This window comes from Oribacterium parvum ACB1 (assembly GCF_000238055.2).
GTDB lineage: Bacteria > Bacillota > Clostridia > Lachnospirales > Lachnospiraceae > Oribacterium > Oribacterium parvum.
The window spans coordinates 1,537,844-1,595,514 of record NZ_KE148312.1 but is presented as its reverse complement, the minus strand read 5'-3'; the positions used below and the strand labels follow the sequence as shown (position 1 = coordinate 1,595,514).

Here is a 57,671-nt window from a genome sequence, read left to right as displayed (position 1 = left end):
CGAACCGCCTCCTTAATCTCCTCTATTTCCTTCTCTTCGGTATCGAAATCCAGTGTTTCCGTATATTTCGGAAACTCGGAAATGATTAGAGGTTTCTCATCGTCTCTAAATAAAGACTTCTCCGTCTCATATATTTCTTCCGTAATGAAGGGGCAGAAGGGATGAAGCAAGCTTAAGGAAGTCTTAAGGACTTTCAATAAAGTCCATAAAGCAAGACGCTTACTCTCTCCCCCCTCGTTATAGAGACGCGGCTTCACCATCTCGATGTACCAGTCACAGAACTCCTCCCAGATAAAGCTCTGTGTCTTATCCAAAGCAATACCGAGGTCAAAGGACTCCAGATTTCTCGTCACTTCCGCTACAACGCTGTTTAACTTGGAAAGAATCCACTTATCCGCCATCTCCAAATTCTCCGGAACCTTGTCTAAAAGCTCGGCAAGGGTCGGATTTTCAAGAGAAGACAGCATTGAAAGAGCCTTGCACTCCTCTTCATTACAATTCATGAAAAGGAAGCGAGAAGCATTCCAAACCTTATTCATAAAGTTTCGACTGGCTTCGACTCTGCTATGGTAAAAGCGCATGTCATTTCCGGGCGCATTACCGGTAAGAAGCGTCATTCGAAGCGCGTCTGCACCATATTCGGCAATGATTTCCAAAGGATCGATCCCGTTTCCGAGAGACTTACTCATCTTCCTTCCCTGATCATCTCGAACCAGTCCGTGAATGAGTACCTTTTTAAACGGTACTTTTCCGGTCTGCTCGATTCCGGAGAAAACCATGCGAACAACCCAGAAGAAGATAATGTCATATCCGGTAACCAGTACATCCGTGGGGTAAAAATAGCGATAATCTTCGGTATCTTCCGGCCAGCCCAGCGTTTCAAAAGGCCAAAGAGCACTGGAGAACCAGGTATCCAGGGTATCCTCATCCTGTGTGAAATGTGTTCCGCCGCATTTCGGACAGCTTTTAGGCATTTCTTCACTCACCAGCATTTCCCCGCAAGAATCGCAATAATAGGCAGGAATACGATGTCCCCACCAAATCTGTCTGGAAATACACCAGTCTTTGATATTTTCAAGCCAATGGAGATAGGTCTTTCCGTAGTTTTCCGGAACAAATTGTAGCTCTCCGTTCTTTAAGGCTTCAATAGCAGGCTTTGCCATCTCTTCCATTTTTACAAACCACTGGGGTTTCACCATTGGTTCAACGGTTGTCCCACAGCGATCATGAATTCCCACATTATGGATATGCGGTACCACTTTCTTTAAAAGCCCTTGCGCCTCAAGATCCGAAACCATGGCATTTCTTGCCTCATAACGATCCATGCCGTGGTATTTGGAACCCGGTAAATCAATCTTTGCATCATCCGTTAAGATGTTCATCACTGCTAAATTATGGCGTTCTCCCACGATAGCGTCATTGGGATCATGAGCCGGTGTAATCTTTACACAGCCGGTTCCGAATTCTTTGTCTACATACTGATCGGCAATAACGGGAATTGTTCTATCTGTCAAAGGAAGCTGAAGCTCTTTCCCCACAAGATCCTTGTAGCGCTCATCCTCAGGATTTACGGCAACCGCCATATCACCAAGGAGAGTTTCCGGACGGGTCGTTGCGATTTCCACATACTTTCCCTCTTCTCCGACAATGGGATAAAGAATATGCCAGAAAGAACCTTCTTTCTCCTCATGCAACACCTCCGCATCGGAAATGGAAGTCTGACAAACAGGGCACCAGTTGATGATTTTGGAACCCTTATAGATATAGCCTTTTTCATAGAGGTGGATAAAACTCTGTAGAACCGCATGAGAGCAGCCCTCATCCATGGTAAAACGAATTCTGTTCCAATCCGGAGAGGAACCCATCTTATGGAGCTGGTCTACGATTCGTTTCTCATATTTATCCTTCCACTTCCAAGCCTCCTTCAGAAATCCCTCTCTTCCGAGATCATGCTTATCTATGCCCTGTTCCTTCAGCATATTGATCACTTTAACTTCCGTAGAGATGGCTGCATGGTCCGTTCCTGGCTGCCAGAGCGTTTCATAGCCCTGCATTCTCTTAAAACGAATTAGTGTATCCTGCAAAGCATTATCTAAAGCATGCCCCATATGAAGCTGTCCCGTAACATTAGGAGGCGGCATCATAATGGAAAAAGGCTTCTTGGCATGGTTGACCTTTGCTGAAAAATAATTCCCCTTCAGCCACTTTTCATATATTCTGTCCTCAACCTCTTCCGGATTATACTGTTTTGCGAGTTCTTTCATTCCCTCTTCCTCCTATCCTACGCTCTACCTCGAATCTCTTCTTTCCACGATTCGATTTTTTTTCTTGCAAAGGAAAGAAAGACTTCCTTTCCCTCTCTATACGCCCCGTCAATTTCTTTTCTTTCCGAGCTTACTCTTGCCGCTTTCAGACTGTCTTCCCACTCCTTTTCCCAGGAATCGGTCACGCCCTCATCCAGCTCCGAAAAAACATCTTTGAATTTATCTTTCGGGAAGCACATTTTAGAAAGAAAATACAGTCTTCTTGCCGCCATCTTATCGTGATTTCTTTCATAAAGTTTTCTATAGCTTTCCGCTGCACGCTGGAATTCCTTTGTGTGAATATAGCTCTCTCCGATTTTTCGGATTCTGCGACCATTTTCCTCAAAATGCAAGGCGTCCTGATACGCATCCAGAGCCTTACCGTATTTCCCTAAAGAAAAGAGGCTGTCTCCCATCTTTTCTCTTCTTTCCGCTTCACTTAAAGCATGGATTCTTCTCCATTCCATACTGAGCTCATCCACTTCTTTTTCCGTATAATATCCGGATTCCCGAATCAGGCGAAAGAGCAGTCGCTCTTCTTTTTCCCCCATTTCTATCAGCGAAAGAAGCTTCTCGCCGAAGGTCTGCTCGCCCAAACTGTCTATAATCCAGTGACAAAGTTCCTTCCCGACAAAATGTTCCGGCACCAGATAAAGATAATGCCCCAGAGCATAGGCAAGTTCTTCCAGAGAGTATATGTGCAAATCCAGTCTTTCATAATAATAGGGCGTTTTTGCCTCCGCTTTGCATAAAATCAGCGCCATCTTACTCCTTTCCTAGGGGAATACTTTCTTCAATGGATTGATAAGTCCCCTTCCAAAGCTCTCCAAAGCCCAAATCCGTAAGTTTAATGACGGCTGTTTCATTTCCCCAAAAACGGGTATGCAAGGAAACTTTAGTACAACGACGCTCTCTCTTCGGAAACTCCTTTAGGCTCATCCTGTATTGCTTAGCTCTGGCACTTCCACTTAACTTATGTACCTGAAAATCAATATAGTCCTGATTATCCAAAAGAAGATATACGTCCTTTCTCTCCTCAAGCCAAGGATCTCCGGCATGAGCAAGATAAAGAGGGAATTCTCTTTCCTTCTGGCTTACCTTAATACTGATTTCATGAGAAATCCGAGTATCGCAGAGAAGTAAGTATTCCTCTTCTTCTCCCTTGCCAATCAGCTTTCCGTATTCCAAAGCGCCAATAGAGAAAAGAAAGGATTCTACACAAACCCTTCTTCCCCGAAGCAGCTTCTTCATAAACTCTGGAAAGAGCTCCGTATTTTCAAAACCTTTTCCTGAAAGGAAGAATGCACTATAGACCTTAGCCTTGGTAATACGATCCGTGACACCGGAGAGCACCTGATCCGTCATCTTCCTTCCTATGGGGTTTTCCAGTATACCAGAGGATAAGGCATCCGGCTGTGCTTCCCCAACAGAGATAGCGTACTTTTTACTGCCTTTGGACACCTGCATCTCATAGTAGTACAGCACCTGAGAGGAAAATTCAAACATTCCCACCAAACGATTGTAGAGCTTCTTTTCCTGCCTTAAAATATAGTGTGCAAAGCTTTCCGCATGGCTGACTAAACGGATTTCATATCTGTCGGAAAAGGTCTTGTTTAGAAGAGCCTTAAGCGAATGCATCACTTCCGGCTCTGCATCTCGAACACTGAGTACAAGAACATCTTTGCCATCTTCTTCAGGAATCTCCTTCCCCTTTATGCGATTCTCTCCTTCTATAAGAAGCTGCTCTAAAAATATAGCCAAAAGTTCTCCGGCATCATAACATTTCTCTGCCAGAGTAGCACTTCCCTTTTTCTTAAAAAGAGAGAGCAGTTTATCAACCAGGATAACACCGCCATCCAGATTCTTCTTGTACGCTTCTTCTCCGATATAAAAGCGATTCTCCTGTCTTTCCCTGCTTAAAAGAGTAGGAAAGCGATAGGTATACTCTTCTTTTACCAAGGAAATATCCGTATATTCATCGCTTAGCGCGATTCCGATTATTTTCACAAAAACCTCTTTCCTTCGTTTACTCCATTAAAACTCTGCTTAACGCCAGTTCCTTTTCCTCATACTCTTCCATAAGAGGACGCAGCTCTTCCCTATTTCCTTCCATAAGAAGTGAAGACATCCTGCACAGAGCGGAATAGGCATCCTCTCCATCTGTTATATGTGTTCCATCCTTTTTCAAGACAGACTCATAGAGAAGCTTATCCTCTTTTCCGATGGTAAAGCGATATTCCATGCTCTCACCCGGGAATAAAAGGAAGGATGCAGTATAAATTCCATGATAACTGTGTTGCAATTCTTCTCTGTGGAACTCCTTCTCTCCTTGATTTCGCACGGAAAAATAAGGCTTTTCTTCTATTTTCCCATGGTATTCCACAACTGTTTTTTCCATGACTGCCTTAGGAAGCGGAACAAACTTAGCCAGATCTTTTGTGTAGGAGAAGACATAATTCTTATCCAAAAGAATCGGCAGGATATCATTTAAAACTTCCTTCTCATCTTCCGTCAAAGATTTCCTCTTGGAAAAAGAATAACTCAAAGCCAAAAGACTGATAAGCGGGACTCTTTCCTTGTAAGACTCCCCTCTTACTTCCTCATAAAGCAAACGGGTAAATTCAGGATTTTCTTTTTTCTGATACAAGAAAACGGAAACGGCATAACTGGTTAAAAAGGCTCGCATGAGCAAGGGCTCATTCCCCGAAAAACTTCTGTAAAGAGAAAAGGCCTCTTCCGCTTCCCTTCTTTGCTCTGTAAACAGGCATTGCGCTAAAAGGCGTTCAGCCATGTTTAAAAGCTGAGCGGAGGCAATCTTTCCCTTCTCTTCTCTCCGCTTTTCAGCTCTTTTCAAAATGGAATACATCTCTACACTCGCACCATTCCACTCTTCGAGAAGAAAAGCCAAGGCCTTGTCACTGATTTTGTGCTCCTGAAAAGCAATAAATGAAAGATACAGGGAAAGCGCATTCTCCCCACGGTCTATCGCTGCATCCACAAAATCCGCTAAAAGTTCCTTTTCAATATTTAGATACGGGTTTTCCTTATAGAAAGAAATCGCCCGTTCCATTTCTCCCCTGAATAAAAGAGCGGAAAGATAATTCTCTTTCTCCTTCCGATTCATTCCTTTTGTGGGAATTTTAAGTAAAAATTGCAGGCTTTCCTCGTGGAAAAATACAGCGTTTTCCTTTCTGTGATAAGCGAGAATCTCCCCTAAAATCTCCATGCGAAAAGCAGCGGAAAAAGCCGGATTCTGGAATACTTTTTCCATTAGTTCCAGATCCTCTTCCGTCTTCATTCCCTCTTTTTGTAAAAGCAATGCTTTTTGCAGAAGGAAGACAGAGCCGGAGCCAAAAAGCTTTTCTACCTTTCGTTCCAGTTCTGCACCTTCAAAAACCTTGGTTTTTCTATAATTTACACGACAATAACGATTGCCCCTATCATCTTGGAAGAGAAGAATCATATCCCTATACGGCATGGGAACATAGGCCTCTCCGTTTTCGAGGCTGTATATTTCTTCCCCTTCCAAGGCAGGATGGGAAAGCACGATCTTCTCAATCTCAGTATCCTCTACCACGACCTTATATGAACGAAGAATCTTAGGAAGCACCTCCGCCATTTTTTCATCCACCATATCCGGAAAAATCAGATTCTGATAAAGGAAGCCCAACTCTTCATTCATTCTTCCTTCCAAAAGTGATTCTATCGCGAAATCCTGCATTTGCCTTGCAAACTTCTGGTAGATATCGGAGTTTTCCCGGAAATTATGTAGAATATTGTAATACAAAGCCAGTCTTAAGCCTTCTTCTACACGATACTCATAAGAAAAATAGAGATAAACGCTTTTCGGTAATTCCTCCTTATAGCCCCTTTTCATGGAATAAAGGAGATTCTCATAGAGATTGGTCAGCTTTATATTTTCCTCAACACCCTGTTTGTAAAGGGAAAATGCTTCTTCTCCTCTTTCTCCGTTTCGAATGCACTGTGTAATCTTATCTTCCAGCGACATCCCTTCCGGAAATTCCAGATGCTTTTCTTCTTTCTCTCCGGATACAAACGCCCTACTGTTTCGGTTTTGCGCATTCCTCGGTCTTTCCGAAAAATATGTTAAAAACTCTTCCAATGCAAGAGTACGATTCACACAGGGCTTCAAAAGAGAATAGAGCTTTGCCGCCTCTCCGTTTTGCATCAGGGGGGCAGACGGAAAGTCACGATAGTCAAAAAGGCGAACTGCTGCCGCTTTATCCTCTTCCGTCAGTTCTTTTAAGTCATGACAATGACGAATCTCTTTGATTTGCTGAGCAGAGGGAGATTTTTCCAAAACAAAATGATAGGGAATCCGCTTTTCCCCACCCAAATAAACGAAGTCCAACTCTCCATGGAGTTCCGTCTCCTCATCCATCCCCTCGGTATTCACCGAAAAGCTTACCTTGGTTCTTACACCTCCAAACGCATTTTTGTGCAAAACAATAAAAGGCTCCTTACAATATACCAAGCCCCGCATAGGAATTCCGTTCAAGGATTGTATAAATATTTCAAATGTCTTCGTCTCCAAAAAAGGAATCTTACCTTCGATATACTCTTCCGAAAAATGAGTAGAAGGCTTTTCCTGGTCCACGATACCTCTGGCTAATTTGTTAATCTTTTCTCTCATAGCAAACACTCCATAGGGCTCTATTTTAGCATAGGAAAGCCGTTCTAAAAAGATAGAATTTTCCATACCTCAGTTTCCCTTCCCCTTTGCTTCATCCATCTCAATCATTCTTTGTTCTGCATCTATATTACTGCATCTATATTGCTGTATTTATATTGCTATACTATATTTCCATCTCAATACTTCTATCTTTATATTTACTATGCCTAAAACCTTCTTTTTCCGCCTTTGTTCGAAATCTTTCCGAAATAGAAGGATAAAACTTTTAAAAATCAATGTAGGATAGCCATGAAACAAGGTACCCGAGGAAAGAGTATACTTTAAAACATGCCCTTAGTGCAAGGGAAAGCCTATTTCATTCCTTTTTCCCTTTCTTTTTTGAAATGCAATATTCCTTCTTAGAAAACGGAATAGCTCTTCTTTGAAAACAGAATAGCTCTTCTTCCTATTGCCTATCTCCGTAATAATCTGCTAAACTAGGTACTTAAACTGCAATAAAATGCGAATTGAAGATGCTCTCCCCTCTTTCGGGAAAGTGATTTTATGAGATTTGCTTGTTTACTTATTTTAAATAAAGATTGATAAGCAATAAAAGGAATATCTATGAACACAGAAGCCCTAACGCAATATAAATTAATGATTCTTTACTTACTTCATTCTGTAAGTTATCCCCTTAGCAACAGTCAGTTAAGCGGATTTTTTTTAGACAATGAATACACTACCTACTTTACCTTGCAACAGTGCATTTCCGACTTGGTCGAAGCGCATCTTATCAGCTCTCATCAGAGTCGCAGTACCACGCGTTACGAAATAAGCGACGAGGGAAAACAAACTTTACAATTTTTTGAAAATGAAATCCCTTCCATAGTGAAAGACGATATGGAACAATTCCTTTCCAAGAACAAATTACGACTGCAACATGAATCCTCCGTTTACACTGATTATTCGCAGACGGACAAGCAGGATTTTTCGGTGCAACTTGAATTAAGGGAAAGCAGTAGCCTTCTCTGTCGACTGGATTTAGATGTACCGGATGAAGAAATCGCACAGGCAATCTGCAAGGCATGGAAGAAAAAAAGCGGAAAGATATACTCCTTTTTGCTTTCCGAGCTCGTAGAGGATGAAGAGAATAAATAAAGAGTATAGAGAGTATACGGAATTATAAGAATACGGAATAGGGCGAATCCAAGACCAAGAAAGAGGAAGGAGTACCGAGAAACAATCACGGTACTCCCTTTTTCTTTTCTATATTACGTGCTTAGCCAACTATCTAAATCGTGCAAGCCTCCAAACCGCTTGTCTTTTTCTTTAAAAGCTTCTCTACACTGATAAGCTTCACGCAAAGACAGAAAAGCTCTGTCGCAATCCGTAAATCTTCCAATGGCGGATAGGTAGGCGCAATACGGATATTGCTGTCTTCCGGATCCTTTCCGTAGGGAAAAGTTGCTCCTGCAGAAGTCAGCTTCACACCTGCCTTTTTACACTTGTCCACAACCTCTTTCGCACAGCCCGGAAGCGTCTCAAAGCTGATAAAATATCCCCCTTTCGGATTGGTCCAAGAGCCGATATCCAAGCCGTTTAAATTCTTTTCAAAAACACTTTCCACCATTTCAAACTTCGGACGAATTATATCTGCATGCTTCATCATGTGCTTCACCATACCGTGGATGTCCTCAAAAAAGCGTACATGGCGAAGCTGATTCACCTTATCATGTCCGATAGTCTGGTACTGCATCTGCTTCTTGATGTCTTCCAGGTTGTTTAAGCTGGTTGCCATGGAAGCAATACCGGAGCCCGGGAAGGAAATCTTGGAAGTGGAAGCGAACTTATATACTAAGTCAGGATTTCCCGCTCTTTTACATTCTGCCAAAATCTCAATCAGATAGTCCTGGTCATGGTCATAAAGGTGATGCATTCCATAAGCATTATCCCAATAAATACGGAAGTCCTTTGCAGCCGGCTTCAGTCTTGCAAAGCGGCGTACCGTTTCATCGGAGTAGCTGTATCCCTGCGGGTTACTGTATTTCGGAACACACCAGATTCCCTTGATACTCTCATCAGAGGCTACCAGTTCCTCTACGATGTCCATATCCGGTCCCTTTTCCGTCATAGGCACATTAATCATTTCAATACCGAAATACTCGGTAATGGCAAAGTGACGATCATAGCCCGGAACAGGACAAAGCCACTTGATTTTATCGAGCTTGCACCAAGGTGTGTTTCCCATTACACCATGGGAGTAAGAACGGGAAATGGAGTCATACATCACATTCAAGGAAGAGTTTCCGAAGATAATGATATTGTCCGGATTGTTCTCCATCATGTCGGAGAGCAACTCCTTCGCTTCTGCAATGCCGCCCAAAACACCATAATTTCTTACGTCAAAGCCGTCACTGGAATACATATCCGCCTCACTGTTTAGAGCGTCCATCATTCCATTACTTAAATCCAACTGGTCAAGACTGGGCTTACCTCTACTCATGTCCAAATTCAGATCCATATTCTGGTATTCTCTATAGCTTTGCTTTAATTCCTTTCGTAAGCTTTCCAGTTCTTCAACGGATAAATCCTCATACCTTCCCATGCGCATCTCCTTTTTTACTCTTCTATCCTTTTCTTTAGTATGCTTCTTGTTTTCAACTATTCCTTTTTCAAGTTTCTTAATACCGGCTCTTTTCCCATCCGCCTTCTGTTTTTGCATGTTACTCTTCTCCTATTAATCCCATGGAGATGGTGCAGGTTTCTTGACTCTGTTTTTTCGAACATACTTATGGTGTCGCTTTCCTGTTCTTTGCTCTGTAGCGGAAAGCAAAGGATTTGCTCCAAGAGCCTTTACTCGGTTCTCCAAAAATGTCAACTCTCTGGCCGCCTCCGTATCCTCAGGATAACGATTGCAATACTGCGAAAAAGAATCATAGGCTTTCTGCCATTCCCCGTTTTTTTCTAGGTAAACCGCTTCATTATACTCCAATTCCCGATCTGCTGTCAGCCCTTTTTCTTTTGCTTCATCCAAAGCGCTTCTTGCCGATTCCAAGTCATTTTCATTTAAAGCATTTCCCGCAGATACAATCAGCTTCTTTGCGGAAATCAGATTCTGCAATTTTTCATAACTTTTTCCGGAAAGCGTCCCGAGATTTTTCAGATTCTCTTCGGCTTCATTCAGCTTCCCCAGTTGAATCTCCGCTTCCACCTTGTAAGCCAAAATATCATACTGTAAAGTTCCTACTCTTCCCTTACTCTTTTCCAAAGCGAGGTCAAAATTCTCCAAGGCCTTTTCCGCTTCTCCCTTTTCCAATGCAGTAATGCCCTCCATTCGATAGGCCTTCACTTCATTTTTGCAGGCAAACAGATTTAAGCTCAGTCCCATGGTCAGTAGCGCAAAATAAATTTTTTTCTTCATTATTCTTCCTTTCTACTCTTTGCAAGATCAGTTCAGGAGTTATGCCTTTCCCGTTGTACCAAAACCTCCACGATTGTCATTTCCCAAATGCTCTACCTCTACAAAATTCACCACCGGTTGGTGCTGCATAATACGAAATTGGCCTATACGATCGTTCACATGAATTTCCGTGTCACGCATGGCAAGAATCGGCATATGGATAATATCATTGTCTCCACAAAACGACTCATCAACCACACCCATAGCGTTCGTTTGGATAATTCCAAAATTCTTAAATGCGGAACTTCTTGGTAAAATCCACATCTCATATCCCTTCGGAAGCTCTATGGAAATCCCCATGCTAATAAGACGGAATTCTCCGGCCTTCATGCTTACTTCCTCTGCAACACGTAGATCAATCCAATCACTTTTTCCGTCAATATAACGTAATTTCTCCAATTCTTTTACATGGTATTTAATCTTTATCTTTTCTTCCATTTCCATACTCCCCTTATCCAGGAATTTCTTTGTCTTCCAACTTCTTCCCTATATTGTCTTCTACGGCAGATTCTATTCCGATACGGATTCGTTTCAAGCGGTACGACTTCCCGCCACTCCGCTTCACTTCCAACTTGCTCCATTGCTTCCATTACCGCTTCATATTCAGCTTGCTCCGCTGCGTCCGCTTCCGCTTCATCTTTCTCTATTGCTTCCGCTTGATCTATTGCTTCCGCTTCATATTCAGCTTCGACTTGCTCTTTTGCTTCATCTTCAGCTTGCTCTTTTGCTTCGACCTTTTCCGATTCCAGTAGATAGGCCTCAATGAATGCATCGCTGTCCTCATCCTCGGAAATGAACCTGCCTAAGTTTCCGGGCTTTCTGCCTTCGCTTCCTCCTTTACTGCCTCCTCGTCTTTTCTATCTTCAATGTCAAAATAATCTTTTGTAAACGGCTCTTCCTTATCAATCCCTTCCCCCTCCGCTTCTTCGTTGTTTACACCAGCTTCTTCGTTGTTTGCGATGGCTTCTTCGTTGTTTACGACAGCTTCTTCACTTTCCTCTTCCGCTTCCAAGCCGAAGCCATCCTTTAATTCCTCTGTTACCTCCTCCCTTAAGAGCTTTTCCACGCCTTCCGGCAGAGCCGGTAAGTCCTTAAGAGAATCCACGCCGAAACGATTTAAAAATTCTTCCGTTGTAGCAAAGAGCATCGGTCTCCCGGGAGCGTCCAGTCTTCCAACCTCTTCTATGAGTCCAAACTCAACCAAGCGATTTACCGCATGATCGGACTTCACGCCACGGATTCGTTCCACTTCCACTTTCGTCACAGGCTGACAATAGGCAATAATGGAAAGTGTCTCCAGAGCCACATCCGAAAGCACCGGTTTCCTTGGACTTTTCACGACTCGAATAAGACCGTCATAGGTTTTCGGATGACTCACCATCTGATAGCGGTCTTCCAATTTCTTAATTAAAAGTCCCCCCTGGCTTTCCTCATATCGTATTCTGAGTCGCTCTGCCGCAAGAAGAGCACCGTCCCTTCCCATATTTAGGCAAATAGCGATTTCCTCTGCAGAAACGGAACGTCCCAAGGAAAAGAGAAGCGCTTCAACAAGGTCTTCCTCTTCCCGTAACCTAATTCTATCCTCTTCTTCAATTTCTTCTTCCAAATCCGGGAGTAAAGAAATCTGTCCTAATTCTTCCAAATAAAGCCTCCTTCGATTTTATTTTCGAAAATACTCCATTCCCCTTTGTGATTCTTAAAATAAAAATATCTCTCTAGTCAAAATCTTCTATTTCTGCCAAATCCAAGTTGTCCGGATCTTCTCCCTCTCGAACCTCTATATCAAGATCCGAAAATGCCCTCTCCTGCGTAAGGCTGATTTTCCCCATTTTCATCAGTTCCAAAATTGCCAGGAAACTGACCACCGTTTCCGTTCGCCCCTTCGTATTCTTTAGCATCTGACGGAAAGAAAAACGTCCATGTTTCTTTGCATACGCAAGCACATCTTTGATTTTTCCTTCCAGGCTGATTTTTTCTCGTTTGATTCTCCCGAAATTGGAGCGCAACTTATCCTTTCTGTCTTCCCTGCGTCGCAAAACTTCCTTCATAGTTTCCCGAAGGCGCAGCAAATCGATACCCTTCAAAAGATACTCCACATCCAAAGGCGGGCTGTAGCGTTCCACCTCTTCCGGAATACTCGCTTCTTTCCTAATACATAAAGGAGCAAACTCTTCCTTCTTCTCTAAAAGCTTACTGATCCTCTTATATTTTTTATATTCCAAAAGACGCTGTACCAGCTCTTCTCGGATATCCGGTTCTTCTTCATCTTCTTCATTCTTCGGAAGGAGCATCTTCGCCTTCATTTCGAGAAGAGTAACTGCCATAATCAAAAAATCGGAGACAATTTCTAAATCCTCTTCCTCCAATTGGTTGATATATTCCAGATACTGTTCCGTAATTTGGACAATGGGAATATCATAGATATCGATCTTATTTTTCTCTATTAAATGCAAGAGGAGGTCCAAAGGCCCCTCAAAAGCATCCAATTTATAAGAAATACTCTTTGCTTTTTCTTCCAGCATGGCTTCCCCCGAATTTTGAAGTCAGATAATTTGACCTGTATATTTTACTCTTTCACAGGACACAAGTCAAAGCAGGAAAGTTCCGGAAAATTATGAATTCGCACATTAATTGTATGCGTTCCAAGTCCCCTACTAATAAAGAAATACTTCTCTCCTCTTTTAAAGAGTCCTCTTGGTTTTCCAACAAAAAAACGAAATTGCGGAGTCATCAGTGCAATAAACGGAATTCCCACGGCACCTCCATGAAAATGCCCGGAAAGAAGCAGGTCCACTCCTAAAGATAAGGCTTCCTCTCTATAAAAAGGACTGTGCAGCATGGCAATACGAAAGACTCCCGTGTTCTTCTCTTCTTTCCCTTTTTTGGAGCTATCTCGGCAGTTTTCCTCTTCCGATATGTAAATTCCTTGTTTAGTCTTCGCTTCGAAATCGGAAGATTCCTGCACACCCTTTGCTTTAGAATCCGCTATAGCACTTTTCCATTTTTCTCTAATTTCTTCCTCCAGCGGCTTCTTCTCCTTAAAATAAAGTGGACGGTAATAAGAAATATCCAAGGGAAAACCGGAAAGGGAAATTCCCTCATCCATAAAAATACCCTTTCCATCGATCAGTGTTACCCCTTCCAAAGCATTTCGAAAAGCTGTTTTTCTACCCTTTAGCTCTTTTTTTGTAAATAATTTCTCCTCATGGTTTCCGAAGGAATAATATACTTTATATTCCTCTTTCAGTTTTTGCAGTAATGCAATTCCTTTTTCCACCTCATCTCGAATATCCGTTTCTTCCGATGAGTGACTGATGGGAAAATCTCCTCCGATCAAAATACAATTCGGCTTTAGAGAACGAATTTTTTTTAGCAAGACAGCATTGTCTACTCCGAATTCTTTTTCATGGAGATCCGTCAAAAAAACAAAGCGAAACTTCTTTTTTATTTTCTTGGAAAATATCAAATATTGTTCCGTTTTAAGTTGATTTCTTTCCCAATGGGAATAGATAAGGCATAGGAAGCCTATAACACAAAAAGTTAATACTATTAACATTTTGCCCCTTTCTACGATTTTTAATTTCTCTATGATAAGCTAATGTCGAAACAGAATACTTCTTGTTATCCAAGGCACAAGGGAGGAAGGGTTATGATTAGTTATGCTCCTTTTTGGAAACTGATGAAGAAGAAAAAAATGAGCCAATACCGCCTTATACGAGAACAAAAACTGTCTGCCAGTCTTCTCAACCGACTGCGAAACAACCAACCGGTATCCACAGAAAGTATCCGACAAATCTGTCTGCTTTTCTCCTGTAATGTATCCGATATTATGGAGTGTGTACTGTGAAAAGGTAATAACAAAGCAATTACTGCAGTATAAAGTAGTGGGACAGTTTTAAAGATAAAAGGTCTGATAGAGATTCCTCCATCGGACCTTTTATCTTTTTTATTTTTCTTCCCTTTTATTCTTCCGTGGATTCGGCTTCCGCAGTGCTTTCTTTTTTCTCTACTTCGATTTTCTCTACTTCGATTTTCTCTACTTCGATTTTCTCTACTTCGATTTTCTCTACTTCGTTTTCCTCTACAGTTGCCTTTTTCTCTACATCCGTTGTCTCTGCAGTTCCTTTTTCCATTACAGACGACCCTGCAAGTTCTTTCTTCCTCTTTTCCTTTACTTCGGAAAGAATCTTCATAAACTCCTTGCCGGTGATGGTCTCCTTTTCAATCAGGAACTCGGCAATCTCATCCAAGGCATAGCGGTTTTCGGAAAGAATCTTTTTGGATTCCTCATAACATTCTTTTAAAATACGGGAAACTTCCTCATCCACTTCTGTCGCCGTATCATCTCCACATTCCAGAACCGCTCTTCCGCCAAGGTACATATTTTCCTGACGTGCCAAGCCCATAAGACCGAACTTCTTGGACATGCCGTACTGCGTCACCATGGCTCTTGCAATCTTTGTTGCCTTTTCGATGTCATTGCTTGCCCCTGTGGTGACAGTCTCAAAAACAAGCTCTTCCGCTGCTCTTCCTGCCAAAAATTCCACAATCATGGCATGCAGTTCCGACTTGGTATTTAAATACTTTTCTTCCTCCGGAACCTGCATTACATATCCCAGGGTACCCATGGTTCTCGGCACAATGGTAATCTTCTGCACCGGCTCGGAATCCTTCTGAATCGCCGCAACAAGAGCATGCCCTACCTCGTGGTAAGAAACGATTCTCCGCTCCTCCTTGGAAAGAATTCTGTCTTTCTTCTCCTTACCGACAAGAACCACTTCTACCGCCTCAAAAAGGTCCTTCTGGCTCACCTTTTCTCTTCCGTGCTTTACTGCGGTGATTGCGGACTCGTTCATCATATTGGCAAGATCTGCACCTACAGCGCCGCTGGTAGCTAAGGCTATTTCATCAAAATTGACCGTTTCGTCGAGCTTTACATCCTTGGCATGAACCTTTAGGATATTCACTCTGCCCTTTAAATCGGGCTTTTCTACAATAATTCTACGGTCAAAACGTCCCGGGCGAAGAAGGGCAGGGTCTAAAATCTCAGGGCGGTTGGTTGCCCCCATAACCATAATTCCTTTTGCCGCATCAAAGCCGTCCATCTCGGAAAGGAGCTGATTCAAGGTCTGCTCTCTCTCATCATTTCCGCCATAGCGGTTATCTCTGCTCTTTCCGATAGCATCAATCTCATCAATAAAGATGATACAGGGCGCAGTCTGGGTTGCCTGCCTGAAAAGATCACGTACACGACTTGCTCCGACACCCACAAACATTTCTACAAAATCCGATCCGGAAATGGAATAAAACGGCACATGTGCCTCTCCCGCAACAGCCTTTGCAAGAAGTGTTTTTCCTGTTCCGGGAGGTCCTACAAGAAGCGCACCCTTTGGTAATTTTGCACCAATGGCGGTATACTTTGTCGGATTATGCAGGAAGTCCACTATCTCTACCAAGCTTTCCTTCGCCTCGTCCTCTCCCGCAACATCCTTAAAGCTGATTCCGGTTTCCTTTTGCATATACATCTTGGCGTTGGATTTTCCAACTCCCATAAGACCGCCGCCGGATCCCCCCACGCGCTTTGCCATCCAGTTCATAAACCAAAAGAGAAGCACAAAGGGCAAAACCACGCTCAGTACAATCTGTAAAATAAAGCCGGAATTGTTCGGTCTTTTCTTAACAATATCCACATTGTGCAGATAGAGTCGTTCAACCAGTTTTTCCGCATCTGCGCCAACCGGAATAACAAAATAAATCCTTCCCTGTCTTTGTCCAAGCCCCGAAAAAAGATCCTCAGTCGCCGAACCGTTCTTCGAAGCAGCATCGCTTTCGGCCGGACCGTCTGCATTTTTTGCATTGTACTTCGGATAGACCGTAATCTGTCCGTCACTCCACTCTACCTTTTCTACAAGGTTCCTATCCACCATGGATAAAAACTGAGTATATGTCAGCTCTTGCGTTGCTCCGTTTCCTGTAAGTCGTTGCGACAAACTGTAAATAAAAAAAGTCACTGTTGCCGCTATTAAAATGATGAGAATCGTCTGCCCCATATTGGAGAAGCCGCCGTTATCCCCATCCTTTAAATCTTTATTGTCCATTTCTTTCTCCTTCAGAACTCGGTTTATCATTTCCCGATTTTCGGCACAAAGAAGACTTCCTTTTTCGCCGAAGAGAAAAAACTTAAATCTGAAAGGAAATCTCATCTGTAATCCATATCTATCATTATACGGAAGGGGCAGGAAACAGGCAAGCTGAATTTCCTCGGCATCCAGGGTCGGTATTTTGTATTCCTTTACTCTTTTACTTGTTTGTTTTAAGCTTTATCCTTTTTCCGTTATTTTTTTATCTTTATATTCACTCTACAATTCCGCACAAACCGCATCTCCCATTTCCGAGCAGGAAAGAAGCTTAAGACCTTCCGCATCTCTTTTAGGGAAAATGTCTTTGGTTCTATATCCTTTAGCAAGCACCTTTTCTACCGCTCTCTCTATCTTCTTTGCGGCTTCTTTCTCCTTCAGAGAATAGCGAAGCAGCATCGCAGCGGATAAAATCGCGGCGATGGGATTCGCAATGTTCCGCCCCGCAATATCCGGCGCAGAGCCTCCACTCGGCTCATAGAGCCCGAAAGCATTTTCTCCCAAAGACGCAGAGGGTAGCATGCCTAGGGATCCCGTGATTTCCGCCATTTCATCGGAAAGAATATCTCCGAACATATTTTCCGTAGCAACTACGGAAAACTTTCCGGGATTACGAACGAGCTGCATCGCCATCGAATCCACAAGAACATGCTCGAGCTTTACATCCTGCTCGTCTTCTCCATATTTTGTAAAAATCTTTCTCCAAAGGCGAGAGCTTTCCAAGACATTTGCCTTATCCACGGAAACCAGCTCTCCCCTTCCTTCCTTTGCAAGGGAAAAGGCAATTTCCGCAATTCGCTCAATTTCGTGTGCACGGTAAATTAATTCGTCACGAGCAACCTCTTCCCCCTTTTCCATGCGAAGAGACTTTTCTCCAAAGTAAAGGCCTCCCGTAAGCTCTCGAATCATCATGATCTCAAAGCCTTCCCCAAGAACCTCTTCCTTTAATGGAGAGGCTGCTCTTAATTCCGAATAAAGCTTTGCGGGGCGAAGATTACAAAAAAGACCAAGTTCCTTTCTAAGTCGAAGCAGTCCTGCCTCAGGGCGTTTTTCTACCGGAAGTTTGTACCAAGGGGAAACGCCTACAATGCCACCGATACTCCCCATTAACACGGCATCACCGGTTTTGCAAGCCTCTAAAGTCTTTTCCGGAAGAGGCTCTCCCACGGCATCAATTGCCGCACCGCCAAAATGCTCCTCTCGAAACGCTAGAGAAAAGTCTTCCTGCTCCGCCACCCTCCTTAAGACTTTTCGGGCTTCTTTCGTAATCTCCGGTCCGATTCCGTCTCCGGCAAGAACTGTAATCTTGTACTGCATAGCTTATCCCCCTTTTTCTCCGGTTTTTCACAGAATGCCTATATAAATGAAAATACAAATACACTTACAAACGAAACCCTTTAACAATCTGCGATTCTTGCAAACCATTGTACATGAGTTTTATTTTTTTTCGTATGCTTTTTTGCTATACTAGCCATGCAATACACTAACGGAATTTTTCGAAAAAGATATAAGTCAGATAGCTGATAGGAATAGAAAAAATACATTGGCAGAAAATGTGAAATACAGAATGCATCGATGGAATCAGCCAAAAAATCTTTGATGTAATACAAAAAGGAGAACCTATGGAATTTAAACTGCATTCGGATTACGCGGCAACCGGTGACCAGCCACAGGCTATTGAAAAACTGGTGCAAGGTCTCAAGGAGGGAAATCAATTTGAAACCCTACTTGGCGTAACCGGCTCCGGAAAAACTTTCACCATGGCAAATGTCATCGAGAAAATCCAAAAGCCGACCTTAATAATTTCCCACAATAAGACTCTGGCTGCACAACTCTACTCGGAAATGAAAGAATTTTTCCCGGAAAACGCAGTGGAATACTTTGTTTCTTACTACGACTACTATCAGCCGGAAGCCTATGTCCCCAGTACGGACACCTATATTGAGAAGGATTCCGATATCAACGAGGAGATTGACAAGCTCAGAAACTCCGCTATGGCAGCCCTTTCCGAAAGAAGAGACGTTGTAGTCGTGGCTTCGGTTTCCTGTATCTACGGCTTGGGTGCGCCTACGGAATACCTGAATATGGCAATCTCCCTTCGTCCGGGACAGCTTCGGGACAGAGATGCTTTACTGCGGAATCTCATTGAAATTCAATATAACAGAAATGACATGGATTTCCGCAGAGGAACCTTCCGCGTAAAGGGGGATACGGTGGATATTTTCCCCGCATCGGAAGGAGAACAGGCGATTCGTGTCATTTTCTTCGGGGACGAGATAGAAGAAATCCAGTTAATTGATGTTTTAACAGGGAAAGCCAAGGCAAAGCTTGAGCACACGATGATTTTCCCGGCAAGCCCCTATGTCATTCCTATGGATAAACTCCGTATCGCCTGCAAGAATATCCTTTCGGAACTGGACGAGCGAGTACAGTATTTTAAAGAAGAAGATAAACTCTTGGAAGCACAGCGAATCTCCGAGCGAACCAACTTTGATGTGGAAATGATTCGAGAGACCGGAGTCTGCTCCGGCATAGAAAACTACACAAGACACTTGAATTTCGCACAGCCCGGAGAACCTCCCTACACCTTGATCGATTATTTTCCCGAGGATTTTCTTATCATCGTGGATGAGAGTCACATCAGTCTTCCGCAGATTCGCGGTATGTATAACGGAAACCTTTCCCGAAAAACCACCCTCGTGGATTACGGTTTCCGTCTTCCCTCCGCCTTGGATAATCGCCCCTTAAATTTCACGGAATTTGAGGGAAAAATCAATCAGATGCTCTTCGTTTCCGCAACTCCCGGAGAGTACGAGGCGGAGCATGAGCTTCTAAGGGCAGAGCAGATCATTCGCCCGACCGGACTTTTAGATCCGGAAATCGAAGTGCGCCCCACCAAAGGACAGATTGATGATCTTCTCATAGAAATTCATAAGGAAACAGACAAAAAGCATAAGGTCCTGATTACGACTCTTACCAAAAAAATGGCAGAGGATCTCACGAAATATCTTCAGGAAAATCAAGTACGTGTAAAATACCTCCACTCCGATATAGACACCTTGGAAAGAGCCGCAATCATTCGGGATATGCGACTGGATAAATTTGATGTTTTGGTTGGAATCAACCTTCTCAGAGAGGGACTGGATATCCCGGAAATCACCTTGGTTGCCATTTTAGATGCGGATAAGGAGGGCTTTCTCCGTTCGGAAACCTCCCTCATCCAGACTGTTGGACGTGCCGCACGAAATGCGGAAGGACACGTTATCATGTACGCGGATACCATCACGGATTCGATGCAGCGCACCATTTCCGAAACCACAAGAAGAAGAAAGCTTCAGATTGAATACAACGAAGCGCACGGTATCACGCCGACCACCATCAAAAAGGCGGTAAGAGACTTGATCGCCATCTCCAGAGTTTTAGAGGATGAAAATAAGGGCATCCAAATGGATATCGAATCCATGTCTAAGATGGAAATCGATAAAATGATTCGTGAGCTTTCCAAAAAAATGCGCGCCTTCGCAGCTGAACTCAACTTCGAAGACGCGGCAAAATGTCGTGATAAAATTGCCGAACTAAGAGAAGCCTTGGAGAAAAACCATTGAGAAAGGCTTCTCTTTCTCTAATTCCTATCGGAAATGGCCTTGCTGGTCTTTTCCAAAATCTGACTGCATTTTTCGAAATGCCGGCGATAATACTCCGTATACATGATATCCACGAGGAATAGCTGGCTGATTTCCGCAGAAGTCGATCCCTTCTGCAGTGAGCCGACATTTGCACCGCATAAGAGCGAAATATCCGTATATTCGGTAAGAGCCGACTTCTGAAAACGAGTGATGGCAATGACGGTTGCACCACTCTTTTTCGCAAGCCTTGCAATCTCTACAATATCCCGTGTCGCACCGGAATAAGAGAAAATCACAGCCACATCACCTTTTTCCATGGTAGCTGCACTCATCAGCTGTTGACTGACCATCTCCGAACAGTAAACCTTCGGCTCAATCCGGTGAAACTTATTCATGGCTTTCATAGCCGTAAGCATCGATGCACCCACACCAAAGAAAAGAACGCGTCTTCCCTTAGACATAGCGTCCATCGCCAAGCTGACTTTGGAAAAATCCAAAAGAGAAAAACTTTCCTGAATCGAGGAAATCGTATCCTGTAAAACCTTGGCAGCCAAATCGGAAATACTGTCCCCCAGTGTAACCTCCCCATTATCCTCTAGTCCTTCCGCCTTTTCTTTTCCACGCATCGAAAGTGAAAGAGTCATCTTGAACTCTTGATAGCCTTTCACATTCATCGTTTTGCAAAAACGGAAAACGGAAGTATCTCCCACGTCGCAGGTCTCTGCCAAGTCGGAGATAGACATAAACAAAACCTTGTTCGGATTTTGCAATATAAAATCAGCCACTCTTCGTTCGGCCTTCGTGAATTGATTGTAAGAAGAGCGTATTCTGGTCAAAAAATCTTCTTGCATAAAGGTGCTTTCCTCCAATGCTTTTTTCTTTTACATTGTATTTCATTATAGCAATAAGGAAATGATTTTCAAAGGGTATTTCTCTTTGAAAATCTCATTTTTTCTTTGATTTTTTCACTTAAAAAGCTTTCCTTAAAAAGATGCAAAATTTTCATGGATTAGAAAAAATCTTTTTCTTTTCTTCTCCTTTTTATTTCTTTTCGAAGGTAGGATAAGGCCTCCTCCTCTCCCTTATCTCTTAAAAGGCGGAGCAGAAATTCGAGTTCCTCCCTTGTTTTCTCATGAATGAGAGGAGTTCCAATCATTTTTTCATAGTAGATATAAGGGCTTGCATCCGTATACTTTTCCCCTTGATAATTCTTAGATGCCGCAATCCGGTCGCAAAACATCTCTGCCACATAGCGGTAAGGCATGCGACAGCCAATCATCCTATGCACATTTTCCAAATCATAGTCACACCAATACTCAAAGTGATGTTTATTCCTTCCCTTGTGGTGCAACCAAGCCTCCGATGTCCCGGTCTTGATTCTCTCTACACCGTTCGGACTCTTATAACCTCTATAGTAACGAATCCCCGTACGAAACTCCGTAAAGCTGTACTTTGACAAGTCATGCAAGAGCCCTTGCTTGTATAAGCCTATCGCAAAGCAATAGCGCATAACCAGAAGCTTATGTTTTGTAATCGTCTTAAAATGTCCGACGGCATTCTTCCAAAAATTTTCTTTCTCCATCTTTTTCGTATCTCTTTTTCTTTAGCAAATAAATCCGTTTCTTTATCTAATTGTATTTGTCTCTTTCCCTTCGCTTTTCTTCTCCCAATACTCTCCTAGGGCAAAGCTCGGATAACCATAGACAAAGCCGTAAGTAATAAAGCAAAGAAGAATAGCTCCACCTACATCCAAAACGGAATGTTGCTTGAGAACCAAGGTTGCTATGCAGATAAATATACAGAGAAAACAGGAAAAATAGCGAACAAACTTCCCATATCTTGCAGCACGAAGCTCCTTACTTTTTAATAACGCGATATGCATGCACAAAGAGTTGTAGGCATGAATACTGGGAAAGACATTGGTCGGAGTATCCACTCGATACAGATTCTTTACCATAATCATGAAAATGTTTTTCTCGCTTAAGTATGCCGGACGGAAATCTGTACCATTGGGATAAATCTCGCAAATAACAAGACTCGCTATCATCCCGATGAAAAGAAAGAGGCTGACCTTATAAAAATCCTCCTTATTCGTAAACATAAAGTAGACCAGTCCCGCAAAAATATAAATAAACCAAAGAAAATACGGTACAATAAACCATTCGCAAAAAGGAATCAGGTCATCCATATGCGTATGCATGATGTGGTAGCCGGTACTGACTGTAATTCGACTTTCCAATGACTTAAACCAAATAGGATAAATAATGCCTATCCACAGTACATTTCCATAGCGATAGCGATATAAAATCTCTAAAAAACTCTTCCATCGCGGATGTTTTTCTGCATAGCAATACAGCTTACTCCCTCGATATTTCTGATATAAACTATTCCAAAATTTTCCCATTCTTTCTTTATTCTTGTTTCCCCACACACCTACATATTGAAAAAAAGGAGTTGAAACACATCTTCTAAAGAATGTTCCAACTCCTCGACTCTAGCGAGAGGGGGACTTGAACCCTCGACACCACGGGTATGAACCGTGTGCTCTAGCCAGCTGAGCTATCTCGCCTTAAACAGTTCACCTTGCAGGTACTGTTTAAAAAAATTCCGACCCAGGCTGCGTATAAAACGCAGACCGGACCGAATACTGGGGCCTACAGGGCTCGAACCTGTGACCCTCTGCTTGTAAGGCAGATGCTCTCCCAGCTGAGCTAAGACCCCGTAGTCACCTCTTAGGCGACCAGTAAATGATACTAAAACGAATAGACTTTGTCAACAATTAATTTTGTCTTTATTTAGCTCTTTATATAGCTCTTTATTTTGTATCAAAAACTCATTTTTTCTTATCTGAAATCTCGTTTTTTGTTTTCATACTTTTTTCGCTATCCCCTAGCCCAATATCTTTATCAGGATAAGGATGCAAGATAACCTTCCACAAAGGACTTATACTTTGATACCTGTGCTCCCACAATCGGCTTACCCACGATTTTTCCTTCTTTATTGATGAAGTAGGTTGTCGGAACTCCCACTACATTCGAAAGGAGATCTGAAAAATCCGAGTTCGGAATAATGTTTTGGAAGTCCGCACCGGTCTTTTCCAAAATGGTTTTCGCTGTATCAATCTGTTGCTCATCCGTCTCTCCGGCAATATCCGCTACCAAACCGATAATTTGCACATTATCCGGCATTTCCTTTGCCCATGCGCCAAGCTCGGGCATCTCATTAATGCAGGGGCCGCAGAAGGTTCCCCAAACATTTAAAATCGTCAAATCCTTATCAGCAAAAATCGAATCATCGACATCTTCTTTGTTGAGGTTTTTTGTCTTAAAGCTGAGCTTCTCTTCCGAAACAGCATAAGCATTGTCCTCTGCCGCCTTTTCGGAAGCTACCGCAGTACTTCCCTCTTCTTTCACTGAATCGCTCTGTGCCGTTGTTTCTACAGCACTTCCGCTATTTCCGGAATTTCCGCAGGCACTAAGAACAGTTACACCGGCAAGCACTACCGGAAGAATCCATTTTTTAAATTGCAACATAATTTTCCTTTCTTTCTCTGTATTTCTACATTGATTCCTATTATTAATTCTTTCCAAGAACTCAGAATACACTATGACTAGCTATTTCTTCAAGATTCAATTTTTAACTTTCTTTTACAAAATACTCTGCTTCCTTCCATCTATTTCTATTTAATTTCTAAACTTGCGCCGGGAAAAAGGCATTTTCCAGAAGTACAGACTGAAGTTCCGTAAGGCATTCGGAAATACTTTTTCCGTCCCCCTCGAGAATGTAATCCGCTGTTTCCTCATAGAAAGCGCTACGTCTTTCCATCATTTCCGTAATATCTGTCAGATTCATTTTATCTTGTAAAAGCGGTCGCAGATTTTTAGTACCGGATAGACGTTGCAAAACCGTTTCCGGACTTACCTTAAGATAAACACAGAAAAAATAGTTCTTTAAAAAGTTTCTGTTCTCCTCTTTCAACACGATACCGCCGCCCGGTGACAGAATCATTTCTCTTCCGGACATCTTCTTAAGGACTCTGCTTTCTTCACGTCGAAAACTTTCCTCTCCGAATTTTTGAAAATATTCTTTTATAGACATGGAAAATTCCTGCTCTAGGACTGCATCCGTCTCAAAGTAGGGCAGGTCTCCCATTACAGCCAACTGTCCTGCAAGAGTCGATTTCCCGCTTCCCATAAAGCCCAGTAAGGCAATTCCTTTTCGTGCGGAAAGTGCTCGATGAAGCTTTAGATACTCTTCTATTTTCCACTGTCCCGGTGCGGACTCTCCGAAAATCTGCACAAAACTGTGTGAGGAGCCGGACAAGTCACCGCACAAGCGACTGAGTTTTCCCATTTCCCCCATGGAGATTGTGATAAGTTCTTTTTTCGGATATTTGTCTCTCCACCTTCTTCCTGCAAAAAGAAGATTTAAAACATCCTCTTGCTTTTTAGGCATGAAAGCCATTTTCACTATATCCGGAGAATAAGAGGAAAGCCTCTCCAGGATAGCCTCACACTCTTTTAAGTCCGGTGTTCTATGAAAGTCGTGGTAAGAGGCAATGACTTTTCCTCCAAGTCTCTTTACCATGGCAATACATTCTTTCCAGGATTCACGCCCGGAAATCCCGCACTCTACTTCAAGGTCAATATAGTCCGGTATACCGCTTTCCATCGCCAGTATATTTTCCTGAAAATAGCTTTTTCCAAAGGGATAGAATCCCCCCTGACGATTGGTACGAATTGTGAAAATCAGCTTTTTCTCTCCTATCAGATTTCTTACTCCTTGTAAAAAATCAGCGAGTTTCTCGACTCTCTTTTCCAAAAAGTCATAGCGAAGCTCTACTGCGTAGAGATATGGAAAATATTGATCCTCTCTAAGCTTTTTCAGGATATCCAGGCACTCCTTCTCCGTCTTACCCTGTATTGGTACAATCATACCCATTTGTTTCCCTCTCCTTTAGGGTTCATTTTTCCAAAGCGCATTTTTTCTTTTATATAAGAACAAAAAGGGCTTTTCCAGCATTCTCTTTAAAACAATATGAAAATACTTCTCCCTTCCCATTGGACGAACCAAAACTGTAGGAATTCCTGCTCGGTTTCCTCCAAGTATATCCGTAAAAATCTGGTCTCCGAAAAAGAGACATTTTTTCCTATCCGTATCCAGTGTTTCCGCCGCATCAAGATAAGCCTTGGCAGAAGGCTTCCCTGCATGTTCGCGGTAGTACATCGCCCCTACCTTGGAGGCAAACTGCTCCACTCTTTCTTTTCCGTTATTCGATAATATCGCTGTTTTAAATCCAATCTCCCTAAGCCTTTCGAAAAAAGCTTTAGTCTCTTCTTCTGCGGGAGCGTCATGCAAAACCAAAGTATTGTCAATGTCAAAAAAAAGCGCACGGTAGCCCTTCTCATATAGCTTTTGAAAATCCAAGTCGTAGACTGATGCTATAGAGTAGCTTGGATAGAAGGAGGATCCGTTTCTTTTCTTCATCCCTTTCCTTCTCCCTTCCCATGCGTTTTTAGGAGTTTCCCGATTTCTTCCATGAAGGTATTGATATCTTTAAACTCTCTATAGACGGAAGCAAAACGAACATAAGCAACCTGATCCAGGCTCTTTAGGCGTTCCATAACCATTTCCCCGATTTCTTCCGTACTGACTTCCTTGCTGTCATGCTTAAAAATATGGTTTTCTATATCGTCCACAAGCTCTGCTATCTGCTGCGGTGAAATGGGGCGTTTATGACAGGATCGTAAAACACCGCCCTCCAGCTTAGCTCGATCATATGGAACACGGCTTTGGTCTTTTTTTACCACCATAAAGGGAAGGGTTTCCGTCTTTTCGAAGGTTGTAAAGCGCTTTCCGCAGACCTCACATTGTCTGCGTCTTCGAATAGCGGTATTTTCATCTGCAGGTCTTGAGTCAATTACGCGGGTGTCTTCCGCATTACAAAATGGACACTTCATGATTCCTCCTTGTAGTCTGTATATCGCTTTCTGGCTTCTTCAAAGCTCAACTTTTCGCTTTTTTCTTCTTCTGCCGCATCCTCAACGGAATTGGATTCCGTAGTATCTTCCTTTTTCACAGTACGTTCCTCTACCGTTTGTACTGCAACTCCTTCTAGCTTTGATTCCGGATTTTTCTCTATCGCTTCTTTAGTCGTTTCAATATCGCTTTCCTCTATCTTTGCTTCGGCATCTTCCTCTATCCCCTTCTCAGAGACTTCCGCTACGATGCTCTCATTTTGTGTGTCATCTCCTTCTCTCTCTTCGCTGCTAAACGATGCCACAAAGGCCTTTGCCGTTTCTGCCGCTTTCTTCTCCTTATTTACAATTTGCTGATAAAAGCCGGCCTGTACAAGAATAAAGCAGGGAGTCAGATAAAAGTAGAGGAATATGCCCAGTAAAATTCCCGGAAGAATGCTGTCATCTAAACTAAAGCTCCACATGGAAGCCAAAATGTTCATTATTACTCTAATTCCCATAAAGTACAATAAATGTCGAATAAAGCGGTGCTTTTCATGACGCATCATTTTGATACTTTTCTTCATAGCTGCACCAAGAGTTCTTGCTTTCTTTTCCAGAATAAGAAAAGGGGTACATAAAAAGAACAGTAAGAAAAGCGAGATAAAAATATTAAAAATGATTTCTTCCACAAAATTCAAAATCGGATCAGCTGATTTAAAAAAGAAATAAAACAAAAACGTAAAGAGCCATGGGAAAAAAGCATAGAAAATGCTGTATACCAAAAGCTGCACCTGCATCGGAAAAATCTTCGGCTGCAAAGTATAAAAAACGTCAAATGGAGATATCTTTTCTCCCCGCACCAACTTTAATGCCATATAGATAAAGGAAAAAGAGCTCACAATCAGATAGATTACCAAAATAAAAACCAAAAGAGCAAGCATGATTCCCGAGACGGTAAGACCGATTCCTCTCCTTAATCCTTCCGTTTGCGATATCATAGTCGATGCCAAGAAAGGACTAAAGACAAAAGAAAAGCATATTACCACAGCAATATACACGGAGAATTGCAAAAGAATGGCTACCAGCATGGTTGGCCAGTTCTTTCTCCACTTTCCTATGGCAAATCTTCTCAAGTCTTTATCATTCATTTTGTAACTCCTTTAATTCAAAACGCAGTATCTGTTCTCGAAAATCACAATAATCAGTCTAAAAATGAATCAAACAAATAAAAAGGCCTTATAAACATTTTTATAAGAAGAGCCGCAGAAAGCAAAAGGCAGTTCTCTCCCCGTTAACGGGGATCTCTCTCCTTCTATTTCTGCAGCTCCCTGTAGGATTTATTCGATAGGTACTACTCCACCTTCATACTTCTTATTGATAAAATCCTGAATCTCCTTAGAGTGTAAAACTTCTACCAAAGTCTTTGCCCATTCCGCATCCTTATTCTTCTCCGATACGGCAATGATGTTGGCATAGGTCTGTGCCGCTTCGGATTTGGCATCCTCTGTGGCTAAGGCATCGCTCGGCTTATAATTTGCCTGAATAGCGAAGTTCCCGTTCATGCAGGCAAAGTCTACGGAATCTAAAGAACGAGGAATCTGTGCCGCTTCTACTTCATAAATATCCACATTGTGCGGATTCTCTGCGATATCCTGCTTTGTTGCCGTAAGTCCTGCTCCGTCCTTTAACTTAATGATGCCGTTCGCTTCCAAAAGAAGAAGCGCTCTTGCTTCATTTGTTGTATCATTCGGAACCGCAATCTTAGCACCGTCCTGGATAGCTTTCAAATCCTTGGACTTACCTGCATAAATCCCAAACGGCTCATAGTGAATCTTTCCTACGGAAACAACATGAGTATTGTTTTCCTTATTGAAATCCTCAAGGTAGGGAAGATGCTGGAAATAGTTTGCATCAATCTGTCCCTGATCTGTTGCGAGATTCGGCTGAACGTAATCGTTGTACGTTACGATCTCAATCTCCACGCCTTTTTTCTTTAAAGCGTCCTTAGCCGCTTCCAAGATTTCCGCATGCGGGCTCGGAGTCGCACCGATCTTAATCTTCACTGCTTCCCCCTCAGCCTTAGCAGCTTCCGTTGCCTTCTCGGTCTCCGCAGCTTTTTCACTGCCTGCTTCTGTCTCTACCTGAGACTCCGCCTTTGTTTCCGCCTTCTGTCCTCCGCAAGCTGCTAAAGAAGCTACCGCTAAACCAAGGAGCAGCGCTGCTACTCTTTTTTTCATAATTTTCTCCTTTTCTACTTTGAAAACTCTCCTTACTCTATAACGAAAATTTTCTGAAATAATCTGCTGTAAGCCTAAACCACAACAAGTATCTATGCTAAAGAAGGTTTCCCTTCGAATAGCCTTAAGCTATTTTTCCCTCTGCTTTATGCGTACAGTCCAGTATACAAAAATAGTACAGAATCAGAAATATTGCAAATTTTTTCCTGCACTCTTTTTCTTTTCCTAAACTCTTTTTCTCTTATCACTGTACTTTGCAAGCCTCATCCAGAATTCCTGAATAATCTGCACGATAATAATCAGTACTAAAACCGCAATGATCATGATATCCGTCTTGTAACGATAATAACCATAATTCAGCGCAATGGCTCCAAGTCCGCCTCCTCCTACGAATCCCGCCATAGCGGAGTAGGAAAGAATCGAAGTAATGCAGATTGCCGCACCGATAAAGAGACTCGGTTTTGCTTCAGGAAGATAAACCTTTAAGATGATTTGCAGTCTGTTTGCTCCCATCGAACGTGCCGCCTCAATCACACCCGCATCCACTTCCTTTAAGGAAGACTCCACCATTCTGGCAATATAAGGGGCTGCCGCAATAACGAGTGGAGGAATAATGGCATTCGGTCCCAAAGTTGTTTTTACCAAAAATTTTGTTAGAGGTAAAACCATAACCAAAAGAATCAGGAAGGGAATGGTTCGAAAAATGTTGGTGATAAAACCAAGGACTCCATGAACCAGCTTTAAGGGATAAAGTCCTCCATCTTCCGTTACTACCAAAATTACTCCGAGAGGAATTCCGATTAAATAGGAAATCAAGGTGGAAATGCTCACCATATAAAGTGTCGCCACAGTTTCCGTTTGAAATAAGGGGATTAACTCTTTCATACTCATAGCTATGCATGCACCTCCTCAAAAGGAATTCCCCGCTCCTTCATAAATTGGGTAACACGAAGGATATCCTCCATATTTTCGGGAAGTTCAATAACCATCTGTCCAACCGCCATGCCGTCCACCTCCTTGGTATTGGCAAAGAGGATGTTTACCGGGGTATGCAGGGCAAGAATGAGTTCCGAAAGAATCGGATCATGCGCATTTTTACCGTCAAAGGCAATACGGAAGCGTCTTCCGCCTCCGAAGAAAGCTTCTTTCTCTCCTTCACCTAAAATCAGTCTCTTTCCGATTTCCGTCTTAGGAGAACGGAAAATCTCCTTTACCGGGCCATGTTCCGCAATCTTACTGTGGTCGATAATCGCCACCTCATCACAGACAGACTCAATAACACTCATCTGATGGGTGATAATTATAATGGTAACACCCAATTTTTCATTAATCTCTTTCAGAAGAGCAAGAATCTGCTCCGTGGTTTTCGGGTCCAGTGCTGAAGTCGCCTCATCACAGAGCAAGACCTCGGGACTCGTAGCCAGTGCTCTTGCAATCGCAACTCTCTGTTTCTGCCCCCCGGAAAGCTGAGAGGGATAACTTTTTTCTCTTCCCTCAAGACCGACGAGCTTTAAAAGCTCCTTCGCTCTCTCGATTCTTTTCTTTTTCCGCGCTTTTCCTTGAAGTACAGTTTTTATAATGACTCCTAACGGAGTGGAGCTCAACTTGGAATCGTTAACCTCGCTTTTTGCCCTCTTCTCTTTGTTTTCTTTCTTTTTTTCCTTCCACTCCTTCAATGCCCGGGAAATACAGCCGCTATCGGCAATTTCCAGAGGGAAACAAACATTCCGGAGCAGATTTCTCTGCTCCAGAAGATTAAATTGCTGAAAAATCATGCCCATGTTTTGACGCATGGCAAGAATCTCTTTCTCCTTCATGGTACTCAAACTTTTCCCACGAAAGAATATCTGACCGCTACTCGGTCTTTCCAAATAATTAATACAGCGGACCAGGGTGGACTTTCCGGCTCCGGAAAGTCCGATGATTCCCTGAATCTGCCCTTTTTTAATTTCCAAATGGATGTCTTCCAGAGCTGTAAAGTCCCCGGATCCGGTATGGAATACCTTTCCCAAACCTTGTATTGATATGATATTTTCTTCCATTCTGCTCCTTCAGACAAAAATATTTTGAGTGAAGCCTATTTCTTAAACAATCAAAAAAGTCTCGAATGTGCTTCTCGAAGAAGTTTCCCAAACTTCTATTAAGATATGGTTAACTGCAAAGGGCCAGGATTGACTCCGCATAAATCTCAGCTGCAAGAAGAAGATCTTTTACCTTAATCCATTCGTCTGCACCATGCATGTGTGTATCTACATCCGGAAGAATTGCACCGAAGGCAACTCCGTTTTCTACCTCATGCACATAGGTTCCTCCACCAATGGCAATACACTCTCCCTTTTCTCCGGTAACTTTCTCATAGCAGGAAAGTAAAGCCTTAATGAAATCGGAATCCTTTGGAACGTGGTGGGGCGGAATCATGCCGTTTGTTTCGAAAACAAAGCCCTTGGCTTCACTGGACTTTCTTGCCACATCTTCACAATTTTCCTTATTGCCACAGATGGGAACACGGCTGTCAAAGGTAAAGCTCATTTCCTTATCATCCACTGCAAACAAATCCAAAGTGCAGGTTAAGTCTCCGCTTTCCTCGTCGTTCATCTTGATACCAAGGCCGGAGCCGTCCGTCACACCGTATGGGAAGAGCTTTAAAATGGCTTCAAAAGCTTCTTTATCTTCTGCACTGAGAGAAGGAAGCTTTACAGCAAAAGATAAAGCGGCAAGACCGGCATTCTTTCCAAGATGCGGAGTGGAAGCATGTGCACTTACACCGATTACAGTCACAGTATTGCCGGATCTTTCCAAACGAACACCGCATTCCTTTTCTACAGCATCCTTTGCATGCTTAAATTCTTCTTCGGATAAAGTACTAAATTCCATAACTGCCTTCTGCGGAACGGCATTGACAGCAACACCCGCCTTTAAGGAAAGAAGAGATCCCTTGGCAGTTCTATTCTTTTTCAAAGTACCCTTGATGGCACCCTTTTCAATATTGATAATCGGGAACTCGGCATCCGGAGTAAAGCTCATCTCTCCCGCCTTTTCCTTCTTATAATAGTAAGCAAGATCGGCAGAGCCTGTCTCTTCGTTCGTTCCAAGGATAAGACGAACTCCCTTTTTCAAGGAATATCCCAGTTCTTTTACGGCACGCATAGCGTAAAGCGCACAAAGAATCGGACCTTTATCGTCACTTACACCTCTTCCGTAAACATTTTCTCCCTTGACAAGCGGCTCAAACGGACCGGTTACTTCCCATCCCTCTCCCGCAGGAACCACATCCAGATGTCCTAAAATATCGAGTGTATGCGGAAGTTCCGGAGAATAATCCACCGTACCCACATAATTTTCCCAGTTCTTTGTATGGAAGCCATAGCCTTCACATATCTTTAAACCCGCTTCCAAAGCTTCCTTCGGGCCATCTCCAAAGGGCACACCTTCTCTAGCCTCTCCCCGAACGGAATCAATCCGAATCAAGGTGAACAAGTCCTTTAAAAACTCATCCTCATGTTCCAACAGCCACTCTTTAATTGTTTTCTCCATCGTTTTTGTCCTTCCTTGTACTGTAAAAATGCTTATATTTGCTTTTCTTCTAACGAAATGATGCACGTTTTTTCGGCAACACCCGTTATAAAACTCTACATTGTAAGATAGGAAAAGATAAAATCTCCTACTACCGTTCCGCAAGAGACTTAATTTCTGGAAAATTCAGTCAAATGCAGGTCCTTATTACGGTCTAATACCATGCCGATGGACCAGGGATGAGCGAAAAGAAGCAGGGGTCTATCCTTTAAGTCCTTTACAAGCTTCATGTCAGAGGTACCGGAAATCTCGCTGACCGCAATCTCGGTATAATTTTCAATCCAGCGGATATGCTCATAGGGAAGCATATCCAAACGTACCTCTACATTGTATTCATTTTTCAGTCTGTAGGTCAAGACCTCAAACTGCAGGCTTCCGACTACACCGACGATGATTTCCTCCATACCGGTATTGTATTCCTGGAAAATCTGAATGGCACCCTCCTGTGCAATCTGGGATACTCCCTTTAAAAACTGCTTTCTTTTCATGGTGTCAATCTGTCTTACCCTTGCAAAATGCTCCGGCGCAAAGGTCGGAATGCCCTCATACGCAAATTTCTTTCCGGAAAGCTCCAGAGTATCACCTATCGAGAAAATCCCCGGATCAAAAATGCCGATGATATCTCCCGCGTAAGCCTTTTCCACAATCTTTCTTTCATCCGCCATCATCTGGGTCGGCTGAGAAAGCTTTACCTTTCTGCCTCCCTGAATATGTGTCACTTCCATTCCCGCATCAAACTCACCGGAGCAGATGCGCATGAAAGCCACTCTATCTCTGTGCTTCGGATCCATATTGGCCTGAATCTTAAAGACGAAGGCGGAAAACTCTTCCTCTACCGGGTCGATAAGTCCTTGGTCTGACATTCTCGGAAGCGGAGACTTCGTCATTTTCAGGAAATGTTGCAAGAAAGTTTCCACACCAAAGTTCGTCAGAGCAGAGCCAAAAAAAACAGGAGTAAGGAGACCGGCATCGACCTTCTCTTCATCAAAGACTTCCGCTGCCCCCTCTAAAAGCTCCAAGTCGTCCTGCAATTTGTCAAAATACTCTTTTCCGATAACCCCTTCTAATTTAGGATCGTCCTTCGAATAGACTTCCTTTTCTACTTCTTTTTTACCGCCGCCTGCAGCATGGAAAAGATCCACTTCTTCCTTTTCTCTGTCAAAAACGCCCTTAAAGTTGTGACCGCAACCGATAGGCCAGTTAATCGGGCAAGTACGGATTCCAAGCACTTCTTCAATCTCATCCAAAAGCTCGTACGGATCTCTTGCCTCACGGTCAAACTTATTGATGAAAGTGAAAATGGGGATATGACGCATCACGCAAACCTTGAAGAGCTTAATCGTCTGCGGCTCCACACCCTTTGCTCCGTCAATAACCATGACCGCACTGTCGGCTGCCATAAGCGTCCTATAGGTATCCTCCGAGAAATCCTGGTGTCCCGGCGTGTCCAGGATATTGATGCATCTTCCGTCATAATTAAACTGTAAAACGGAAGAAGTAACGGAAATCCCTCTCTCCTTCTCAATTTCCATCCAGTCCGAAACCGCATGCTTTGCCGACTTTCTTCCCTTTACGGTTCCCGCAAGGTTTATTGCCCCTCCATAGAGAAGAAATTTCTCCGTCAAGGTCGTTTTACCCGCATCGGGGTGAGAAATAATCGCAAAGGTTCTTCTCTTCTCTATTTCTTCTCTTAAGTTCGCCATCTGTCTCCCACTATCCTCTATTATTCTTAAACTGCATTTTATTAAATAATCTTACTTAAAATAATTTCGACATTTTCTCTTTCTACGGCATAAGCACCCAAACACTTCAAAGCATATGCCTTAATAAGCTAGGAAACGAGGAAAAATACGCCAAGCGAACTTTCCCCGTCTTAAAAAAAGGCTATGCCCCTGGGACATAGCCTGCACTTTAGTTTTATTTTCTACGCAGGAAGTCAGGAATCTCAAGTCCGCCTTCTCTTCCGAGTCTTGCTTTGTTCTGTACATCACGATCTACAGTTTCGCCCGTTCTTAAAGCACCGGAACCCTGTGTTTCAAGAGGAACCTCCAATCTCTCCGTAAGAACCGGGGAAGAAGGTCTCTGATTATTCAGAAAACTGGTTCCGCTCAAGCTCTGTGGCATAGTACCGAAGTTACTGTGTAATCCGAGCTGACTCTTTGTCTCCTGTACAGCCGGCTTCTGCTCAGCAGGCTTTTTCTCTTTGATACCGGTTGCAATAACAGTGATGGAAACTTCATCCTGCGCATCTTCATTGTACATCGCACCGAAGATGATATTTGCATTCTCGCCAACAAGCTCTTCTACATAAGAAGCCGCATCATTCGCTTCAATCAGGCTGATATCTCCGGAAATGTTGATGATAACATCGGTAGCGCCTTCGATGGTGCTCTCCAAAAGCGGAGAAGAAATAGCTGTCTTAACAGCCTCGATTGCCTTATCATCCCCCTTAGCCTTACCGATACCGACATGGGCAACACCCTTGTCCTTCATAACGGCAGAAACATCCGCAAAGTCGAGGTTAATGAGTCCCGGAACATTAATCAAATCCGTGATTCCCTGAACGGACTGCTGCAATACTTCATCCGCCTTCTTCAAGGCCTCCGGAAGAGAAGTCTTCTTCTCTACAATCTCCAGGAGTCTGTCATTCGGAATCACAATCAAGGTATCTACAACACTCTTCAGTGAATCAATACCCGCTAAGGCATTCTTCATTCTCTGCTTTGCTTCAAAACGGAAGGGCTTAGTCACTACACCAACAGTGAGGATTCCCATATCCTTTGCAATTTTAGCAATAACAGGAGCTGCACCCGTACCGGTACCGCCTCCCATACCGCAAGTAACGAAGACCATGTCCGCTCCTTGCAGAGCTGCGGTAATCTCCTCCGCACTCTCCTCAGCCGCCTTGGTTCCGATCTCCGGCTTACCGCCACAGCCCAGTCCCTTGGTCAGCTTCTCCCCAATGGGCATAGAAGTTGATGCCTTACTGGACTGCAAGGCCTGCTTATCTGTATTTACTCCAATAAACTCAACGCCGGCGATTCCCTCATCCACCATACGGTTTACTGCATTATTTCCTGCGCCACCAACACCAACAACTATAATCTTTGCCGCCGCTTCTGACTCGGGAAGCTGGATTTCTATCATGTCTTCCTCCTTCAATCTATCTCTTATTCCGTTTAGGAATTCTATTCACATCTATCCTAACTATACCATTATATGAACTTTAGGCATTTTGTAAAGGGGAAAGAAGGGACAAATTTGTAAAGAAGAAAAGAATTTTTACTTATTTTCCTTGAAAACATAAGCTTCCTTCTCTTTTCTTCCCTGATACCGGCTTAAATCCAATGTTCCTTTTCTTCCCTTCAGAGCCGGAAGAATATCCTTGAGACTCATGAGCTTCTGCTCCATATCTTCATTATCTCCAATGAGAACCTTTATATCTCCTATGTAAAGCGTTGCCGTATAAGAGGAACTGTATTCAATATGATCGCAATCGATTTCTTCCAACCTGAGCGCTGCCCCCAGATTCAGAATATCCTGAAAAATCGCTTTGTTCTCTACCGGAAGCGCCTTATAGAGACTCACCTTGGAAAACTTAAGTCCGGTTATTCGCGGAATCCCGGGAATCTTCTTTTTAGTCGATTCCACCACAATCCCGTCTCCGTCAAAATAAAGATTGCTGGACATATATTCCACATATCCCACCATATTTTTTTCGTAAACAATAATTTCCAAAGCAAAAGGATCCTTCCAGTGGAGCTCATATTTTTCCACAAAAGGAATGGTCTTATGAGGACGAATTTTGTCCTTGATAAAGGCATAGAAGCTGTTATAGTCCAGTTCCTTGGTTAAAATCATCTTCGTAAGCTCTTTTTCCGTATACTGTTTATTCCCCAGAACCGTAATCTTATTTACCCTGGTACTGAAGAGCAAAAGGATAAGTAATAAGAAGAAAAGCAAAATTCCGTAAATGGTAATTTCCTTTCTCCTTCTTCTGTCCGTCATACCCTACTCTCCTTTTTCCACATCCAAGGTGGTCTGCCAAGACACATTCAGACAAAGCCCGAGCTCTGCAAGAAGAATCAAAAGAGAGGTTCCGCCATAGCTTACGAAAGGAAGCGTGATTCCGGTATTCGGAATGGAATTGCTCGCTACCGCAATATTCAAAATGGCCTGCAAGGCAATGTGCGCCATAACGCCGATAACAAGAAAGGATCCGAAAAGATCCTTTGCATTTTTGGCAATTTCATATAAGCGGGATAAAATCAGAGCATAGACCAGCATCAATCCTACAGCGCCAACGAGTCCAAGCTCTTCGCAAATAATGGTAAAAATCATATCATTCTGGGCCTCCGGCATCAGGAATTTCTGTATGCTTTCGCCAAGTCCTTTCCCGAAAATTCCTCCGGACGCAATAGCATAAAGTCCCTGTCTTGTCTGATAGGTATCATCCGGAAAAGAAGCCGGATCTCTCCATGCAAGGATTCTGGTAATCTGGTATTCATGCAGTATTTTTACTTTTTGTAAAAAAAGGGCAAGCGGATAGGCACCGATGTACCCCAATACGGTAGCAAATAATAAGGCTAAATGGTAGCGATAACTCTTCACCGCAACAAATAGCATAAAAATCGCAATACTGACAATAATGATTCCGGTGGAAAGGTTGGTCAGTGCCACTACAGCTGCAGGGATCAAAGCATACAAAGCACATCGAAACATGGCTTTCAAAGAATTAATGCGATAGCCTTTATCCGTAAGCAAAGTAGCAAGCATAATAATCACAGCCGGCTTCATAAGCTCCGACGGCTGAAACTGTACCCCCATGATTCTAATCCAACGACTGGACCCATGGGATGCCACTCCCATAACAAAGGTAGCAATAAGAGCGCCCCATGCCGCAACATAGATTAAAATATTCAACTTGGAAAGCCAGTGGTAATCAAAAAAACGGGAAAGAAACAGCATGATAAGGAACCCCGCCAAAGCAAATATTCCCTGTCTTGTAAGATAATACATATCGCCAAGATCACTCTTTGCCGCCATGTATCCCGATGCGGAGTACAACATCAGTAAGCCAAAGAGAGTAATGGAAAAAACCATCACCACCAAGGAAAAATCATAAAAATGCTTCAGCTTTTTCTTTTTTGACACTTTCCTGCCCTTTCCTTTTCCTACCCGTTTACTACGTCTTTTTAATGACTTCACATCCTATCGCAGCTTACCGATCACAGACTCTTTACACAGTCTTTAAAAACTCTTCCGCGTTCCTCATAATCCTTGAACATCCCCCAAGAGGCACAGGCCGGACTCAGCAGTACATAGTCTCCCGGATCAGCATAGGCAGCACAGTCTTTTACCGCCTCATCCATATCTTCCGCAAACATAAGGTTATGGAAACCGTGCTTCTTTGCGCAGGCTGCAATCTGATTTCTGGTTTCTCCGATCAGTACAAGGTATTTTACTCTACCCTTGAATTCTTTAACCCAAGCGTCAAAATCGACATGCTTATCATAACCTCCGCCTATCAAAAGCACCGGACCCGGCATAGCACGAAGAGCTTGAATTGCCGCATCCACATTGGTCCCCTTGGAATCATTATAATAGCGCACACCGGAACGCTCTCGCACAAACTCAATACGGTGTTCCACCGGCTTAAATTTCTTGCAGACCTTTATGATTTTATCCATTGGAACACCCATTTTCAAGGCTACAGCCATAGAACACATAATATTTTCATAATTATGCTTACCCAAAAGCTGTACATCCTTGGTTTTAAAGAGCTTCTCTTCTTTGTCTTTGGACTTATAAATAAACTCGTCATCACGTAAGAAAAAACCCTCTTTCGGCTCTTCTTCCGAAGAAAACCAGAGTACCTTCGGTTTTAAATTTCGTTTTTTTCCGAACTTTCTAAGCTCCGGATCCATATAGTTTAAGACGATGCTGTCCTCTTCCGTCTGGTTAATGGATATGGATTCCTTTACCGCAATGTAGTTTTTCATTGTCTTGTGACGATCCAAATGATCCGGTGTAATATTGGTGATTGCCGAAACATGAGGACGAAAATCCACAATGGATTCCAGCTGGAAGGAACTGACTTCACAAACCGTAGCAGACTGCTCTTCCGTATCCAAGGCTTCCGCCGTAAAAGGATTTCCGATATTTCCAACAACATGAGTATCCGCATATTGGCTCTTTAATATTTCTCCGATAAGGCTGACTGTTGTTGTCTTACCATTCGTTCCCGTCACAGCGCAAAGTTTTCCCTTAAGGGACTGGTATGCCAACTCTATCTCTCCGATTACCGGTATCTTCGCAGCATTGAGCAATAGAACATAAGGTTCATCTAAAGGGATTCCGGGACTGATTACCGCAGCATCGATTTTTAAGAGATCTCTTTCAAACAGTTTTCCTTTTAAAATCTTGCTTATTTTCATTTCTTCTTTTTTCTTAAATTGTGCCAGAATTTTTTTCTCATCCAACTTCGGGTTTGCGTCAAAAAATATGACTTCCCCTCCCATGGCAAGAATCTGCTTTGCCGATGCTATTCCACTTCTGCCTGTCCCCAATACCAAAACTTTCCGCCTGTTCATCCTAAAATCCCTCTGTTCCTTATATCCTTATGTTAATGTTCTTTATATCCCTATGTTCATGTTTCTTCTTTATATTTGCGCTTTTCTGTTTGCACTTTTCTGTTTGCACTTTTTTCGCATTTATATTTGCGCCTTTTTATTTGCACCTTTTTTGCTTTTTTGCGCCTTTTTGCAGTACTATGTCATTTCCAAAGCAAGTCCCGTGATGAAGCATGCCAAAATCGTAATAATCGTAAATATCGTCACTACCTGTGTTTCCGACCAACCCAATAATTCAAAATGATGATGAATGGGTGCCATTTTAAAGATACGCTTTCCGTGAGTCATTTTAAAATAAGTAACCTGCATAATTACCGAAAGCACTTCCATAAAATAGACAAAGGCAAAGAGCGGAATATAGAGTGCGGTTCCTGTTTGGATTGCCATGGCAACCACAAAGCCACCAAGAGCCAAGGATCCCGTATCCCCCATAAATACCTTTGCAGGGTGAGCATTGAAACAAAGAAAGCCAAGCAGTCCGCCCAGTACCGCACCCGGTAATGCACCAAGTTCCGCCCCGCCAAGGATTATCCTGTCCACAAGAAAAAGGAAAAAGACAATCACCGCTGTTACGCTACTGCACAAACCGTCAATTCCGTCTGTAAAATTCGCTCCCGTATCCGTAGCTGTAATAATAAATAGCGATACCGGGAAAAATAATATCCCTAACGACCAGCTTGTTTCTTTTACAAAAGGCAGTAAGAAATCATTTGCCCTTCCACTGTAAAAATACAAAAACGCAATGTACAGAAGGGAAATCACAATCTGCGATACCATTTTCTGTTTCGGGTTAAAGCCCTCGGACTGATGCTTTACCACCTTTAAATAATCATCCACAAATCCAACTATACCGAAACCTAAACCAAGAAGATATGCAGGGAGTAATCCGCTTACCTCTCCTATAAAGGGAAGAATTCCGATACTGATTGCAATCAGGAAAAGAATCCCGCCCATCGTAGGGGTTCCTTGTTTTTTCAGGTGTGTCTGCGGTCCGTCATCTCGCACCTCCTGACCAAATTTCATGCGGTGCAATATATTGATTCCCTTGGGAGAAATCAAAAGCATCACACAAAAGGCAATGCTGAGTGCAATGGTATTACTTAGCATAATATTCTCTCCCCCTTAATTTCCATTTTCCGACTCATCTTCTTCTCTGTCATCATTATTTATTGCTTTACTTTCCGTTGCAACGCTCTCCGGAAGTTCTCCCGGAACACTATCTTCATTGTCCTGCTTTTCATCGCTTTCCAAACTTGCCTGTTCCGTGCTTTCTGCCGCACTTTCCGAAGCGCCTTCCACGATTCCGCTTTCATCCAAGGTTCGAATTCCTTCTTGCAAATCCTTATTTAAGGATGCCTCGGGATCCGTCTCTCCTTGTGCAGGAATATTCAAGAATTGCAGTGCATCATTCATGATTTTTTGCTCTATCTTCGTTGCAAAGGAAGCACTCGCCTGTTCTTCTCCGTCAAGATTCGGTGTATCCACAATGACATAAACCAAGATTTCCGGATCTTCCACCGGAGCAAAGCCGCAGAAGGAAACCAGATAATTTTTCTCATAACGCGGAAGCTTTTGTGCTGTTCCCGTTTTCCCGCCGACATGATAGCCCTTAATCTTTGCAGGTCTTCCTGTCCCCTGCTCTACTGTTTGATAAAGAGCTTCCTTTAAAAAATCGCTGGTTGCCTGAGAGCAGGTAACACGTAAGAGTTCCGGTTCTATCTCTTTCATGACCGTACCATTTGCATTTAAAATCTGCTTTACAACGTGCGGCTTAAAATAAGAACCGCCGTTAATTGCACTGGAAAAGGCCGCTGCCATCTGAATCATACTTACATTGTAGTTTTGCCCGAATGAGTTCGTTGCAAGGGAAGTCTTTCCTAAACTATCCGCCTTATATACCAAAGCAGAAGTATCCGCCTCTCCCGGTAAATCAATTCCCGTCTTCTCTCCAAAGCCGAAGATATGCTGATATTTTACAAAATTTTCCGCCCCCTCTTGAAAGGCGGTATTCATCAGATAGACGTTGCAGGATTGCATAAGAGCATGCTCTGCATCCAACGTTCCGTGCCCGTCTCTTTTGTGACAACGAATGGTCCAGGTCTTTACCCCGTCACTCAAGGTAATGAATCCTTCACAGTTAAATTGCGTACTTTCCTTAATGGCACTTTCTTCCAGTGCCCCGGCAATCGTAAAAGGCTTAACCGTGGATCCGGGCTCATAGGTATCGGAAATCGGCACGTTTCTCCACATCTGATTCCAGGCAACCTGAGTCCCCAAGGAAAGAATATCCTCATTACTGTAATGAGAAGGAATCTCCTCTTCCGTAATACTCTGATTGTTATGCTCTCTCTTATATTCTGCAAGGGCTTCTTTCTTACCAAGTTCCTGAAGCAGAGAATCGGGATATACGTTTTTATCCAGATCTCTCGGGTGATTTAAGTCAAACTGATTGGTACTTGCCATAGCAAGAATTTCCCCGTTTTTCGGGTTCATCACAATTGCCGCTGCCATCTTGGAGCCGATATCATTTTTCTGCCAATCCTGTAAATACTTTTCTACCGTTCTCTGAATATTGAAATTGATCGTTGTGACAATACTGTTTCCGTCCGTTGCTTCCCGAATCACGGACTGCAGTTTAGTGTCGGAATCCAGATAGCCGTACTCTCTTCCGTTTACACCTACAAGAGACTGATTATAGTACTGCTCCACTCCGCCTGTTCCGTCTTCGCTGTCCGCGGAAGAAAAACCGATGATATTGCAGGCCAAATCCTTGTACGGATAGCTCCTTTTATACTTATCCTCAAACCAAATGCCTTTGATTTCGTATTTATTTCCATTTTTTCTGTAAGCGGCATTTTTATCATCCATGAACTTCTGAAATGCTTCCTTTTCTTCAAAACTTAAGCCTTCTTTGAATTTAAGGTAGGCACTCTTCTTATTTCCCGCCAAAGATTTTTGTTGATTTAAAGTATTTTCCACAGTAGAAAGACGCTCATCTCCCGGAAAATACTCCTGCAGGGCATCCAGACTTGCTTTCAGATAGCGGTCATCCGCACGAGAGGTGATCACCTTCGGATCCACTATAATATTGTAGACTTTCTGACTCGTCGCAAGAACGGTTCCGTTTCGGTCAAGAATATCCCCTCTCTTCGCCTGAATTGCTCTTGAGCCGTAACCGGACTGCCTCTGTCCCAAAACGATACGGTTATACTCCTCCCCGTTTTTCTGCACCATCCGAAAAATCACAATGCTTAAAATAGCAAATAGCAGGATTAAAAAAACAAATCCTACCATCAGCTTTTCCTGCATATAAAACGGCATAATCTTAGTCTGCCGTCTTTTTTTCTTCTGCTCCTCATCAGTGCTTTGGGATGTTTTCATATTGCCGTACGTACTCGCTTTCTTGCTTTTTATACTCGATTACCTGATGGTCTCCCGGATAAACCATTCCCAGCTCCTCTGTGGCTATTGTGAAGATTTTTTCCGGATCCAAAGCAGCGCTGATTGCATTTTGTAAAGCATCATTTTTCTGCTTTAATACTTCAATTTCTTTCTTTTTCTGTTCAATGCGGTGCATCCTTGTATTGACCTTGGTCTGTAACTGGATGTAATGAAAGCAAAGTACACCCATGATTCCCATAAAAAGGGCAACGGAAAAGACCAGGAAAAAGTTCGCCGAAGTCTTGTTCTGCAGTCTTTCCTGCTGCAGTTCATGTCCTATCTCTCTTTCACGGAGAATTCTGGCTCTCTCTTCTCTGGTAAACGTTCCGCTCCTCTTCTGACTTGGCTTTCTCACCACAGTCTTCTTCGGAACGGCCGATTGATTTATTCTCTTTACTCCTTTTCTTCTCGGCGCAAGCTCTTCTTTTGTCACAACTGACCCGGCAATATAACCTGCGTGCCTCTTTGCCAGCTTCCTTGCCATACTCTTCCCTCTTATTCCTTCGCTAAAACCACATTTCCTCTATAAAAATGTGACAGCATCCCTTCTTTCACATTTTCGTACTCATATACTCATTTTTACACTCTGTATTACCGAAACCTTGAAGCTCTGAACCTTCAAGGCTTCGACTCCGTTTTATTCTCCTCTTTCAAAAATACGGAGCTTTGCACTTTTTGAACGGGGATTCTCCTCCTGCTCCATCTCGCTTGGCAGGATAGCCTTCCTCGTTATAACTCTTCCTAAGCTTTTTCTTCCGCAGCTGCAAACCGGGAAGTCCTTCGGGCAAATACAGGGATTCTCCGCTGTTCGAAAGCTCTGCTTTACAATTCGATCCTCCAGCGAGTGGAAGGTAATAATGCAAAGCCTTCCTCCGGGCTTTAAGGACTGAATCATGCCCTCCAGAGAATCCTTTAAAACATCCAGTTCTCTGTTTAAAGCAATGCGGATTGCCTGAAAAGTTCGTTTTGCCGGATGTCCTCCGGCCACTCTGATTTTCATAGGAATGGCATGACTTATAATCTCCGCAAGTTCTCCCGTTGTCTCAATCGGTTTTTTCGTTCTTTCCAGCACGATGTGTTTGGCAATATTTTTTGCAAACTTATCTTCTCCATAGTCCCGGATGATGTGATAAAGTTCCGTCTCACTGTAGTCGTTAATCAGGTCCTTAGCCGTAAAATCCTGCCGATTATCCATCCTCATATCGAGTGGAGCATCAAAGCGATAGGAAAAGCCTCTGTCCGCTTCATCGAACTGGTAGCTGGAAACGCCCAAGTCTAAAAGAATCCCATCTACCTCCGGTATGGAAAGAGCAGAAAGGATTGCCTGAAAATGTTCATAGTTGTCACGTACTATCGTGACTTGCTTTTCAAATTGTGCCAGTCTCTTCGTTGCAGCCTCTATCGCATCCTCATCCTGATCAATCCCGATCAAACGTCCTTTTTCGTTCAGCCTTTCCAGTATATGAAAGGAATGTCCACCACCGCCCAGTGTTCCGTCTACATAGACACCGTCCGGCTTTATTGAAAGTCCTTCCATACATTCGTTAAGTAAAATGCTTTTGTGCGAAAATTCCATCAGATTCCCAAGCCTTCCATATCTGTAGCCAATTGCTCATAATCGGAGAAATCATTGTTCTCTTCCCATAAACTCTCTGACCAGATTTCCGCGTGATCTCCCACACCAAGCAAAACCACATCCTTTTCCAAAGAGGCCTTCTCTCTGAGTGTCTGCGGAATCAAAATCCTCCCCTGCTTATCGCACTCACAGGAAATGGCACTTCCCAAAAGAAATCTCTTTAAGGTTCTTGCCTGCTTGCTTGTCATGGGCAATGCCTGCAGTTTCTCTTCCAGTTCTTTCCATTCCGGAACAGCATAAAGAGAAAGGCAACCATCAAGGGAACGGGTAAGGGTAAATTCGTTATATCCATCCTCACGGAATTTAGCAGGAATCATCATCCTGCCCTTAGTATCTAAATTGTGATGATACTCTCCCGTAAACATAATCTACCACTTTCTCCCACTTTTTCCCACTTCTACATTATAATGCATGATTTTTAGGGAAGAGTCAAGACAATATACTAGAATTTATAGACCTAAAAAGTAGTTTTTTTAGTTGCATGAGATAGGGAAAATATACAAATAGTAAAATTTAAGCTATGCTTCCATTTCTTGTATCATTTCGGATATTTTGGCATCAAAAAAGGGGCTGTAAAAAATCAAAATATTTTTCTAAACAATATAGGTCTGAACTTGGGCACGCTCTCGCTAGCTTCGCCACGTAACGGATACTAAGCGAAAAACTGCGTTTCTCTTGTTTTTCGCAAGTACCGACGGGCTCAGACTACCCCACATTCAGACCTATATTGCAAAAATCACTTTATTATTTTGATTTTTTTTACAGCCCCTTCACAGACTGATATCCTTTTAATTCTGATTTAATTGTCCGGTCCTTGATAGAATCCCAATTTTTACCCCACCCGGAAATTTATCTACAAAAGCCAAGTTTATACATTGAAGCGGAACAGGACTACATCGCCGTCCTGCATCACATACTCTTTCCCCTCCATGCGCACAAGCCCCTTTTCTCTTGCCGCGGAAAGCGATCCGTTATCCAGAAGATCTTTGTAGTTTACCACTTCCGCCTTGATAAAACCTCTTTCAAAGTCGGTGTGAATCTTTCCGGCTGCCTGCGGTGCCTTGGTGCCCTTCTTAATCGTCCACGCTCTGGTTTCCTTCTCTCCGGCAGTGAGGTAGGACATTAAACCAAGAAGAGAATAGGAAGCACGCACAATCTTATCGAGGCCCGACTCGGAAAGCCCTAGGGATTCTAGGTACTCTCCCTTTTCCTCATCAGAAAGCTCGGATATCTCCTGCTCAATCTGTGCGGAAATCACAAAGCTTTCGGAATGGTTCTTCTTCGCGTACTCTCTTACCTTTTGTACGTAAAGATTCGATGCACCGTCATCGGCAAGGCTCTCCTCCGCTACATTGCAGGCATAAATCACCGGTTTACGGGTAAGGAGACCGAGGCTATCTAAAAGCTCCGCGTCATCCTCTTCCGCTTCAAAGTTGATTGCCAACTTCCCTTCTTCCAGATGCGTATGAAGTTTTTCCAGAAGAGCGTATTCTTTCTTCGCATCCTTATCGTTGTTCGCAAGCTTCTTTGTCTTCTGCATCCTCCGGTCTAAGACTTCGAGATCGGAGAAAATGAGTTCGAGCTCAATCGTCTCAATATCTCGAATCGGATCTACGGAGCCGTCCACATGGATCACATTGTCATCATCAAAGCAACGAACCACGTGCACGATGGCATCGGTTTCCCGAATATTTCCAAGGAACTGATTGCCTAAGCCCTCTCCCTTGGATGCCCCCTTAACGAGCCCCGCAATATCTACAAACTCAATTACCGCCGGGGTAATCTTCTCGGAATGATAAAGGTCGGAAAGGAGCTGTAGACGCTCATCCGGAACAGCCACCACCCCCACATTCGGGTCAATTGTACAGAAGGGGTAGTTTGCCGACTCCGCACCTGCCTTCGTGATTGCATTAAAAAGAGTGGACTTTCCCACATTCGGTAAACCGACAATTCCAAGCTTCATATCTTCGTATACTCCTTATTTTCTATTGTGTATTTTTTCGAATCTGATCAAAAAAATCAGGAAATCATATTCATAATAAATCCGAGCTATTATAGCATTTTCAAGTTTTCAGCTCAATAGCACAAGATAAGGAACCATACAAAACTTCGCCAGAGTCTCATTTCCACAACACGCTTTGCTGTTTCGTCGATTTTCTTCTTTTTACCCCTCATAGCAGCGGAATCCTTTTCTTAATGGATATCATCTTAGAAAAAAACAAGCACCCATTCATGAGAACAGGTGCTTATACTTAAGCTCTAACCGGCTAGTTGTTTATTCTGTAATAGATTACGTAGATGTATCCGAACTTCTTGGCATTGATTTCTAACTTGTGGTTAGAGTTTGCCTCAACATTCTCATTTTTGATTCTGTTTCGTTCGTTACTATTTCTTTCCTGTGCTTCGAGATCGGTTTTTACACCTTCAGAGGATGTGACTACAACGCTCCAGCCTTCTGCACGCTTTTCGTCGGCAAATGCCGGCGCTTTGGCTTCGTCAACAAGTCGTTGTGCTTCTTCTCGCTTTTCGATTTCTTCCAAGGTTTTACGCTTAGCTTCAGCTTCATCTGCTGCGATTTCATCTAAGGTCTTCCCTGTTAAGACCTTGGAAAGCGCGTTTCTAAGCATTTCCGGGGTAATAGACTTTTTCTTTGTAAACGCAGAAATCGGAGGCTTTGCAAATTCCGGGATATGGTAGCTCTGCGCCGGGTCAGTCATGTATTGTCTGATATAGTCTACAACGCTTGGGTTAATTAGTGAGTCGTGGATTACGTCGAGTGCACCCGTTGCGCCGTCGGAACCGTCGGCTCTTAAGATTGCGTTTGTTGGGTCAACCATGTACCATTCGCCGTCAATTTCTACACCGGCAACAGAATGGTCATAAGCCTTTTCACTTATGTAGACTGCCTTTAAGCCCAAAAGCTCACAAGCTCTTTGATATACGATTACGTAGTGGTGACACTGGCCGGTACCTTCTTTAAGTGTTTTATATACAAAGTCGGTGTATACCCACGGATAACTAAGGACTATGTCGTCAGTAGCTTCATAGTCAATTGTGTTGTGTGTAACAGTAAGTGCAACCATAGCTTTTTCCAGTTCGGACATGTTGCTTGTGTCCCATTTGGAAAGTAGTTCTCTAAGTTTGTTGTTAGACCATTCATCTTTCTTGTTTGCTTCTTGAAGGTTATCGCTAAATCTTAAGTGAAAGGTTCCGTCGAAGGGGTTCCACTTAGAGTTTGTGTTTCCTGTGTCAGAGGAACTATTGGAACCATTGTAGGAACCGCTACCACCAGATGAAGTGCTACCAGATGAGGAACTACCGCCTCCACCGGAGAAGCTACCTCCGCCACCACCGGAAGAACCGCCGCTTGAGCCGCCGGAACTTCCACCTCCGCCGGAGAATCCCGAACCGCCGCCGGAAGATATCGCAGCATTTGCATTATTTACAATTTTACTGCTATCACCAGACCATACACCGGAACTGTCTATATAATAACCATCCACCGTTCCATTCGTAACCATTCCCCCATCACTGCCAAGGTAGTACCACCGGCCATTATAATCAAGCCATTGATTTTCCGCCATTGCGCCGCCTTGGTTAAGATAATACCAACGGCCGGAATGAGGAGACTGAATCCATTCATTATCGCTCATTATGCCGTCTGCCTTAGTGAAATACCACTGTCCGTTATGAATAAACCATTCATTTACAGACATTTTTCCGGCATCATTAATCCAGAACCATGAATGTCCATCGGAGGCTTTAACCCATGTGTTAGCAGTTCTTCTTCCGTTATCATGGTACTCCCAAGTGTTGCCTGTCTGCACCCAATTCCCTGCAAAAGCATTTGTAGATACAAGCACAGTTGCAGCAAACAAAGCAGTTCCGAGTTTTACGTTGTTCATATTTTTCTTCCTACCTCCTACGTTTCTCATCACCATAAAAACGTAGCACAGAACAGCCTTACATACTCCGGAAAGAACGCGCTAAATCACTACCACCCGTCAAACGGGTGGTTTGCTCGGGGCTATAAGCCCCTGCTACTGGCCAGCGTCTAAAGGCGCTGGCTTTCATTTTGGGCTATGGGAAGTTTGCTTTGCACCTTCCCACAGCTCCATTCAAGCCATATTGCGTTTGACTCGTCGCTACCCCATAAAGGGGTATTGGTACTACTGCACTTTAACCCTTAAAAGGGTCTTCATATTCTTTAACACTTAGTTTATCCAAAGCTATATCGTGTTTTTCTTGATCTTGGATATACTTTTTTATTGTGGCTTCATTTAAACCTACTGTACTGACATAATAGCCTTCGGCCCAAAAATGTCTGTTTCCAAATTTGTATTTAAGATTTGCGTGTTTATCAAATATCATTAAGGCACTTTTTCCCTTTAAATAGCCCATAAAAGAAGAAACGCTAATCTTAGGTGGAATACTAACCAGAATGTGTACATGGTCCGGCATTAAATGCCCTTCTATAATCTCCACTCCTTTAAAGGCGCAGAGCTGCTTGATAATATCCCGAATATCTGACTTATATTGATAATATATTATTTTTCGCCTATACTTCGGTGTGAAGACAATATGATATTTACACATCCATTTCGTATGTGCCAATGCATATTCTTTCTTCGCCATAAAATCACCTTCCTTTTCTACAATATAGCTTGAACAACTTTATTGTATTAGGAAAGGTGATTTTTGTATAACAAGTGTTTCCCACCCGCATAGCGGGTGGTTTTTTGTATCAGAGCTAACATTTTTCAAATGTCAGCTCCGATACTGGCTAAAGTCCATTAACAAGATGTCTCAGGCTTCGCCTTAGCCACTTGTTAAGAATAAAACAATACACTAAATAAAACGTCACATTCATTACTCCGTATCTAAGCTTCAACAAAATGTTACCTTCTGTGTTACATGGCAGATGAATCGGTAAAAATCTTAAAATATATATGGTTTTCACCAATATACGCCTGAATTTTATATCGGCATAATATAAGTTTTAATAAATAAATAAGGAGCATAAAATGAAGCTCCCGCTAAACCTTGATCATTCATTTACTTTCTGTGAAATTGTTCTATCTCTTGCATAAAACAATCCGCTTTTTTTCTATCCAAGATGATGCTTACCTTCTCCAGCTTATTGAGTTTCTTCTCATACAAACCACAAAAAATGGGATTCCTAACTTTTATGGTCATCTTCAGACAATGAAACGGACGATTTTTCGTTTTTATTTGTTCTATGTCATCAAGTTTAAATTTAAAATGTAATACACTCCGTCCTCTACTTCCATAAGTATAGTATTGAACAACTTCGTTTTCATAAATTTCTAATTTCACTCCATTTATGAAGAGATAATATCCCATAAACCATACAAGGAGCGGAGCGACAATCAACACAATGGCTATAATCATTTTATCGGAAAAATCAGTATGATAACGCATAAGATGCTTCAGTACCCGGATAACAATAAAGGAAAATACTACCATGGATAAGCAGCCTATCCTATTAAAGTTAGACTTGTGAGGATAGGTCAAGACAAGTTTTGGTTCCTCTTGTAAAGATTCTAATTTCATATTTCCCCCTGTCTTTCGCATCCCTTCCTTTTTGAAAATGAGCATTTTCATACTCTCTGTTGGGTATTGCTCGGCAACTAAAATTACATTATTGTACGCCCACAGCTCAATGGTTCTGTCCTCAACAATAAGCGGCAGTTAATACGCTATTGCTTTCGGCGTAATCTCGTCACCAGTTGAAATATCCATCTTAATGGTCTGCTTTAGCTTATCCATAGTGCAGTCTATAGAAGATACTAAAAGCCCACCCTTTAACACAAAATTATCTCTATATCGTGATAAAGAAACTCTCTCCAGAAGTCTTTCCATCAGATATATTCTTAGCATTATCTGGGATTTGTCACTACTTCCCCCTGCTTTATTTTTTATCTTTGCCTTTACAGCTGTAGCACTTTTCATCATAGTAATACCTCTGTATATTGTCTCACCTTATCCGAAATTCCCATGATGCGAGCATATTCCATGAGCTTATGGATATTTTTGTCACTACCTGAAAAATAAGACCTTAAAGCCATCTGGAATACTTGAATATCCATTCTATTTTTATTCTTGATAATATCACAGATACAGCGCTCTCTATCATAGATTCGTACTGTATTACCGGTAAAGGTCTTCTCCTCTGTCAAGCCAAGCTCTATCCATTCCGGTCTTACCGTATGGACTATAATGCCTTTATCTTTTAGATGTTTTGCGTTATAGCCTCGTTCTACAGTAATTACCGGTGCAAAAGGCTCTCTATCGGAAAGATTATGAATATACAAAGCTGTCTCATGAGAAAAAATAATTTTTCTATTTCTAAGCTGAATCAAATATAGTCTATCTTCCCATGCATCAGGCGAGATATATATGCCGGGAGCTACCTTTTCCATTTCCTTCTTATGGACATAATCCAGAACTGCAGATTTTGATACTCCTTCATTTTGAGCATCAATTAATCGAATATATCCATTCTGTTCTTCAAGTAATTGATCAAAGATATTTACTTCGTTCATATGAGCACCCCCGTTCGCTATAATTTTAAAATTTAGTAGCGAAAAGGTCAATACCTTCTCGCTACAATATCCTTTTTGTGTAGCGAGAAGGTATTGTCTCTTCTTATTCTCTGTATTCTCTTATCCCTCAATATTAGCTGACAATAGCCCTTTCTTAGGGCTGCCGCTAACTGCGATGCTGTGGCCGAAGAAAAACTCATCATCATCAAGTTTTCCTCCATTTATTACCAAATGATTTCAAAGCATTGATACCTTACGGATAAATGTTCTCCCTATCGGATAAAATTGGTAGCTACCCCCTCTTCTTGCTCCGGTAAACCGTATTTTTCTTTTCCCAGAGCAATGCTCTTCATCAGAAAGGCCATATTTCTGGCCAGAGTTCTCATGGTTTGCAGGCCTTCCAAATCTTCCTTCGCCTCTCCTTTTTCGCATCCATGCACGCTGTTCCAGTATTGGCTGGAGGCCACCGGCATTCCTGAGATTGTAAAATACTTATTCAATTCATCAAAGGTAGCAGATAAACCGCCTCGTCTTGCCACAACCACACTGGCTCCCACCTTCATAGTCTTATCAAAATGCGTGCTATAAAATAGTCTGTCCAGGCAGGCAATCAGGGTGGCATTTGCAGAAGCGTAATAAACCGGGGATGCCACTACTAAAGCATCTGCGGCTTCAAACTTCTCTGCCAGCTCATTTACAGGGTCATTGAAGACACATTTTCCATTTTTATAACAATATCCACAGGAAATACAGCCTCGTATATCTTTGTTTCCAATCTGCACCACTTCTACTTCTATATTTTCCTGCTCAAATACCTTAATTATCTCCGCGAGGGCAATGCTTGTATTGCCCCCGATGCGTGGACTTCCGTTAATTATCAATGTCTTCATAAAATCTTCTCCTGACCTCTTTATGCAACTCCTGTTGTATATCTCCTCCAACTTTCCTTCCTAGGGCGTTTTTTACTTTATATCTTTTCGCCTCTTACAGTGACGCCCTGAAAATCTCTGCAATATCCTTCTCTAGGAGAGGTGCCCAAGCTTCTTCCAGTCCCTCATTTTCCGCAACATGCTTTGCCATTTCGTCAATTCTCTTCTCATCAATTCCCACATCTCTAAGATGCATAGGAATGTTAATGGACTCGAAGAACTTGTAGGTTGCATCAATAGCCTGCTCCGCAATCGCAAACTTATCCTGCTTTGCATCGATTCCGAATACATTTACCCCATATTTCATAAAGCGATCCACTGTCTTGTTATTTAAGATATGCTTCATCCATCTCGGGGTAATAATGGCCAAGCCCTCACCATGAGTAATGTCATAGTAGGCCGAAAGCGCATGTTCCATCCCGTGGCAAGGCCAGCCGGACTCACTGTTACCAAGGGAGTAGATGCCGTTACAGCCATAGGTGCAGCAAAGCATCATCTCCGCTCTTGCCGTGTAGTCTTCCGGATTCTCCAAACACTTTCTTGTATTTATCATAAGACTCTTTAATGCCGCCTCCATAAAACCGTCATTTAAAAGGGTGGAGTCCTCACAGAAATACTGCTCCATAATGTGATTCATGGCATCTGCACAGCCTGCTGCCGTTTGCTTCTTAGATACAGTGAAGGTATAGGTCGGATCCAAAAAGGAAACCGCAGGGTAAAGAAGGGGATCACTATACCCCGTCTTATCATTGGTTTCGGTTCTGGAAATCACTCCGCCTGCATCATATTCACTTCCCGTTGCCGAAAGCGTAATAATATCCACAATCGGAAGGGCGGCCTTCGCCTTCACTTTATAAGTAATCAAATCCCAAGGATCTCCGTCATATTTTGCTCCTGCGGCAATGGCCTTCGTGCAATCCAAAACACTTCCGCCTCCGACAGCAAGGATGACATCAATGTCCTTGTCTTTACAGATTTTCACGCCATCCAACACACTGGGATTATATTTCGGATTCGGTTGAATGTCGGGAAGCTCATAAATCTCATAATCCTTTAACAGCGCCTTTACCTTGTCATAAAGACCAATCTTTTTGATGCTTCCGCTTCCGTAGCTAAGCAGAATCCTCTTACCGAACTGCTTCATTACTTCCGGAAGCTCTTCAATCACGCCTTTTCCGAAAATAAGTCTTGTGGGTGTACAATAATCAAAGTTTTGCATTGGTAACCTCCTGGAATCTTAGCCTCCTTACTATTAGATAGAAAGGAATCAAACTATTCTTTATATTCTATCTTAACAAAATGCAAAGTGAACGTATAGAGGATTCATAAACCGGATTTTTTTACAATTCGTAAGCTATATTTTTTTACAATGAATTCCCATCTTCAACACAGATGCATCTTACAAAAAAGCAGAGGTTTTCCCTCTGCTCTTCCTAGTCCATATTCAAGTTTTTCTTGTCAAAACCAAGATGCATTCTTTCTCCATGTAACGGATTTTCGAGATCTTAGTTCTTTCTTGCTGCTGCCGGTCCAAGCTCTCTGATTCTCTTCTGCAGTAAAGTCTCTCTTTCTTTTGCCTTCTCCTGGAAGTCTTTGAAGATATCTTCTTCTACAATACCGAAGTATATTTCATCGTAGTTTTCCGTTCCCTCATTGTAGATTCGAAGTACATAGCAACGATCTGCCGTGTTGTACAAACTGCCGTTGTTCTTAGCACTTTCATATTCTTCTTCCGGAAGGAGTGTGAACTTCTCTCCATCCAGTAAGGTTTTTCCCATCAGACGGTTGCGAATCCCCCTGTCTTCCCCCTCCAGGTATTCATTGCAATAGCTCATGACCTCGACTTTTTTTCCGTTTTCCAAAGAAAAGGACAAGGTAGGATTCTCTGTAACGATATAAGCAGTTCTTGCAGACTTACTAACAGGATCATTTACTTTTCCTTCTACATAAGGAACATCAATCTCTATTGCTTTCTTTTCTCCTGCATAGGCGATAAGGCCGCAAGAAAACACCATCAGTGCAAGAACGGATAAAACTATTTTTCTAAACATATCTACTCCCGAAACATGGATTATATGAATGATAATCTTTTCAACAAAGGTAAAAATCGTACTTCTTGTTATTTCTATTCAGTATAGAATCATTTTCATAAAAAACCGGAGTAGCCTTCTCGACAACTCCGGTAAAATTATAACTAGATTTTTTTTAGTATGCAAGTAAGTACAAGTCTTATAAGGTATATTGTAAATATATCGTAAGAAGATGTTATATATTTTTTCTTTTTTTCGAATATTAATTTTTAATAATTATTACTCAGGAAAGGCAAGTATTCCGTTTAGAATAGAACCTTCATTCTTTTAGAATCCTATCTTCACTCGCTTAGAATCATATCTTCACTCGTTTAGAATACTATCTTCACAAAACTCTTCTTTCCCTTTTGTAAAAGAGGCTCTTTGGAGAGCTCTTCCGGGCTGAAGACTCTTCCGATATCCGTCACCTTTTCTCCGGCAAAGCTTACCCCGCCCTGCTGCACATTTCTTCTTGCCTCTCCCTTGGAAGGCGCAAGACCCGTGAGAACCAAAAGGGTTAAAACATCCACGCCGTCCGCATATTCTTCCTTCGAAAGAGTATAGCTTGGCACATTCGCAGAAGCACCGGATCCGGCAAAGAGGGACTTCGCCGCCTCTTCCGCCTTCTTTGCTTCCTCCGTGCCGTGTACAAGCTCCGTTAAATGGAAGGCAAGAATTGCCTTCGCCTTATTGAGCTCCGCCCCTTCCCACTTGTCCATTTCCCGGATTTCCTCCATCGGAATAAAGGTGAGAAGGCGAAGGCACTTTCCTACATCAGCATCATCCACATTTCTCCAATACTGGTAGAAATCGTAGGGAGAGGTCTTCTTCGGATCCAGCCAAACCGCACCGCTTGCGGTCTTACCCATCTTCTTTCCTTCCTTATTGGTAAGGAGGGTAATGGTCATCGCATGGGCATCTTTTCCGAGCTTCTTTCGAATAAGTTCCGTTCCGGCAAGCATATTGCTCCACTGGTCATCACCGCCGAACTCCATATTGCAGCCGTAGTCCTCATAGAGGCGGTAGAAGTCATATCCCTGCATGAGCATATAGGAAAATTCCAGGAAGGAAAGTCCGTTTGCAAGACGATTCACATAGCAACGGGCTCTCAGCATCTCATTTACGGAGAAATGCGGTCCCGCCTCTCGTAAAAACTCCATGAGATTTAAGTTTCGAAGCCAGTCCCCGTTGTTGACCATAATGGCTTTTCCTTCGGAAAAGTCGATAAAACGGCTCATCTGCTCTTTGAAGCAGGCAATGTTGCTGTCAATTTCCTCTACGGTAAGCACCTTTCGAAGATCCGTTCTTCCGGAAGGGTCTCCAATCATTCCCGTTCCGCCGCCCATTAAGGCAATCGGTCGATTCCCCGCCATCTGCAGTCTTTTCATCAGGCAAAGCGCCATGAAATGCCCTACATGGAGGGAATCCGCAGTCGGATCGAAGCCGATATAAAAGATCGCCTTTCCGCTGTTTACCATCTCGCGAACTTCTTTCTCGTCCGTAACCTGCGCAATCAAGCCTCTATCCTGCAATTCCTCGTATACACCCATTTTTTCCTCCAAAAATTTCCTATTATCGAATCTGCGCCTGATACTCATAGACCGTCGAAATGAGACGCAGCGTATCTTCCCAACCAATGCAAGGATCCGTAATACTTTTCCCTAAAATATGCTCTTCCACCTTTGCAGAACCTTCTTCTAAATAGGATTCCACCATAAGCCCCTTCACAAAATAGGCCAACTCTTCGGAATACTTCCGAAAATGCATGATTTCCTGGGCAATTCGAAGCTGCTCCTTATACTTCTTTCCGGAATTGCAATGATTCGTATCCACAACCACGACCGGATTCAGTAGCTCTTTCTTCTCATATAAAGAATGAAGCAGTTTCAAGTCCTCATAGTGATAGTTCGGTATCATCTGCCCATGCTTACTCTGAGAACCTCGCATAATGGCATGCGTATAGGGATTTCCTGCCGTTTCCACTTCCCATCCCCGGTAAATAAAATTGTGTCCATGCTGTCCTGCATAAATGGAATTCAGCATAACGCCGAGATCACCTGAAGTCGGGTTCTTCATACCTACCGGGATATCCACTCCGGAAGCCACCATCCTGTGTTGCTGATTTTCCACAGAGCGCGCCCCAACTGCAACATAGGAAAGTACATCATCGAGATAGTTATGATTATCGGGGTAAAGCATCTCATCCGCTGTAGAAAAGCCGCATTCCTCGAGTACCCGGATATGCATACGACGAATCGCTAGAATCCCTTCCGTAAGGTTGGAGCGCTTTTCCGGATCAGGCTGATGAAGCATACCCTTATAGCCCTCTCCCGTGGTTCTGGGTTTGTTCGTATAAATCCTTGGCACTATAAAAATCCGGTCTTCCACTTCCTTGGCCACTTCTTTTAACCTATGACAGTACTCCAGCACAGGATCCTCATGGTCTGCGGAACAAGGTCCTATGACAAGGAGAAATTTCTTGCTTTCTCCCCTGAATATGGACTTCATCTCCGCATCTCTCTTCGCCTTTCTCTCTATCAGCTCCTTCGATAAGGGATACTGCTTCTTTACCTCTTCCGTTGTCGGCAATTGATTTAAGAACGAAAAACCCATAACTCCCCCTTCCTTTTAGCTCCTAGAAGTATAAAGGAAGAGAAATAAAAGTGCAAGAAAACGAAAAGACCGAAATAGCCATCATTCCAATCCACGTCTAATCACTCCGTTTTATTTTACAAGAAACATAATCAATACTTCGTCTGACTCTGGTAGTCGTAAATATTGGAAATCAAGCGCAGAGTGTCGTCCCAACCGATACAGGGGTCGGTAATCGATTTTCCCAAAATATGCTCTTCCACTTTTGCGGAGCCCTCCAAAAGATAAGACTCTACCATAAGCCCCTTTACAAAATGGGCCAATTCCGTTGAATATTTTCTGGAATGCATGACCTCATGCGCAATACGAAGCTGCTCCTTGTACTTCTTTCCGGAATTGCAATGGTTTGTATCCACTATCACCGCAGGATGCAAAAGCTCCTTCTTCTCATAGAGGGAATGCAGTAGCTTTAAGTCCTCATAGTGATAATTCGCAAGCATTTGCCCGTGCTTGTTCTGTGAACCTCGCATAATCGCATGGGTATAAGGATTTCCGTCCGTCTTCACTTCCCATTCTCGGAAAATAAATTCATAGCCGTGCTGCCCCGCATAGATGGAGTTCAGCATGACGCCGAGATCTCCCGAGGTCGGATTCTTCATGCCTACCGGTACATCGATTCCGGACGCCACGAGTCTGTGCTGTTGGTTCTCCACCGAACGTGCACCGACTGCAACATAGCTCATCATGTCGGAAAGATAGCTGAGGTTATCCGGATACAGCATTTCATCTGCGGTGGAAAATCCCGTCTCTTCCAAAACCTTCATATGAAGCTTTCGAATTGCATAAATTCCCTCGGTTAAGTTGGGACGTTTCTCCGGATCCGGCTGATGAAGCATGCCCTTATAGCCCTCCCCCGTGGTTCTGGGTTTATTCGTATAAATTCGCGGCACGATAATAATCCGATCTTCCACATCCTTTGCCACTTCCTTTAATCTGTGGCAATACTCGAGGACAGGATCCTCATGATCCGCGGAGCAGGGACCGATAACGAGGAGAAACTTCTTGCTTTCCCCTTTAAAAATCGCCTTGATTTCAGCGTCCCTTTTCGCCTTTATCTCCGTAAGCTTTTCTGACAGGGGATACTCTTTTCTAACCTCTTCCGCGGACGGTAATCGATGTAACAGTGTAAATCCCATAGCTCCTTACTCCTCTCTTTTTTATTTTGTAGAGTATATAGAAAGTTCGGAAAATGTGCAAGAAAAGGAGTTCCTATCTAAAGAAAAAGGACTCTCCTTCTAAATCATACTCTTGCATTTCCACAGATTATATCTAAAATAGATTTTACAGAAATTGATTTTACCGAAATCAATTTAACCGAAATCAATTTAACTGAAATCGATTTAACTAAATTTATTTTAACTATAAGTATTTCAATCAAACAAAAATCAATGTTTTACTATTTTTGCTCTTGGAAAAGAAAGTGAGGAGATACTATGCAGGATATTTTCAGGGGCAAAAACTGTAAACTGATTTCTATAGAAGAAATGTACTGTTAACAAATAAATTTCTAAAAAATACCACAAAGCCTTGTTTTTCATCGCTTTGTGGTATTTTTCACTACACATTATGTTTTAGTGCTCTCCATTCTCGTTGAATTCAATATTTTTCATAAAGGAGTACATACCAAAAAGAAGAAAAACGATTCCCAGGGAAGAGATTGCTCTCACGCAGCCTGCCAGCTGATTCAACATTCCGCCAAAAGGTTTAGACACTAACGAAGAGGCATCCGAGATATTTTGAAAGATGGCATACTGTCCCCGAATTTCTCCCTCCACACTCCTGTTAAACAATTCTACCGAATAATAAAGCATAACAAG

At 42.8% G+C, this 57,671-nt stretch carries 50 protein-coding genes, 2 tRNA genes and 1 pseudogene (2 of these 53 running past the window's edge); 3 read left to right on the top strand and 50 right to left on the bottom strand.

Annotated elements, in window-relative coordinates:
* The 4 genes in view from HMPREF9625_RS07100 to HMPREF9625_RS07085 are tightly spaced (at most 19 nt apart) and all read right to left on the bottom strand, a layout consistent with a single transcriptional unit that may run on beyond the window.
* Window positions 1-2,264, bottom strand: partial view of a valine--tRNA ligase gene (locus HMPREF9625_RS07100; protein ID WP_009534022.1) — the 5' portion only. It extends 439 nt beyond the left edge of the window; the window shows 2,264 of its 2,703 coding nt (coding positions 1-2,264); the start codon lies at window positions 2,262-2,264; its stop codon lies beyond the left edge, outside the window.
* A 17-nt stretch (window positions 2,265-2,281) separates the two neighbouring features.
* On the bottom strand, window positions 2,282-3,067 hold the full coding sequence (locus tag HMPREF9625_RS07095; RefSeq protein WP_009534021.1) for a tetratricopeptide repeat protein: 786 nt from the start codon (window positions 3,065-3,067) through the stop codon (window positions 2,282-2,284).
* Window position 3,068: 1 nt separating this feature from the next.
* On the bottom strand, window positions 3,069-4,310 hold the full coding sequence (locus HMPREF9625_RS07090; protein WP_009534020.1) for a DUF5716 family protein: 1,242 nt from the start codon (window positions 4,308-4,310) through the stop codon (window positions 3,069-3,071).
* 19 nt (window positions 4,311-4,329) lie between these two features.
* A complete protein-coding gene (locus tag HMPREF9625_RS07085) occupies window positions 4,330-7,023 on the bottom strand; it encodes a DUF5717 family protein (protein ID WP_009534019.1) in 2,694 nt (897 codons plus the stop codon).
* A gap of 537 nt (window positions 7,024-7,560) precedes the next feature.
* Here HMPREF9625_RS07085 and HMPREF9625_RS07080 point away from each other — a divergent pair.
* Window positions 7,561-8,094: a DUF4364 family protein gene (locus HMPREF9625_RS07080; protein WP_009534018.1), complete on the top strand. Its 534-nt coding sequence runs from the start codon at window positions 7,561-7,563 to the stop codon at window positions 8,092-8,094.
* Between the two features lie 133 nt (window positions 8,095-8,227).
* Here the strand turns inward: HMPREF9625_RS07080 and HMPREF9625_RS07075 are convergent, their stop codons facing one another.
* The 6 genes from HMPREF9625_RS07075 to HMPREF9625_RS07050 form a co-directional block, all read right to left on the bottom strand.
* Window positions 8,228-9,541 (bottom strand): aspartate aminotransferase type Ic, encoded by a 1,314-nt coding sequence (locus tag HMPREF9625_RS07075; protein WP_036569557.1) that lies wholly within the window; start codon window positions 9,539-9,541, stop codon window positions 8,228-8,230.
* 132 nt (window positions 9,542-9,673) lie between these two features.
* Entirely contained in the window at window positions 9,674-10,357 is a 684-nt protein-coding gene (locus HMPREF9625_RS07070) for a tetratricopeptide repeat protein (protein WP_009534016.1), read from the bottom strand.
* A gap of 39 nt (window positions 10,358-10,396) precedes the next feature.
* Entirely contained in the window at window positions 10,397-10,834 is a 438-nt protein-coding gene (locus HMPREF9625_RS07065) for a dUTP diphosphatase (protein WP_009534015.1), read from the bottom strand.
* Between the two features lie 364 nt (window positions 10,835-11,198).
* Window positions 11,199-12,038: an SMC-Scp complex subunit ScpB gene (gene scpB, locus HMPREF9625_RS07060; protein WP_009534014.1), complete on the bottom strand. Its 840-nt coding sequence runs from the start codon at window positions 12,036-12,038 to the stop codon at window positions 11,199-11,201.
* 73 nt (window positions 12,039-12,111) lie between these two features.
* Window positions 12,112-12,918, bottom strand: coding sequence for a segregation and condensation protein A (locus HMPREF9625_RS07055; RefSeq protein WP_009534013.1), 807 nt, complete (start codon window positions 12,916-12,918; stop codon window positions 12,112-12,114).
* A 44-nt stretch (window positions 12,919-12,962) separates the two neighbouring features.
* Window positions 12,963-13,952: a metallophosphoesterase gene (locus HMPREF9625_RS07050; protein ID WP_009534012.1), complete on the bottom strand. Its 990-nt coding sequence runs from the start codon at window positions 13,950-13,952 to the stop codon at window positions 12,963-12,965.
* 93 nt (window positions 13,953-14,045) lie between these two features.
* Between HMPREF9625_RS07050 and HMPREF9625_RS07045 the strand changes: the two genes are divergently transcribed.
* Window positions 14,046-14,243 carry a helix-turn-helix domain-containing protein gene (locus tag HMPREF9625_RS07045; protein WP_009534011.1) on the top strand — a complete coding sequence of 66 codons (198 nt, stop codon included), beginning with the start codon at window positions 14,046-14,048 and terminating at the stop codon, window positions 14,241-14,243.
* A gap of 115 nt (window positions 14,244-14,358) precedes the next feature.
* Here HMPREF9625_RS07045 and ftsH read toward each other — a convergent pair whose 3' ends face one another.
* Together ftsH and leuB are read right to left on the bottom strand one after the other, a co-directional pair.
* Window positions 14,359-16,494, bottom strand: coding sequence for an ATP-dependent zinc metalloprotease FtsH (gene ftsH / locus HMPREF9625_RS07040; protein ID WP_009534010.1), 2,136 nt, complete (start codon window positions 16,492-16,494; stop codon window positions 14,359-14,361).
* Window positions 16,495-16,755: 261 nt separating this feature from the next.
* Entirely contained in the window at window positions 16,756-17,850 is a 1,095-nt protein-coding gene (gene leuB, locus HMPREF9625_RS07035; RefSeq protein ID WP_009534009.1) for a 3-isopropylmalate dehydrogenase, read from the bottom strand.
* A gap of 305 nt (window positions 17,851-18,155) precedes the next feature.
* Between leuB and uvrB the strand changes: the two genes are divergently transcribed.
* Window positions 18,156-20,138 carry an excinuclease ABC subunit UvrB gene (gene uvrB / locus HMPREF9625_RS07030; RefSeq protein ID WP_009534008.1) on the top strand — a complete coding sequence of 661 codons (1,983 nt, stop codon included), beginning with the start codon at window positions 18,156-18,158 and terminating at the stop codon, window positions 20,136-20,138.
* Between the two features lie 17 nt (window positions 20,139-20,155).
* Here the strand turns inward: uvrB and HMPREF9625_RS07025 are convergent, their stop codons facing one another.
* The 38 genes and pseudogenes from HMPREF9625_RS07025 to HMPREF9625_RS06845 form a co-directional block, all read right to left on the bottom strand.
* Window positions 20,156-21,010, bottom strand: coding sequence for a MurR/RpiR family transcriptional regulator (locus HMPREF9625_RS07025; protein WP_009534007.1), 855 nt, complete (start codon window positions 21,008-21,010; stop codon window positions 20,156-20,158).
* Window positions 21,011-21,168: 158 nt separating this feature from the next.
* On the bottom strand, window positions 21,169-21,741 hold the full coding sequence (locus HMPREF9625_RS07020; RefSeq protein ID WP_009534006.1) for a DUF5662 family protein: 573 nt from the start codon (window positions 21,739-21,741) through the stop codon (window positions 21,169-21,171).
* Window positions 21,742-21,783: 42 nt separating this feature from the next.
* The gene (locus HMPREF9625_RS07015; RefSeq protein ID WP_009534005.1) at window positions 21,784-22,563 is read right to left on the bottom strand and encodes a phosphatase PAP2 family protein; all 780 of its coding nucleotides are present in this window, start codon (window positions 22,561-22,563) and stop codon (window positions 21,784-21,786) included.
* A gap of 91 nt (window positions 22,564-22,654) precedes the next feature.
* Window positions 22,655-22,728, bottom strand: a tRNA-Met gene (locus tag HMPREF9625_RS07010).
* Between the two features lie 79 nt (window positions 22,729-22,807).
* Window positions 22,808-22,880 (bottom strand) — tRNA-Val (locus HMPREF9625_RS07005).
* A gap of 185 nt (window positions 22,881-23,065) precedes the next feature.
* Entirely contained in the window at window positions 23,066-23,692 is a 627-nt protein-coding gene (locus HMPREF9625_RS07000; protein WP_009534004.1) for a TlpA family protein disulfide reductase, read from the bottom strand.
* 157 nt (window positions 23,693-23,849) lie between these two features.
* Window positions 23,850-25,100 carry a type I 3-dehydroquinate dehydratase gene (aroD, locus tag HMPREF9625_RS06995; RefSeq protein ID WP_009534003.1) on the bottom strand — a complete coding sequence of 417 codons (1,251 nt, stop codon included), beginning with the start codon at window positions 25,098-25,100 and terminating at the stop codon, window positions 23,850-23,852.
* Between the two features lie 15 nt (window positions 25,101-25,115).
* Entirely contained in the window at window positions 25,116-25,646 is a 531-nt protein-coding gene (locus HMPREF9625_RS06990; RefSeq protein ID WP_009534002.1) for a YqeG family HAD IIIA-type phosphatase, read from the bottom strand.
* Window positions 25,643-26,119, bottom strand: a complete 477-nt coding sequence (gene nrdR, locus HMPREF9625_RS06985) for a transcriptional regulator NrdR (protein ID WP_009534001.1) — start codon at window positions 26,117-26,119, stop codon at window positions 25,643-25,645. Before nrdR ends, HMPREF9625_RS06990 begins: the two co-directional genes overlap by 4 nt.
* Window positions 26,116-27,267, bottom strand: a complete 1,152-nt coding sequence (locus HMPREF9625_RS06980) for a hypothetical protein (protein WP_009534000.1) — start codon at window positions 27,265-27,267, stop codon at window positions 26,116-26,118. The genes nrdR and HMPREF9625_RS06980 overlap by 4 nt, the downstream gene beginning before the upstream one ends.
* 189 nt (window positions 27,268-27,456) lie before the next feature.
* Entirely contained in the window at window positions 27,457-28,356 is a 900-nt protein-coding gene (locus HMPREF9625_RS06975) for a MetQ/NlpA family ABC transporter substrate-binding protein (protein ID WP_009533999.1), read from the bottom strand.
* A 225-nt stretch (window positions 28,357-28,581) separates the two neighbouring features.
* Window positions 28,582-29,247, bottom strand: coding sequence for a methionine ABC transporter permease (locus HMPREF9625_RS06970; RefSeq protein WP_009533998.1), 666 nt, complete (start codon window positions 29,245-29,247; stop codon window positions 28,582-28,584).
* A gap of 2 nt (window positions 29,248-29,249) precedes the next feature.
* Entirely contained in the window at window positions 29,250-29,642 is a 393-nt protein-coding gene (locus HMPREF9625_RS11730; protein WP_408634645.1) for an NIL domain-containing protein, read from the bottom strand.
* Window positions 29,624-30,398: pseudogene (locus tag HMPREF9625_RS06965) on the bottom strand (methionine ABC transporter ATP-binding protein); the annotation flags it as partial. The pseudogene HMPREF9625_RS06965 and the gene HMPREF9625_RS11730, both read right to left, overlap by 19 nt.
* A 109-nt stretch (window positions 30,399-30,507) precedes the next feature.
* Window positions 30,508-31,890, bottom strand: coding sequence for a Sapep family Mn(2+)-dependent dipeptidase (locus HMPREF9625_RS06960; RefSeq protein ID WP_009533996.1), 1,383 nt, complete (start codon window positions 31,888-31,890; stop codon window positions 30,508-30,510).
* A 149-nt stretch (window positions 31,891-32,039) separates the two neighbouring features.
* Window positions 32,040-33,632, bottom strand: coding sequence for a peptide chain release factor 3 (locus tag HMPREF9625_RS06955; protein WP_009533995.1), 1,593 nt, complete (start codon window positions 33,630-33,632; stop codon window positions 32,040-32,042).
* A gap of 214 nt (window positions 33,633-33,846) precedes the next feature.
* Window positions 33,847-35,076 carry a cell division protein FtsZ gene (gene ftsZ / locus HMPREF9625_RS06950; RefSeq protein WP_009533994.1) on the bottom strand — a complete coding sequence of 410 codons (1,230 nt, stop codon included), beginning with the start codon at window positions 35,074-35,076 and terminating at the stop codon, window positions 33,847-33,849.
* Window positions 35,077-35,211: 135 nt separating this feature from the next.
* Window positions 35,212-35,937 (bottom strand): cell division protein FtsQ/DivIB, encoded by a 726-nt coding sequence (locus HMPREF9625_RS06945; protein WP_009533993.1) that lies wholly within the window; start codon window positions 35,935-35,937, stop codon window positions 35,212-35,214.
* 3 nt (window positions 35,938-35,940) lie between these two features.
* A complete protein-coding gene (locus HMPREF9625_RS06940; protein WP_009533992.1) occupies window positions 35,941-37,083 on the bottom strand; it encodes an FtsW/RodA/SpoVE family cell cycle protein in 1,143 nt (380 codons plus the stop codon).
* A 74-nt stretch (window positions 37,084-37,157) separates the two neighbouring features.
* The gene (murD, locus tag HMPREF9625_RS06935; protein WP_009533991.1) at window positions 37,158-38,522 is read right to left on the bottom strand and encodes a UDP-N-acetylmuramoyl-L-alanine--D-glutamate ligase; all 1,365 of its coding nucleotides are present in this window, start codon (window positions 38,520-38,522) and stop codon (window positions 37,158-37,160) included.
* A 177-nt stretch (window positions 38,523-38,699) separates the two neighbouring features.
* The gene (gene mraY, locus HMPREF9625_RS06930) at window positions 38,700-39,668 is read right to left on the bottom strand and encodes a phospho-N-acetylmuramoyl-pentapeptide-transferase (protein WP_009533990.1); all 969 of its coding nucleotides are present in this window, start codon (window positions 39,666-39,668) and stop codon (window positions 38,700-38,702) included.
* 15 nt (window positions 39,669-39,683) lie between these two features.
* On the bottom strand, window positions 39,684-41,942 hold the full coding sequence (locus tag HMPREF9625_RS06925) for a peptidoglycan D,D-transpeptidase FtsI family protein (RefSeq protein ID WP_009533989.1): 2,259 nt from the start codon (window positions 41,940-41,942) through the stop codon (window positions 39,684-39,686).
* Window positions 41,920-42,486 carry an FtsB family cell division protein gene (locus tag HMPREF9625_RS06920; RefSeq protein WP_009533988.1) on the bottom strand — a complete coding sequence of 189 codons (567 nt, stop codon included), beginning with the start codon at window positions 42,484-42,486 and terminating at the stop codon, window positions 41,920-41,922. The genes HMPREF9625_RS06925 and HMPREF9625_RS06920 overlap by 23 nt, the downstream gene beginning before the upstream one ends.
* A 153-nt stretch (window positions 42,487-42,639) precedes the next feature.
* Window positions 42,640-43,578: a 16S rRNA (cytosine(1402)-N(4))-methyltransferase RsmH gene (gene rsmH, locus HMPREF9625_RS06915; protein ID WP_009533987.1), complete on the bottom strand. Its 939-nt coding sequence runs from the start codon at window positions 43,576-43,578 to the stop codon at window positions 42,640-42,642.
* Window positions 43,578-44,003 carry a division/cell wall cluster transcriptional repressor MraZ gene (gene mraZ, locus HMPREF9625_RS06910; protein WP_009533986.1) on the bottom strand — a complete coding sequence of 142 codons (426 nt, stop codon included), beginning with the start codon at window positions 44,001-44,003 and terminating at the stop codon, window positions 43,578-43,580. Before mraZ ends, rsmH begins: the two co-directional genes overlap by 1 nt.
* A gap of 503 nt (window positions 44,004-44,506) precedes the next feature.
* Window positions 44,507-45,601: a redox-regulated ATPase YchF gene (ychF, locus tag HMPREF9625_RS06905; protein WP_009533984.1), complete on the bottom strand. Its 1,095-nt coding sequence runs from the start codon at window positions 45,599-45,601 to the stop codon at window positions 44,507-44,509.
* Between the two features lie 304 nt (window positions 45,602-45,905).
* Window positions 45,906-47,543 (bottom strand): transglutaminase domain-containing protein, encoded by a 1,638-nt coding sequence (locus tag HMPREF9625_RS06900; protein ID WP_009533983.1) that lies wholly within the window; start codon window positions 47,541-47,543, stop codon window positions 45,906-45,908.
* 274 nt (window positions 47,544-47,817) lie between these two features.
* Window positions 47,818-48,273 carry an IS200/IS605 family transposase gene (tnpA, locus tag HMPREF9625_RS06895; RefSeq protein ID WP_007156859.1) on the bottom strand — a complete coding sequence of 152 codons (456 nt, stop codon included), beginning with the start codon at window positions 48,271-48,273 and terminating at the stop codon, window positions 47,818-47,820.
* Window positions 48,274-48,693: 420 nt separating this feature from the next.
* Window positions 48,694-49,212 carry a hypothetical protein gene (locus HMPREF9625_RS06890; RefSeq protein ID WP_009533979.1) on the bottom strand — a complete coding sequence of 173 codons (519 nt, stop codon included), beginning with the start codon at window positions 49,210-49,212 and terminating at the stop codon, window positions 48,694-48,696.
* A 138-nt stretch (window positions 49,213-49,350) separates the two neighbouring features.
* Window positions 49,351-49,614, bottom strand: a complete 264-nt coding sequence (locus tag HMPREF9625_RS06885) for a hypothetical protein (protein WP_009533978.1) — start codon at window positions 49,612-49,614, stop codon at window positions 49,351-49,353.
* Window positions 49,611-50,204, bottom strand: a complete 594-nt coding sequence (locus tag HMPREF9625_RS06880; protein ID WP_009533977.1) for a type IV toxin-antitoxin system AbiEi family antitoxin domain-containing protein — start codon at window positions 50,202-50,204, stop codon at window positions 49,611-49,613. The genes HMPREF9625_RS06885 and HMPREF9625_RS06880 overlap by 4 nt, the downstream gene beginning before the upstream one ends.
* 272 nt (window positions 50,205-50,476) lie before the next feature.
* Window positions 50,477-51,094 carry a flavodoxin family protein gene (locus tag HMPREF9625_RS06875; protein ID WP_009533975.1) on the bottom strand — a complete coding sequence of 206 codons (618 nt, stop codon included), beginning with the start codon at window positions 51,092-51,094 and terminating at the stop codon, window positions 50,477-50,479.
* Window positions 51,095-51,188: 94 nt separating this feature from the next.
* Window positions 51,189-52,352, bottom strand: coding sequence for an iron-containing alcohol dehydrogenase (locus tag HMPREF9625_RS06870; protein ID WP_009533974.1), 1,164 nt, complete (start codon window positions 52,350-52,352; stop codon window positions 51,189-51,191).
* A 286-nt stretch (window positions 52,353-52,638) separates the two neighbouring features.
* A complete protein-coding gene (locus tag HMPREF9625_RS06865) occupies window positions 52,639-53,184 on the bottom strand; it encodes a hypothetical protein (protein ID WP_009533973.1) in 546 nt (181 codons plus the stop codon).
* A 350-nt stretch (window positions 53,185-53,534) separates the two neighbouring features.
* Window positions 53,535-54,752 carry a tyrosine--tRNA ligase gene (gene tyrS, locus HMPREF9625_RS06860; protein ID WP_009533972.1) on the bottom strand — a complete coding sequence of 406 codons (1,218 nt, stop codon included), beginning with the start codon at window positions 54,750-54,752 and terminating at the stop codon, window positions 53,535-53,537.
* 22 nt (window positions 54,753-54,774) lie between these two features.
* The gene (locus HMPREF9625_RS06855) at window positions 54,775-55,815 is read right to left on the bottom strand and encodes a 3-deoxy-7-phosphoheptulonate synthase (RefSeq protein WP_009533971.1); all 1,041 of its coding nucleotides are present in this window, start codon (window positions 55,813-55,815) and stop codon (window positions 54,775-54,777) included.
* A gap of 131 nt (window positions 55,816-55,946) precedes the next feature.
* Window positions 55,947-56,990, bottom strand: a complete 1,044-nt coding sequence (locus HMPREF9625_RS06850; protein WP_009533970.1) for a 3-deoxy-7-phosphoheptulonate synthase — start codon at window positions 56,988-56,990, stop codon at window positions 55,947-55,949.
* Window positions 56,991-57,425: 435 nt separating this feature from the next.
* Window positions 57,426-57,671, bottom strand: partial view of an MFS transporter gene (locus HMPREF9625_RS06845; protein WP_009537959.1) — the end only. The gene runs 939 nt beyond the window's last position; 246 of the gene's 1,185 nt are visible here — the last part of the coding sequence; its start codon lies off the right edge, out of view; it ends in the stop codon at window positions 57,426-57,428.

Excerpts from the sequence above, each read along its gene's own strand:
- HMPREF9625_RS07095 (WP_009534021.1), bottom strand. The coding sequence starts at position 3,067 with ATGGCGCTGATTTTATGCAAAGCGGAGGCAAAAACGCCCTATTATTAT.
- HMPREF9625_RS07085 (WP_009534019.1), bottom strand. The coding sequence starts at position 7,023 with ATGGAAAATTCTATCTTTTTAGAACGGCTTTCCTATGCTAAAATAGAG.
- HMPREF9625_RS07080 (WP_009534018.1), top strand. The coding sequence starts at position 7,561 with ATGAACACAGAAGCCCTAACGCAATATAAATTAATGATTCTTTACTTA.
- HMPREF9625_RS07075 (WP_036569557.1), bottom strand. The coding sequence starts at position 9,541 with ATGGGAAGGTATGAGGATTTATCCGTTGAAGAACTGGAAAGCTTACGA.
- HMPREF9625_RS07070 (WP_009534016.1), bottom strand. The coding sequence starts at position 10,357 with ATGAAGAAAAAAATTTATTTTGCGCTACTGACCATGGGACTGAGCTTA.
- HMPREF9625_RS07065 (WP_009534015.1), bottom strand. The coding sequence starts at position 10,834 with ATGGAAGAAAAGATAAAGATTAAATACCATGTAAAAGAATTGGAGAAA.
- HMPREF9625_RS07055 (WP_009534013.1), bottom strand. The coding sequence starts at position 12,918 with ATGCTGGAAGAAAAAGCAAAGAGTATTTCTTATAAATTGGATGCTTTT.
- HMPREF9625_RS07050 (WP_009534012.1), bottom strand. The coding sequence starts at position 13,952 with ATGTTAATAGTATTAACTTTTTGTGTTATAGGCTTCCTATGCCTTATC.
- HMPREF9625_RS07045 (WP_009534011.1), top strand. The coding sequence starts at position 14,046 with ATGATTAGTTATGCTCCTTTTTGGAAACTGATGAAGAAGAAAAAAATG.
- ftsH (WP_009534010.1), bottom strand. The coding sequence starts at position 16,494 with ATGGACAATAAAGATTTAAAGGATGGGGATAACGGCGGCTTCTCCAAT.
- leuB (WP_009534009.1), bottom strand. The coding sequence starts at position 17,850 with ATGCAGTACAAGATTACAGTTCTTGCCGGAGACGGAATCGGACCGGAG.
- uvrB (WP_009534008.1), top strand. The coding sequence starts at position 18,156 with ATGGAATTTAAACTGCATTCGGATTACGCGGCAACCGGTGACCAGCCA.
- HMPREF9625_RS07025 (WP_009534007.1), bottom strand. The coding sequence starts at position 21,010 with ATGCAAGAAGATTTTTTGACCAGAATACGCTCTTCTTACAATCAATTC.
- HMPREF9625_RS07020 (WP_009534006.1), bottom strand. The coding sequence starts at position 21,741 with ATGGAGAAAGAAAATTTTTGGAAGAATGCCGTCGGACATTTTAAGACG.
- HMPREF9625_RS07015 (WP_009534005.1), bottom strand. The coding sequence starts at position 22,563 with ATGGGAAAATTTTGGAATAGTTTATATCAGAAATATCGAGGGAGTAAG.
- HMPREF9625_RS07000 (WP_009534004.1), bottom strand. The coding sequence starts at position 23,692 with ATGTTGCAATTTAAAAAATGGATTCTTCCGGTAGTGCTTGCCGGTGTA.
- aroD (WP_009534003.1), bottom strand. The coding sequence starts at position 25,100 with ATGGGTATGATTGTACCAATACAGGGTAAGACGGAGAAGGAGTGCCTG.
- HMPREF9625_RS06990 (WP_009534002.1), bottom strand. The coding sequence starts at position 25,646 with ATGAAGAAAAGAAACGGATCCTCCTTCTATCCAAGCTACTCTATAGCA.
- nrdR (WP_009534001.1), bottom strand. The coding sequence starts at position 26,119 with ATGAAGTGTCCATTTTGTAATGCGGAAGACACCCGCGTAATTGACTCA.
- HMPREF9625_RS06980 (WP_009534000.1), bottom strand. The coding sequence starts at position 27,267 with ATGAATGATAAAGACTTGAGAAGATTTGCCATAGGAAAGTGGAGAAAG.
- HMPREF9625_RS06975 (WP_009533999.1), bottom strand. The coding sequence starts at position 28,356 with ATGAAAAAAAGAGTAGCAGCGCTGCTCCTTGGTTTAGCGGTAGCTTCT.
- HMPREF9625_RS06970 (WP_009533998.1), bottom strand. The coding sequence starts at position 29,247 with ATGAGTATGAAAGAGTTAATCCCCTTATTTCAAACGGAAACTGTGGCG.
- HMPREF9625_RS11730 (WP_408634645.1), bottom strand. The coding sequence starts at position 29,642 with ATGAGTGTTATTGAGTCTGTCTGTGATGAGGTGGCGATTATCGACCAC.
- HMPREF9625_RS06960 (WP_009533996.1), bottom strand. The coding sequence starts at position 31,890 with ATGGAGAAAACAATTAAAGAGTGGCTGTTGGAACATGAGGATGAGTTT.
- HMPREF9625_RS06955 (WP_009533995.1), bottom strand. The coding sequence starts at position 33,632 with ATGGCGAACTTAAGAGAAGAAATAGAGAAGAGAAGAACCTTTGCGATT.
- ftsZ (WP_009533994.1), bottom strand. The coding sequence starts at position 35,076 with ATGATAGAAATCCAGCTTCCCGAGTCAGAAGCGGCGGCAAAGATTATA.
- HMPREF9625_RS06945 (WP_009533993.1), bottom strand. The coding sequence starts at position 35,937 with ATGACGGACAGAAGAAGGAGAAAGGAAATTACCATTTACGGAATTTTG.
- murD (WP_009533991.1), bottom strand. The coding sequence starts at position 38,522 with ATGAACAGGCGGAAAGTTTTGGTATTGGGGACAGGCAGAAGTGGAATA.
- mraY (WP_009533990.1), bottom strand. The coding sequence starts at position 39,668 with ATGCTAAGTAATACCATTGCACTCAGCATTGCCTTTTGTGTGATGCTT.
- HMPREF9625_RS06925 (WP_009533989.1), bottom strand. The coding sequence starts at position 41,942 with ATGAAAACATCCCAAAGCACTGATGAGGAGCAGAAGAAAAAAAGACGG.
- HMPREF9625_RS06920 (WP_009533988.1), bottom strand. The coding sequence starts at position 42,486 with ATGGCAAGGAAGCTGGCAAAGAGGCACGCAGGTTATATTGCCGGGTCA.
- rsmH (WP_009533987.1), bottom strand. The coding sequence starts at position 43,578 with ATGGAATTTTCGCACAAAAGCATTTTACTTAACGAATGTATGGAAGGA.
- mraZ (WP_009533986.1), bottom strand. The coding sequence starts at position 44,003 with ATGTTTACGGGAGAGTATCATCACAATTTAGATACTAAGGGCAGGATG.
- ychF (WP_009533984.1), bottom strand. The coding sequence starts at position 45,601 with ATGAAGCTTGGAATTGTCGGTTTACCGAATGTGGGAAAGTCCACTCTT.
- HMPREF9625_RS06900 (WP_009533983.1), bottom strand. The coding sequence starts at position 47,543 with ATGAACAACGTAAAACTCGGAACTGCTTTGTTTGCTGCAACTGTGCTT.
- tnpA (WP_007156859.1), bottom strand. The coding sequence starts at position 48,273 with ATGGCGAAGAAAGAATATGCATTGGCACATACGAAATGGATGTGTAAA.
- HMPREF9625_RS06890 (WP_009533979.1), bottom strand. The coding sequence starts at position 49,212 with ATGAAATTAGAATCTTTACAAGAGGAACCAAAACTTGTCTTGACCTAT.
- HMPREF9625_RS06885 (WP_009533978.1), bottom strand. The coding sequence starts at position 49,614 with ATGATGAAAAGTGCTACAGCTGTAAAGGCAAAGATAAAAAATAAAGCA.
- HMPREF9625_RS06880 (WP_009533977.1), bottom strand. The coding sequence starts at position 50,204 with ATGAACGAAGTAAATATCTTTGATCAATTACTTGAAGAACAGAATGGA.
- HMPREF9625_RS06875 (WP_009533975.1), bottom strand. The coding sequence starts at position 51,094 with ATGAAGACATTGATAATTAACGGAAGTCCACGCATCGGGGGCAATACA.
- HMPREF9625_RS06870 (WP_009533974.1), bottom strand. The coding sequence starts at position 52,352 with ATGCAAAACTTTGATTATTGTACACCCACAAGACTTATTTTCGGAAAA.
- HMPREF9625_RS06865 (WP_009533973.1), bottom strand. The coding sequence starts at position 53,184 with ATGTTTAGAAAAATAGTTTTATCCGTTCTTGCACTGATGGTGTTTTCT.
- tyrS (WP_009533972.1), bottom strand. The coding sequence starts at position 54,752 with ATGGGTGTATACGAGGAATTGCAGGATAGAGGCTTGATTGCGCAGGTT.
- HMPREF9625_RS06855 (WP_009533971.1), bottom strand. The coding sequence starts at position 55,815 with ATGGGTTTTTCGTTCTTAAATCAATTGCCGACAACGGAAGAGGTAAAG.
- HMPREF9625_RS06850 (WP_009533970.1), bottom strand. The coding sequence starts at position 56,990 with ATGGGATTTACACTGTTACATCGATTACCGTCCGCGGAAGAGGTTAGA.